Raw genomic sequence first — 57,269 nt, forward strand, 5'->3', positions numbered from 1 at the left:
TCGATGCCCCTTACGCGAAGCCGCGCTAGAGAACGGTCGCCCATTTTGGCTCTACCGGCAAGGGTAGCTGCGCATTACAGTCACAATCTCTGACTGTTTTTCGCAAGGTGGTGCTTCACGTCGCTGCCTACCAGATCGCTTGCCAAGGCGGCCTTCTCACGCTCGCGCACCCTTCGTTTCGGGAGGCGCAAAACGCTCGTGGGCCAAGAAATCGATCGGTCGTTGGACAGGCCCTGGTCGAAATCGCCAGGACCGATGGTTCATAAGCCGCCATAGCGGAAGCGAGGGGAACCAGTTGCATCGAAATGAGTTAGTCTAGGTTGTATGATCTGGCGGGGGCTCGACTGCTGCTATATGGGCCTGTTGCCACCCAGTCCAAGGGTAGTGGTATGAACGCTCCGGTTCCCGAACGTTCGCCGAGGAAGTCCTATGACTTCTTTCAGTATCTTGTCGATGGCATTGCCGAACCGGTGATCGTCAAAGACGAGGCGTCGCGATTTGTTTTCATAAACAGCGAAGCCTGTGCGCTTCTCGGCAAAACTCGCGACGAGCTCATCGGACGAACCGACTATGATTTTTTGCCAAGTGAGGAAGCCGATGGGATTGTCGCGCTTGACAGAGCCGTCCTCTCGACCGGCCAGGACTGCCAACTCGAAGAGCAAATCACGACACCGGATGGCGCCACGCGGACGCTGCTGACGAAGAAACGCTGCGTGCGCATACCGGTCGGCGCGACGGAAGAGAGATTCCTGGTCGCCGCCATCATGGACATTACACATCTGCGTAAGACCGAAGCAACGCTGCGCGCCAGTGAGGAGCATTATCGGTCTCTCGTAGACTTGCACCCCCAGGTTCCTTGGACGGCTGACGCAAGGGGGGAGGTGTTAGAGGTAGGCCCGCGATGGACCGAATTTACCGGATTGCATGAGGGAGCGACGCTCGGACGTGGATGGGCAAAAGCCGTGCATCCGCAGGACGCCGCCATGGTCCATGCGCAATGGCAACGCTCTCTTACGAGCGGCGAACCGCTCAATATCGAATACCGGCTTTTGACCGCAACTGGTCGTCATCGCTGGTTTCGAGCCCGCGCAGTCGCCAAGCGTAGCAGCATTGGAGAAATCGTGCGCTGGTACGGCCTCCTGGAGGATATCGACGAAAGGCGACGCGCCATTGATGCTTTGCGTGAAAGCGAGGCACGGTTTCGGGCAATCGCTGACGACGCCCCGGTGATGATCTGGGTGGCCGACCCAACGGGCGACACCAGTTTTTTTAATCGCTTGTGGTTGGAGACCACCGGCCAAACGGAAGCCGAAGCGCTCGGTTTCGGCTGGGTGGATGTGATCCACCCCGATGACCGGGAAAAAGTGCAGCGAGCATTTTTCAGCGCGGCCGCAGGAAAAGAGGCTGTCCGCAGCGAGTACCGGTTGCGGCGGGCCGATGGAAGCTGGGCGTGGGTGATAGATGTCGGTCAGCCCCGCTTTTCCGCCGATGGAGCCTTTCTCGGTTATGTAGGGTCGGTTCTCGACATCACGGAACGTCGAGCCGCTGAGATCGCTCAACAGGAAGCGCAGGCGTTCATCAGAAGTATTTTCGACAGCAGTCCCGACTGTGTGCGCGTGCTCGATCTGGAAGGGCGGCCGTTGCTAATGAACAAGTCTGGCCGGCGCATCTTCGGTCTGGCGGAAGGGGCTCCGCTTACAAAAACGACGTGGGACGTCGTGGGCAACGCTTCCGACGCACAAACGGTACAGGCGGGCTGGGAAAAGGTCAGAGCGGGCGAGACGGCTCGCTTCGAGATCAGCGTACGGGTCAAGGACGAAGAAAGATGCATGGACGTGATCTCAGCCCCGATCATGGGGCGCGAAGGAAAGCCTATCAGGATGCTTTCGATCTGGCGCGACATCACCGATGCGAAGCGCGCCAGCGAGGAAATCAGCCGCGCGCAGAGGAGAGCCGAAGCCGCGGCTGACCAGCTTTCCTCGGTTCTCGAAAGCACCATGGACAGCGTTATGCTCCTCGATGCCCAGTGGCGTGTCCGTTATTTGAACGAGAACGCCAAGACGCTCTTGCGGATCGGTGACGAGGCGCTGGGGAAGGTCATTTGGAAGTTGTTCCCGAGAGAACGGAAGGGGAACTTTGGCAAACACTGCCAGGAGATCATGGACCGCCGTGTCCGGTCCTTCTTCGAGGATTACTTGCCATCCCTCGATCGATGGATCGAGGCAGTTGCTTCTCCAGCGCAAGACGGCATTTCTGTTTTCTGCCGAGACATAACGGAGCGTCGCCGGGCCGAGGAGGACAAGTTGCTCGCCCAGAAGCAGATGGCCCACTTGGCCAGGCACGACATGCTGACCGGGCTTGCAAACCGGATGTTCTTCCGTGAATGCTTCGATCGGGCCCTTAGCGAGAAGAGTGCCGCCGGCCGCATGGCTGTGCTGTGCCTGGACCTTGACGGGTTCAAGGCGATAAACGATACGCTTGGCCATCCCGCTGGCGACGCTTTGTTGCGCCAGGTGTCGGCGCGACTCACCCAATCCGTGAGAGCCACGGACATCGTCGCACGCCTCGGGGGTGACGAATTCGCGATTATACACCGCTTGGCACGGACCCATGACGGGGCGTTTCGCCTCGCCCAGCGGGTTATCGACACACTCTGCGAACCGTTCACCATAGAAAGCGTTAGCGCCACTGTCGGGGCGAGCGTCGGCATTGCTTTTGCGCCGGACGATGGGACTTCCGCGGATGAATTGATCAAGGCCGCCGACATCGCCCTCTACAACGCAAAGTCAAGCGGGCGCGGCACTTACAAGCGCTTCGATGCGGCCATGCATGCGGAGTTGCAGGCGCACCAGCAGGTCAAGATCGCGCTCAAAGGCGCATTAGAAAGGAACGAATTCGAGCTGCATTATCAGCCGCTGATAAGCCTGAAATCGCGGCGCGTAACAGGCTGCGAAGCGCTTTTACGGTGGCGCAGTCCCGAAAGAGGTATGATCGCACCCTCCGACTTCATCCCCACTGCTGAAGAAACGGGACTGATCGTGCCGATCGGCAAGTGGATTCTTGATCAAGCCTGTCGCCAGGCCGCGTCCTGGCCGGAACATATCAGTATTGCTGTCAACCTCTCACCGGTCCAGTTCAAGCATCGGAATCTCGTGAAGGCAGTGGCCGATGCGCTCTCGGCCTCTCGTCTCGATCCCGCCCGCTTGCAATTGGAGATAACGGAGTCGGTCTTGCTGGACGAGAGCGAACACAATCGCCAACTGCTGCTGGAGTTGCGTGGCCTCGGTGTGAAAATCGCGATGGACGACTTCGGAACAGGCTACTCATCCCTCGGTTACCTGAGAAGTTTCCCTTTCGACAAAATCAAAGTGGACCAAGCCTTCGTCCGCGACTTGCCCCACGGCAAAGAATCTCTCGCGATCGTCAGAGCCGTCGCCGGCCTCGGACATAGCCTGGGCATGACGACGACGATCGAGGGCATTGAAACAGAGGACCAATTGGCGATCGTGAATGCGGAAGGGTTCCATGAGGCTCAGGGTTACATCTTCTCGCGACCCCTGCCGGCATCGGAAGTGTCGAAGTTGATTGAAAACCCTTTGTAACTGTTGGCGCGTCATGCGTTTCAGACCGATTTTGCGAAGCGGCGTCGATCATAGCAGCAGCATTGGCGCTACACGTCGCCTGGCGTGTGTGGCACAATCTGCATACTACCGCGCATTGATACGCAATGACGGGAACGCATTCGCTGAGACGATCGTTAGTTGCAGACCGGCCAGCGAGCCGAATTGATGGCCCGCAAGCGCCAGACAACCGGCGAGGAAAGCGTAATGAATGCCTCACGCGTCGCACTTATTGCCGATGACGATGAATTCTTCCGAATTGCGCTTGGCTTCATCTTGAAGAGCAAATTGCACTTCACCGAGATTATCGAAACCGGATCGCTTGACGAAGCGATTGAACGGCTCAGCGAGCGCGAGGACATATCGCTGGCGTTGTTCGATTTGGCGATGCCCGGCATGAAAAGCGTGGTCAGCCTCGCGGCCGTGCGCGACATCCACCCCGATCTAAAGGTCGTCGTCGTCTCGGCATCGTCGCGCCGGTCGGACATCTTGTCTGCTCTCACTGCGGGGATAAACGGCTATGTGCCAAAAGGCCTCGGGGCGAGCGATGTTGCCGAGGCAATCGGGGCGATCCTGAACGGCGCCGTTTACGTACCCCCGTCTATAGCGGGCCGCGCCTCTCCCTCCGAGGAAGCAGAGATGCCCCAAACCACGCGCGGACATCAGGACGGACGCAGCCATCGCACAATCGAACTCCTCACCCCGAGGCAGCGCGAGGTCCTCCTGCTCCTTGTGCAGGGATTCTCGAACAAGGAAATCGCCCGCAAGCTGAAACTCGGCGAGGGAACCGTGAAGATCCACATGGCAGCACTCTTCCGTAGTCTGCGGGTAAGAAACCGCCAGGAGGCGGCAGCCGCAGGGGCGCGGCTGTTACCCATGACCGAAAGCTAGGGTCGACATAGTCCGGTCGGATAGGCCGTCGTCTAAGCCATCCGGACGAGTAGCGCAAATGCATGCCAGGGCATAGTGACGACAGCAACGGAAATGAATGTGGAACCAAATGCGCCAGCCTGCTTCGACAGCCAACTTATCCCGACCCCCGCTTCACGCTTGCCCGGCAAAAGGGAAGGGGAGCGTTCCGTGACAGGTGGCGCGCCGTCACCAAATCTCGCTGAACAGGCAGCCCACAGGGTCGGTCTGAGCTTTCCAGCGTCCAGGAAAGGGGCCATCGCTTCGGCGATCGCCCGGCTCATGGTGCAGCGTGGGATTGGCGACAGCCGGTCGTTTCTCGACCGGCTGGGGCTGGACGAGGATTTGACCGATGATGCGATCGCAGCGATGACGGTCAGCGAAACGCATTTCTTTCGAAATCCAGCTCAATTCCAGCTTATACGGCAGACAATGCTTCCAGAATTGCAGCGACGGCGGTCCGACGGCTCTCCCGTCCGGATCTGGAGCCTTGGCTGTGCAACGGGTGAGGAGCCCTACTCCCTTGCCATTCTCTGTGACGAGGAAGGTCTTTTGGAGAATGTTCGAATAAGCGCTGCGGACATCTCCAGAAGGGCGCTCGTCACCGCGAAGGCCGCCGAGTATGGCGAATGGTCCTTGAGGAATACGGATCACAGGCTGAGGAAACGCTACTTCACCTCTTGCGAAGCACGTTTTCGACTGCACGAACGTCTGCGCCGGCAGGTCGAGTTCACTCAACTGAACCTTGGTACAGATGAGCTTCCGGCGCCCGAAAGGAACTTGGCTGACTTCGATTTGATCCTTTGCCGCAACGTCCTCGTCTATCTCGATGCAATCGCAGTGCGCCGGATTGCGCGCCAGCTATTCGCCTGCCTTTCTGATGGCGGTTGGTTGTTGACTGCTCCGACCGATCCGCCCTTGTGGCAATACGCCCCTTTCGAAACGTCGATCACGCCCGCCGGTGTGATCTATCGGCGCATGATGGCTCATTCAGACACTTCGAAACGGTCGATCTCACGCGTCACCTCTGTTCAATGCCAAACCAAGAACCCTCTCGCGCGCGTCCCGCCCGCTCGTGCTTGCGTCGCCGATGCGCGAAAAACGCTCGGCGACAACGCCGTCAAGGCGATTGCCCGACAAATCCGCTCGCGTTCTGATATGGGTGAGACCCGCGACGCCGCACGCCTCGCTGCGCAGGCCGTTGAAAGTCACCCGCTCTCAGCGGAACTGCATTTTCTCCAAGGACTCTCCCAGATGACCCACGGAGAGACCGACGCGGCTGCAGCGGCGCTGCGACGGGTGATATATCTGGATAGCGATCTGGCTGCCGCGCAGTTCTTTCTCGGTGTCTGTCTCAAGGACAGCGATCCGCAAGCGGCCCTACGTGCCCTCGAAAACGCGCTCCTGTTTTGCCTCTCTCGTCCGCAGCGCGAACGCGTCGTCCTGATGTCTGGGGCGACGGCTGGACATCTCGCGGAGCGCGCAAGGCGAGAGATCGGTAAAATTCGGTGGCACTTGGGAAGCGAGGGCCTATGACGACACCTTTTCGGCCCGCCGCCCGTCCGGTCGACTGGACCGCCGTCAGAAGGCGGATGGCAGCAGCGATAGAACAGACGGAAGTGCTTTTGGGAGCGGCACAACAGGATGAGCAATACGAGCGGCAGTCGCCGCACCTGGCCGGTGATGCGTTGCCCGGACGGAGCGAAGAGCAGGCAGTCGGCCTTGTGACCTTCATGCTATCGAATCGCCGGCTTGCATTGGAGATCCGATACGTCTGCGAAATCGTTTCGAAGGCACGCGTCAGTCCGCTCCCCGGAATGCCCCCGCATGCCTGTGGCGTCTACGATTTACGCGGCCATTTGCTTCCCGTCTTCGACCTATGCGGACTGCTCGATCTCCCGCGTGGGACCCGCACCACCAATAACTGGATGATCGTATGCGGCCAAACACAGCCGGAATTCTTGATCCTATCTGATACTGCGCCCGAAGTATTGACGCTCCCTCTGGAGGAAATCGGAGGGGCGGAAGCCGATCTCGGGGATAACGCCTGGCATTGCGCGACGACAAAAGCGGGCGCGGTCATTCTGGACGGCGACCTTCTGTTGAACGACCGCCAATTCTTTCTTGAGGACGAGCGGGTCATCGCGAGCAACGAAACGGAAAGGACCGAGATCCATGAGCCCCCGATTGGCAAATAGCCTCTATGGCGCGTTGGGGTTGGCAATGCTGCTGTTCGTGGCCGCTTCGGCGCTGCTCGTCGGGTCCAGCTTTATTGCCCTGGAACGGGTGCGGGCCGATCTTGCCGCGACGTCCTCGTTGGGCAAGGAACGTGTTGCCTACCAGATGGTCTATGCGGCCGGGCGCATGGAAAGGGCGGAGGGGGCCGCTCGGGCCGCTGCTGCCGATGAACTGCGTGGCCTGATGAATCGCAACGAGCGGCTGCTTGCGAGCCTGGTCGATGGCGACGGAAGGCTCGGGCTGGAGGCAACGACCGATCCCGCCGCCCGCACGCAGCTTGAACAAGCCCGCCAACAATGGCTGGAGCAGGTGAGGCCCGCTCTGGAAAGCGCAATCGCCAATGCGCCGATCGATCACGCCGCGCTGGATGAGCTCGATCCAAAGATCAAGACTTTTGCCACCCGAGTGGACGAATTGATCGACCAGATCGAGCAGGCGGGAGTCGCCCGGCTCCAACGCTCTCAATTGCTGCAACTTGGTTTTTCCGCTCTCGCCGTTCTCCTGCTCCTTCACGTGCTCCGGGTCGCGCGTCGACTCGTCCGGCGCACCCGCGCGCTCGCCGGCGTGGCGGAAAAGGTCAGCGCCGGTGACCTGGAGCAGAAGGCCTCCGTAGAGGGTAACGACGAGCTCGCGGTTCTCGGCGCCTCCTTCAATACAATGACCGCAAGGCTCGCCGGAATGATCGACAACGAGCGAGGCAGCAGGGAGAGACTTGAAGAGCTGCTCGCCATGATCTCGGAAACGGCGCAACACCTTTCGTCGTCCGCCGCCGAGATCCTCGCCGGAACCACGCAACAGGTCGAAGGCATGCGTGAGCAATCGTCGGCCGTCGCCCAGACAGTTACGAGCGTCGATGAGGTGCTGCAGACGTCGGAACAGGCAGCGCAGCGCGCGCAACAGGTTGCTTTCTCCTACGACCAGGCCGTCAAGATCAGCAATGAGGGCCGCAGAGCGCTCGATGACACCGTGCACGTAATGAATACGGTTAGCGCGCGCACGGAAGCGATTGCCGGAGACATTCTTTCCTTGGCAGAAAACAGCTTGGAAATCGGCGAGATCGTCTCGGTCGTCGCCGAAATCGCAGACCAGACCAACCTATTGGCGCTGAACGCTGCCATAGAGGCTTCACGTGCAGGCGAGCACGGCAAGGGCTTTAGTGTCGTTGCCAGTGAGATCAGGACACTTGCCGACGAATCGAAATCCGCGACAACGCGGGTCCGTCGAATACTGATGGAGATCCAGAAAGCGACAAACGCGGCGGTTATTGGCGCCGAGGATGGGACGAAGAGTGTCAGCCGCGCCCTTGAGACGGTGAACGAAGCAGGCGAAACGATCCGGCAGCTCGAGTCGATCGTTGCCGATTCCGCGCGTTCGGTCGCGCAGATCGCCGCTTCCGCGGGCCAGCAAAAAGCGGGCATGAAGCATATTCACGACGCAATGCATTACATCGAGCAGACGAGCAGCCAGAATCTCTCGGCGATCCGGCAAGCGGAGGAGGCCGCGAAAGATCTCAACGAGCTAGGCTCGAGGCTGAATGAAATGCTCGCTTACCATGGCAATTGATATGACGAAATCCGAAGAATTCGACCGTGGACTGCTGCACATGTTCACCGAGGAGGTGGGGGAGCGTGCGACCGACATAGAGCAGGCTTTGCTCGCAATCGAGGATACCGGGGAGGCTGATGAGAAACTCCGCCTGCAGGAGCAGCTGTTAAGGATGGCGCATAGCCTTAAGGGAGCCGCCGGGTTGCTTCAGGTGCGGGGAGTGGAAGCGATCTGTCACTGGATGGAAGAGGTCCTCTCCATCACCGTGAATGAGCAGCTCGTGCTCGAAAAATCTAAACTGGACCTGCTGCTGACGGCCGCAGACGCAATCAGGGACGCGGCCCTGCTCTTAGAGAGCGGCGAGACGCTTCCGCCGGCGCACGGCGAGAGCGTCGTCGATGCGCTGAAGGCTGCCATAGCGAGAAGGGCGGATCACCGCGGCGGCAAGCCGAAGTTGGGACCGCCTTCGGGGGGATTGAAGGTGCCGGTTCGCGCCAGCGATACCGACGGCTCGATGCGCGTCTCCGCCGACCGACTGGATACCCTTCTCTACAGGAGCGGCGAATTGCTGTCCTTCAACGCGATTATACGCCGCCACGCCGAGGAGGCGTCCTTGCTGCGGGAGCAGGCGCGGAAACTGCGTGGGGTCGGCACCGAGTTCGCCACGCTGGCGGCTAGCATCGAGATCGGACTGCGCCAGCTTGCGACATCGCTGCGCCAGGACATGAGAGTGATGCACAGTACCGCGACAGCGCTTGACCACGAAGTGCGGCACGCGCGCACACAGCCCTTTGCAGAGGCCTGCAAGGGGTTCGACCGTGTCGTGCGGGACGTGGCGTCCGCGTCGGGCAAATTGGCAGAGTTGGAAATCAAAGGTGGAGAGATCGAGATCGATCGCTCAATCCTTTCGGGGCTTCAGGATTCACTTCGGCATCTCGTGCGCAATGCAGTCGCGCATGGCATCCAGCGGCCGGAGGAACGCCGGGCAGCAGGAAAACCGGAGAAGGGCAAAGTCCTGATTACGGCCGCCATCTCCGGAGACCGGATGGAGGTGCGTGTCGAGGATGACGGCCGCGGCCTTGATGTAGCCCTGCTCAGCAAGGCGGCGGGCGAAGCGTTGGAAGAGGTGAAAGACGAAGCGCAACTCCTGCGGCGTGTATTCGAGCCGGGCGTATCGACGTCGGCGACGGTCACAAACCTATCGGGGCGTGGAATAGGTCTCGACATCGTCAAGCGAAATGTCGAAACGCTGCGTGGCACAGCGGAGATATCCCAAGTGCCGACGGGAGGCGCCGCCTTCACCCTCACGCTCCCCCTGACATTAGCGACGGTTCGCACACTGGAGGTCATTGCAGGGAAGCATGTGCTCACGATTGACACGGCTTCTGTCCAGCGGGTGATACGCATTCATGCGCAAGACTTCGCCATGTCTGGACACAGGTGCATCGTCAGGACGCCGATAGGCCCAATACCGTTTGTGGATCTGGCCACTTGGCTAGGAGTGCAGCTGGGCAGAGGCGATATCCGGCAGGCCATGCCGGCCATAATCGTCGACGCCCCGGGCGGGCCGATCGCGGTACTCGTCGATGCCGTTGCCGGTGAGCAGGAACTTCTTGCCCGTCCACTCGGACCGCGGCTCGCGAAAGTTCGTCGTTATAGCGCTGGCACAGTAATGCCTGACGGGCATATCGCCCTTCTCCTGAACGTCGCCGCGCTCGCGGAGGCTGCCGCCGAGGCGCGATTACCAGACGGCGCACGCGTGCCCCAGCCGATTCCGACAGTGCGTCGCAAGGTGCTTGTCGTCGACGATTCAAAATATATACGGACGTTGGTGAAACTCATCCTCGAGGGCGCGGGCTACGATGTCGTCACGGCAAGCAATGGCAAGGAAGCGTTCGACCAGCTTCGTGACCGCGGCGCCGACGTGGTTGTCGCGGACGTCGACATGCCGTCCATGAACGGCTTCGAACTCACCGAGGCCATTCGTCAATCGGAACGTTTCGCCGATACGCCCGTCGTCCTTGTGACGGGCCGGGGAACGCTTGAAGACAAAGTCCGGGGGCTGCGCGCCGGCGCTAACGCCTATCTGAGAAAGGACCAGTTCGATGCGCAGCACTTCCTGGAGACGATGCGCCGGGTTGTGTGAGGACGAGGATGACACGTATTCTACTTACGACATCGACACCTGCCCTTGAACAACTTTTCAAAAAGGCGGCCGGAACCGACGCTGCCGTAAAGCTCGTGGGCGTCGCAAGAAGCGGCAAGGACGCAGTGAGGCTAACCGGTGAACATTTGCCGGACATCATCGTAGTGGAACTCCGCGGCGATGACACCGCCGAAACCGTCAGGGAGATAATGATCGCCGTGCCGACGCCCGTGGTGATGGTGTCATATCAGGACGGTTCGCAATTGGGAGGGATGTCCGCGCGCGCACTCGAGGCGGGCGCGCTCGCGGTTATCCCGGCGCCGACCGCATCCGGCACGTCTCTCGAGCAAGCGGCTTTCGACAAGTTCCTGTCGACTATCAAGGCCATGGCACAGGTCAAGGTCGTTCGCCAGTGGCGCAAGAAAACCCGTGGTGATCACCGGGTCAAAGAGGCACCCGAGACCGCGGCTCACACTCGGATCGCGATCGTGGGGATCGCCGCCTCTACCGGCGGACCCGCCGCGATCCGTTCTATATTGAGGGGTCTCCCCAAGGATTTTCCCGCACCCATTCTCGTCGTGCAGCATATGTCGAATGGCTTCATCGATGGCGTTGCCGCATCTCTCGATGCGACGGTCGCGCTCAAGGTGAAGGTCGGAGCGAATGGCGAACGACTGAGGCCCGGGACGGTTTACCTTGCTCCGGATGGCCATCAGCTCGGCGTCTCCGGGAAGTTGCGCCTGCGCGTCGTAGACGAGGATCCCATCCAGGGATTCAAGCCCTCCGGATCATATCTCTTCGGTTCAATTGCTCGCGCTTTCAATGGCGAGTCTCTCGCGGTCATCCTGACGGGGATGGGCGATGACGGCACCGAGGGCCTTCGGGCGCTGCGCGTGGCGGGCGGAAAGGTAATTGCTCAGGACGAGAAGAGCTCGATCGTCTTCGGAATGCCGAAATCGGCGATTAGTGCCGGCCTCGTCGACTTCGTGCTGCCGGTTGAAGACATAGCCGCGAAGATCACCGCTCTCGCTACTGCATGATTCTTTGATTAAGAAATCATGCAGTGGGCGCCGAACCTCCGCTCAGCGCCGTCGCCGTCGCCACCCCCGATTCCTGCGTTGGAGCGATTCCGGATCGCGAAGGGCAACAGCAGGGAGTGCCTTTCGCGCCCGCCCGCCCGCATCATTCATCGCCCCCTACATGCTCATGATTTGGATGGCGGCCGGCGTGATGATGACCGCGAAGAGCACAGGCAGGAAGAAGATGATCATCGGCACGGTAAGCTTCGGCGGAAGAGCGGCTGCCCGTTTTTCCGCCTCGCTCATGCGCATGTCACGGTTCTCTTGTGCCATCACGCGGAGCGCTTGACCGAGGGGCGTGCCGTATTTTTCTGCCTGGATAAGGCTGGTCACGACGGCGCGCACACCCTCAACGCCGGTTCTCTGCCCCAGATTCTCGAAGGCCTGCCGTCGGTCCTGCAGGTAGGACAGCTCCGCAGTGGTGAGTAGGACTTCCTCCGCGATCTCCGGCGACTGCGCGCCGATCTCCTCGCCCACTTTCCGAAAGGCGCTTTCGATGCCCATGCCGGATTCGACGGTGATCAACAGGAGGTCCAGCGCCTCCGGCCATGATCGACTGATCGCCTGCTGCCGCTTGGTGGTTCTGTTCCTGATGAAGATCGCAGGGGCGAAGTAACCGAACGATCCGATTCCGGCAGCCATCGCCACAACCAGTATCAACGGCGCCTCCGGCCGGATGATGAAGAGGAGATAGAGCAGAGCGGCAATGAACATCACCACCGGCGCAATCAACCGCACGGCAAGGAAGGTCGTCACCGGAGCATGACCGCGATAGCCTGCCATACTCAATCTGCGGACGATTTCGCCATCCTCCGCCTGCTTGGCAAGATTGAAACGGTCGACTATCGCCTGAAAGAGGCGCTTGGGTTCTGCGCGCAGCGAAACCTTGCTCTGCCCGGCCTCCAATCGCGCCCGCTCGCGCTGGCGGATACGTTCGCGCTCGCCTTCCACCCTTCTCATTCGATCGGCCAGGGTGTTGCGAAAGACATAGGGCCAGGAAACGACGATGACCGCGGAAAAGGCGGAAAGGCCGGCCATCAAGACGGACAACTGCTCCGGGTCGGGGATATAGACAACGAGGCTCATGTCGGTTCTCAGAAGTCGAAGTTGATCATTCTGCGCATGACGAGAATGCCGATGCCCATCCAAAGTCCACAGCCGACAAGCACGAGCTTTCCGGTCAGCGTCGTGACTAAAAGCATCATGTAGTCCGGGCTGGTCAGATACACGGCACCGGCGACGAAAAACGGCAGAACACCGATGATGCCGGCGGAGGATTTTGCTTCGGCGCTCATCGCTTTGATCTTGCTTTTCATTTTCTTGCGCTCCCGCAGCACCTTCGAAAGATTGCCGAGTGCCTCGGAAAGGCTGCCGCCGGTGCGGCTTTGAATGGCGATTACGATGGCGAAGAAATTTGCTTCCGGTAGCGGCATGCGTTCACACATACGCTCCACGGCCTCGTCAACGGGGATGCCCAGCGTCTGGTCCTGCGCGATGGAGACGAACTCGCTTTTGACCGGTTCCTGCGCTTCTGCCGCAATCACCCTCAGGCAATCGCCCATTGGCAGGCCCGCCTTGAGTCCTCGGACGATGACATCGACCGCATTCGGGAACTCGGCAGCGAAGCGGGCGAACCGCGATTTGCGCTTCTTGCTCACATACGCATGCGGCAGCAGCAAGCCGCCGGCGATGGCGAAGCCGACCGCTACCAACGGCCCAAGGCCCAGCGGAACCATTATGCTCCAGGTCGTAAGGGCGACACCGGCGCAAGCGAGGAAATAGGTTCTGGTCGACCAGTGGAGGCCGGCCTGGCGGATCCTGCCGGCGAGCGACGGCTTGCGGCTCCTGCGCGCATTCGCCTTGTGCTTCGCGTCGATTTCGCGCAGCGTCTTTTCGACCGACCGTCGGCGATCCCGGCCATCCTCTTCCGCCCGTTCGCTCTGCTTGCGCTCCGCCACGGCCGCGATGCGCTCGAACCTTTGGCGATAGACGCTTGCCTTGACCACTCGCGGATAGAAGACGGCTATCATCACGCCGCCGATGCTGGTGGAAGCCAAGAGAAAGACAAACGCGGGAAACAGCAGGGAAGTCAGCATCTCTTACGCAGCCACCTTCATTTCCGCAGCATCGAGTGCGGCGGCAAGCCGCGCCTCTTCGCCATAGTAACGGGCGCGGTCCCAGAATGCCGGGCGACCGATGCCCGTCGAACGATGTCGTCCGATGAGATTGCCCTTCTCGTCCTCACCCTGAATGTCGTAAACGAAGAGGTCCTGGGTCGTAACCACATCGCCCTCCATACCGAGTACTTCGGTGATGTGCGTGATCCGGCGAGAGCCGTCGCGAAGACGTGCAGCCTGCACGATCACGTCGACCGACGAGACGAGCATCTCCCGAATTGCCTTGGCCGGCAGCGAATGCCCGCCCATGGTGATCATTGCCTCGATGCGCGAGATCGCTTCGCGCGGCGAGTTGGCATGGAGCGTGCCCATCGAGCCATCATGGCCGGTGTTCATCGCCTGCAGCAGGTCGAAGGCCTCCGGCCCGCGCACTTCGCCGACGATGATCCTTTCAGGCCGCATGCGCAGGCAGTTCTTGACGAGTGCGCGCATGGTGATTTCACCCTGTCCTTCGATGTTAGGCGGGCGCGTCTCGAGCCGCACGACGTGCGGTTGCTGCAATTGTAGCTCGGCCGCGTCTTCGCAGGTGATGATGCGTTCGCCGGGGTCGATGTAGCCGGTGAGGCAGTTCAGAAGCGTTGTCTTGCCGGAGCCGGTGCCGCCGGATATGAGCACGTTGCAGCGGACGCGGCCGATGATCTTCAGGATCTCGGCACCTTCCGGCGAGATCGAGCCGAAGCGCACCAATTGGTCGAGCTTCAGCTTCTCTTTCTTGAACTTGCGGATCGTCAGCGACGGGCCGTCGATGGCGAGCGGGGGCGCGATGACGTTGACGCGCGAGCCATCTGCGAGACGCGCGTCGCAGATCGGGCTCGATTCATCCACGCGCCGGCCGACCTGGCTGACGATGCGCTGGCAGATGTTGAGGAGCTGTTCGTTGTCGCGGAAGCGGACACCGGTTTCCTGCACCTTGCCGCCGACCTCAATAAAGACGTGGCTCGCGCCATTCACCATGATATCGGCGATGTCGTCGCGTGCGAGCAGGGGTTCCAGCGGGCCGTAGCCCAGAATGTCGTTGCAGATGTCACTGAGCAGCTCGTTCTGCTCGGCCAAGGAAATCCCGGCCTTCTTGGCCGCAACGATGTCGTTGATGATCGCGCCGATTTCGTTGCGCGCCTGCTCGCCTTCCATGTTGGAGAGTGCGGCGACGTCGATGGTGGCGATCAGTGCGCTAAAGATTTCTTTTTTCAGGCTGTAATATTGCTCGGCCTTTTCGGCCTTGGCAGCTGCGGAATGGACGACCGGCTTCGGAACTTGGATCGGCGCCGCCCCAGCTTGTGGTTCGCGCGCGGTCTCTGCCTCGACGGCCGTTTCATCGACCTTTTCCCCCGAGCATGATTTCTTACCGAACATAGCACCATGCCTTGAGCGTTGGGGGGAGATGGCGGAGGCGCGTGTCTCCGCCATCCTCTTAGATAAGCTGCTCTCGCCGATTACAGCTTGCCCGAGATGGTCGTGAACATGGTATCGATCTTTCCGCCAAGGGTCGTCGCACCAGTGATGAGAGCAACTGCGATCAAACCGGCGATCAAGCTGTATTCGATGGCGGTCGCTCCGGACTCGTTGCGGAAAAGGCGAGTGACAAGATTCTTCATGTGTGGATCCTTCAAGTGGGTTGAGGTTGCGCCGACGCCACGTTCGGCATCACAGGCCGGGCCGGGTTCTGCCTCGTTCCCCGCTTGCTGTGTGGCACACATATAGACTTTGTTAACCCTCATGATCCATTCAGCCTGATGGCCGATGGGAGTCCGCAAGCGGCTCGGCCGGTTGGCCTAGTCCAATCGTCGGCGTTGCACTACTTCCATGCTTTGCCAGACTTATTGGAACGGATGGCACATCCATCCGTTGAGATATCGCGAGTAACCAGTGGGAGTGATTGCAATGCGCACCGGTGCCGGATGGCTTGTTCTAGCGGTCGCGATATGGGCTAACCTCGGAGCGGCGCAGGCAGCGGAGAATCTCCCCCCAGCAGCCATCACATTGCAGCCAACCCGCCAGACCGAGGGCGTCATCAGGGTGGTCGTCGATTTCGCGCGAACGCTCCTGCTCGCGCGGCCCGCGAGCACGCTCATTATCGGCAATCCGGCCATCGCACAGGCGACTCTCAGCGACGACAGGACGGTCATTCTGACCGGCAGGACGCCTGGTTCGACAAACCTCATCGTCATCGGCACGGACGGCGCGGAGGTGTCCAACGTCATCCTTGACGTAGTGGCTGCAGGCGGTCGCCTGGTCACCGTCGACGAGGGCACGGGCAAGACAACATATAGTTGTACGGACCGCTGCGATCCGGTTCAATCCGGCGAAGCAGCCATTCCGCAAACTGAGAACACTGCGCCGCTGCCCGGTGAAGACGCCAATTCTACAGGCAATGAACGATCACCCGATTGGAATGCGCCGCGAAAGCTGAAGGTGGAAAGGACTCTGCGATAATCCCGGCAGCACGAAGGTGAAGGGATACCGAATCGATAGAACGCGAAAATCGATCCCATCCACCGATTCCTTGCCGGTGACGATCTGAAGCAGCGCCGGATCACCGCCTTGGAAACTCTCTCGCACCGCGCTCTCCAGCTTCTGCTGCGCCTCGCCGTCGGGCGCATCGCGGGCGACTTGGCCAATCAAGACCTTCCGTGCCGCGAAATCGGCGGCATATGAGAGATCATTGCGTACGTAAAAGGCACGGCCGAACTCGATAACACCTAGCATGAGCAGCAGCAAGGGGAGACAGACCAGCGCAAACTCCACCGCAGCCGCGCCCGACTGGCTGCGCCCTAGAAATCGAATGCCGCGCTGCAGCTTCATCGGACTTCCACTTGGATCGAAGAATTGAGATCGAAATCCGGGAGCACCTCCGGCGCAGACATCGGCCGGTAGAGGGTTGCTGCATCCAGGCGATAAAAGATGAGCTCCGGCGCTGAGTTCGCGCAGGGTGTCTTCCCGCATTCCGGCGCCGCCTCCGGTTTGACATCGGCATTTTCCGGGCAGGCGCAGTAGCGCGTCACCGCCGCAACGGTGGTATTGGCCAGGTTTGCGCTCTTGGCGAGCGTGGACTGCATCACCTTGTAGACCTGTGTCGCCCCGGGATCGGCCATGGCGGCCTGCGCGCCTGCGCGAAGGGCATGGTCAAGCGTCATCCGTTCGTAGATAGCAAAACCGAGATCCGCCATCGCCACAAGAGCAAGGGCGAGCACCGGAGCGATCAGCGCAAATTCGACCGCTGAGGCGCCCGTCTCGGACGCTTTAAACTCACCCACTTTCTTGCGCAGTGCTGAGGAGGCCTTCGGCTTTGTCGGCTTTGTGCGCTTGAAGACGTTCCGCAGCAACGCCTTGAGACCCTTCTGGTGCGTACGTCTCTCCCTCGTCCCGCCAACGCGCCACGCCAGGGCAACAATCGCACGGCCCGCTTCGGAAGTTGGTGCCCGCTCGATGACGAGCTTGCCATTGTTCGCCGCGGCGCCGAACAGGTGCGGGTTGAAGGCAATGGAAACGCTCTCCTGCAGACCGACCGCAGCGACGAAGTCCTTCGGCTTGATTTCCGGAAGCTTGGCCGTGCCGAGCTTGTTCAACACAAGCCTCGGCGGCGGATCGTTCGGCCGCGCCTTCTTCAGGAAGTCGATAAGGTTCTTGGCATTGCGCATGCTGGCAAGATCAGGCGTTGCGGTGATGACGATTTCATCCGCCTCAAGCAGGATCTTCCGCGTCCACTGCGTCCAGATGTGCGGCACGTCCAAGACGATGTGCCATGAGCTCGAACGCGCAACCTCGAGCAGATGATCGACGTTGTCTTCCCGCAGGCTGAAGAACTTGTTGAAGTCCGTGGTCGCCGGAAGCAGGTGCAGACGATCCGTGTAGGTCACTGCCAGACGCCGCAAAAGCACGTCGTCGAGGCGATCCGGACTTTCGAGTACATCCAACATCCCGTTCGCGACTTCGATATCGAAATTGAGACCGAGTGTTCCGGACTGAAGGTCGAGATCTGCGAGGAGTACATCGGCATCCACGCGGTTGGACATGGCATAGGCCACGTTATGCGCAAGCGTCGAGGATCCGGTCCCTCCCTTGGCGCCGACGAAGGCGACGATCCGGCCCAGCTTTTCCTCCGTGGAGCTGCGAAAGCAGCGGTGTACGGCAGCGACGAAATCCATCGGCTCGAACGGCATTACGAGGTAGTCACTCACGCCGGCGTCCAGAAGCTTCTTATACAGACTGACATCGTTGGAGCGGCCGATGACGATGACCTTGGTACCGGTAACGCACTCCACTGCCAGGGCTTCCAGCGCCGCCATCAGCCGGACCTCATCGTCGTCATTTTCCACGACGACGAGGTTCGGCGAGGTGATGCCCCCATAAAGAGCTGTCGCTTCCCTTATTCCACCCGACTTGATCGTCACCGTGGCGCGCGCCATACGACGGTCGATCGCCGCCGTACGGATCGCCTCCGTCACTTCCTCCGATCGACAGAAGGTGGCGACCTCCACTTTCGGGATGGGCAAAAGCGGTGGAGCATCCACTATCTGCGACATTTCCTGGATTTGCTTGCCGAGTTGGTTCATTTGTCCGAGACTTTCATGAAAACCGATCAACTGCCGTTGGAGCGGGAGGGGACTTCGACCATCGACACGCGCCCGCCGCTGATGATGCGCACCACGCCCGGTCGCTTTTCTTCCGTTTCGACGGCGGGCCTTTCGTGATTGTCGGCCACTGCGCGCAGGGCCAGCGAAACCGTGCCGGAGGCTTCCGCAGCCGCAATGGTTGCGATCTGTTCCGGATCCGCTTCGAGCGTTGCGGTTTTCCCGATCACCGAAGTGCCGTCGGCGGCTTCCGAAATGGTCTGATCGACCGCGAGCACGCGGATGTTTGAAAGGATCGCTCGGCTGATTACCTTTCCGTCCTTGCCGGAGGAGTCCGCCCGGGCGACCGTGTGGATAACGTCGACATGGTCGTCGGGCAGGATGAAACCGCCGGCCGTGCTCTCCGCCGTCACGCGAACGGCGATCGCCCGTTTCCCAGAAGGCAGCATGCTCGACAGAAAACCGGAGCCGCGCTGCGCGAGTTTGTCTTCGCGAATGGGTTCTCCCGGCACGAAGTCGCTCAAGGCGAGCGAACCCTTGAGCGCCGTTATCGCGTCCGGCCTTGAACTGCGGCTGATGAAGACGGGAGCGATATCCCCCTCCCACGGTTGCCAGCGCATCTGGCCCTCGTCGAGCGTCGCACCGCGTTTGAGTTCCGCGGACGCGACCAGCACCTCATTCGAGGGAGCCTCTTCAGCGGTTATGACCTCTACCTCCGGGTGAACGGACGCGCCCAGCGCCAGCCAGGAGGCAGCCCCGCCGGATGCGAGGGCAAGAAGGAGAATGGCGAAGCGGATCATGGCCAAACCTTTTCAACGAGCAACGGAAGATTGGTAGCGCCCTCAGAGAAGAGCGGAGAACCACTGGGTTTGCGGCAGCAGCAGAAGCGCCGCCGGCGCCATCGCCGCCCCGTAGGGAATGCCCGTCTCAGGGGCGTGCAGGCGCGCGGAGCAGGCGTTCTTTTTCAACACCACCGGCAGGGGCATGCGCCGGAACTGAAGGAGCGCAAGCGTCAGCGCCGCGCCGATCACGGCCGTGTAGAGGAGGAAATCGACCGCGAGATCGGGCCCAAGCCAGAGCACGGCCACGGGCAAGAGCTTTGCGTCGCCGCCGCCGATCCAGCCGAGGGAGAAAAGCACGAAGGTACAGACCAGTACGCCGAAGCCTATGAGAATGCTCGAAGAGATCGTGGCTACGCCCAAGCCAGCGGCGGGCGCAAGAACGGCAAAGGAAACCGCCAGTGCGAGCACCAGGCGGTTCGATATGGTCATCGTGGCGACATCCTTGATGCCGGCATAGGTCATTGTCCCGGCAAAGAGTATGAATGCGAGCCAAGCTGCGGATATCGAAATCATGTTCGATGCCTTTCGTGCGCCGATTGGAAGTGTCGCGAATGTGCCCTTTGAAACGCGCAATAACCATTCGACCTGATGGCCTAAGCGTCAGGCGCCAAAGGCTTGCGGCCCGGACTAGGCCAATTGGCCGAATCGCCAACGGCCGGCACGCGATATACCGTCCGGCCCAGAAATTCAGGTCTTGGACTGGCGAATGAGCGAGAGAAACGACACGATCAACGCCGAAAGGCCGATGCCACGGCGGCGCACCGGCGCAAGCCGGTTCATAAAGGACGAAGGCGGAACGGTCGCCCTCATCGCTGCGATCGCGTTTCCTGTTGTCGTCGGTGCGATGGGACTCGGGGCTGAGACGGGCTACTGGTTCCTGGAAAGGCGCAAGCTGCAGCATGCGGCGGACGTATCGGCCCACGCCGCTGCCGTGCGCTTTCGCGCCGGAGATCAGCAAGCTACGCTCGAAACCACCGCTCGCAGGATCGCCAGTGCGTCCGGTTACACCCCCGGCAGCCTTGCCGTCGGCACGCAGCAGGGACTCGGGGGATCCACCAAGCTCACGGTCGAGCTGACCGAGACGCATCCGCGCCTCTTTTCGTCCGTCTTCGGCGACGGACCCGTCACGATGAAGGCGCGCGCCGTCGCCGAGATCAAGGGCGGTTCCAAGGCCTGCGTACTTGCGCTGTCGAACTCGGCGTCTGGCGCGGTTACTGTCACCGGCTCCACGGAAGTTCGCTTGTCCGGCTGCAGCGTTGTCTCCAACTCCAGCGCAGTCGACGCCTTCCTCATGAAGAACGGCAGCGCAATGATGTCGACGGACTGCGTCTATACGGTTGGCGAGGCCGTTACGACCACAGGCCTGACGCTTACCGGTTGCAGCGAACCCGTCGAACGGGTGTCGCCGACGGCGGACCCTTTTGCATCCGTCGCCGAGCCGGACAAGCTGCACATTCAACAGCTTCCCTGCCGCACGCTCGCCTATGTCTCAAATTCCACCTACACCTTTGACCGGCTCGCAGACGGGACGGAGGCGATCAGGTTCTGCGGCGGATTGCAGATCCAGAATACGATCACACTGAAGCCGGGCCTCTACATCATAGACGGCGGCGATTTTACGGTGACCGCAGGGGCCAAGCTCTCTGGTGAGGGGGTCACGCTGTTCTTCACCAACGGTGCCGCGGCGAAACTGCTCGGCAACGGCGACATTGACCTGTCCGCGCCGACTAGCGGACCCTTCGCCGGCCTGCTTTTCTTTGGCAGCCGCCACGATACGGGTGTGCTGCACCAGGTGACGGGCAATTCCGAATCGACGCTGGAGGGAAATCTGTACCTGCCCAGTGGCCGTATCGATTTCACCGGCAATTCCACCGTGTCCGGGGGGTGCACACAGATCGTTGCGGACCAGGTCACTTTCACGGGCAATTCGACAATGGAAACCTGCGCCTCGCCGACCGACGAGATCGTTGTAGGCCGAACGGTGTCGCTGGTTGAGTAGTATGCCGGACACGGGTGGAACTACATGATCGGACCAAACGGTTGTCCTTCGCGGTAGCAATCCGAATGAACGCGGTCGTCCAGTATCAAACCTCGGGCCTACCGAAAACGAGCCAGACCACGGAAGCGTGGCGGGGCACTCACTCGCGGTCGAGCGTAGCCGGGATAGGTTAAGTTGTACGCATTTTCTGCACGGCGATTTAAATCGTCTCATCTACCGTGCTGCGCATGAGGTTCGAGAACCAGGAGTTCTAAACATGAAAGCGCAAACAAGGACTTCGGTCGGGCTAATCGACGGCCGCAGCAATATAGTGCGGGGCGTGTTTGCTCTACTCCTTGCAGCAGCCGTGTCGGGATGTTCTGTCACTCCAGACCAAAGTATCCGAACCTCGTCGCTGACGAGACAGGTCGGCTATCCGGCGTTGAACAACAAGCGCGTAGCGGCCAAGCCCGTCGTCGTTCAACGAGCGGTCAAACTCGAGCGGGCCGCCTATCTCGGGCGTGCCCCATATATTTGCACGCCGAGCGGCTTTGGCAGCACCTCGCGCTGCTTCCTTCGATAGGGGTGGAGTTGCGCGCCAATCGACGACGGGCTCATCTGCGGAGCCAAATTGATGCGCCGACGCCCACAGGCTGCGCAACTCCTTCACCCGGTCAAGATCATTCGACCTTGCCGAGTCCTGCTTCGATTCTGTTCAGCCGCGCGCTCACATAATTGCCGCGACGAAGCTTGGCGAATTCGTCGTCGGGCTTTGCCGGCACGTTCTTGAAAACATACCATGCGCCGTTCGGTTCGCGTTTCTGAAGGATGAGGCTACCTTGCCTGCGATGGCTGAAGCAGGTTGTTGCCGGAGCCGACCCGTCCTTTGCGTGCCAGTCGGCCTTGAAGCAGAGTTTTCCTGGTCCGGTGATGAACCAGCGACCGACGCCATAGGAGGGACGGCCGTTCTCCTTCGACCAGGCCGTAAATCGGCGCTGCCGCACTGAGAAATATCCCGCGCCCGCTTTCCAGATCCACGATTTCTGGCTGTAGAGCCTATAAAGCTCGTCGTGCGTCAGCGGCATTGCATTTTGAGCGTTCGCGCGTCCGGCGGCGGCCTCGGCAACCGATGCCGCCGCACCCATCATCGCCGTGATGGCGACAGCCAAGGACATTGTGCGTAATACTGAACTCATCTCATGTCTCCGTGCGACCGATTGCTAATTGGTGGTTTCTCGGACGACTCGCCAGTCGGGCCGGCCATAGCCCCCAGGCCATGCGTAGATTTCGCGGTCGTTGAAGTAGACGACCGCGGTCAGTGCAGGGAATTCTGGATGACGCATGGCAACGCTTGTTGCCCAGCTCGCCACATAAGATGCGTCACCTTCGTAGCCCAGCTCGGCGACCATGATTGGCTTGCCGTAGCCTTTCACCCGTTCATACCCAGGCGCCAGCCGTTCCGAGAATGACTTGTCGCGACCAGTCGTGCCTTGATCGTATTTTTGATAGCCGAACACCGAGAGCCCGACGACGTCAACGACGTCATCCCCAGGATAGAAGGCCTCCAGCCCCTCGTTGCCCTTGGGAGACCATACGAATTTCGCGGTTTTGATGTGCGCGCGACATACGTTCACCATACGCCGGTAGGCGGCCCTGAAATCTTCGCCCCGCCAATGAGACCAGGAAAACTGGTTGTCCGTCTCGTCCATTTCCTGCCCCCACCTGATAATAATCGGACTTTTCAACGTGGCGGCGGTCGAGCAGACTTGGGCCATGTTCTCGTCGCGTTCGCCACTGAGAATGCTCCGCAGCAGCTCCTGATCCGAAACGCGCCAATTAGGCGACCAAGACCACGGTTCGATCGTGATCATCAGCGAGCGCCCACGCGCTCGGGCGTAATCGTCGGCAAGGGCCAAGGTGGACAAATCGACGTCTTCCCAGGGCAGGAAGAGATGCTCGATCTTGGACTGCGACGGTTCACCGAAATCGCCGTGGGGGTCATAGGCACCAAGATCAATGGAATCCTCCGTCAGCACGGGGCGCTTTTGCGACGGCGCCGCCGCGGTGGAATTCCGGCCGGGAATACCACGCGGTATGCTGGCTGCCAGTACGGTGCCGGACAGGAACAGGCCCATGCATAAGAGGGCAATTGCGTTTGATTTCTTATTCATCGCACACCTGCGCTGTGGACTGGTTTTCGATAGAGTGAAGCTGTTGCTGTCATGGTTTGATCCTCAGCGTCTCACGTCGTCTTCCACCGGAGCAGGGACCCAGCGCGGTCGAAGTACGATCTTGCGCAAGGTGATGCCGCCTTGGCCGGCACCTGACGCCGCATAGCGCTCTTCGAAAAGGCGGAGATGTCCCGCTCCCCATGCAAGTGCTTCGAGCCCGTCCTTTCCGTGCTCGGCAGTCGCGATCCCGGGCAATGCAACGAGCGCTACAAACCCGGCTGCCATCGCCGGCCTGTAGAAGCGAGGTGCGGCAGCGATCGCGTTCTCCTTCGCATGCCGTGCGACAATGACCAGCAAAAGCAGGCCGTAGATCGCGGCATTCAGGATCGCGAAAAGATAGAAGCCCTTGGCCTTGGCCACATCGTCGACAAGTAGGACCGGCAGCACCGCGGCAACCGCGAGAAACACATAGGGCGCAAGCACGCGCAGGGGCAGCGGATCGACCTTGGATGCGCCTTTCGGAGTGACGCGGAAGTCCACGAAAGACCCAGTGAGCCAGTCGCGCGCAGCCGCCACCGTGCCGGCAAGCGCCCAGGGCCAGCGCGCAAAGAGAAACAGCATGCATTCCCAGCTTAGGATTTTTCCATCGTACGGCCGGAAGGAGCCACTCGCCCGCCAGCGATGGGCCAGAAGGACGAGAACCATCGAGAGTGGCGTGAAATGGATCAGGAAATCGGGATAGGTCACGGCGACGAAGGTCTCGCCGCGCGCAAGTGCAAGGGTCGGCGTTACGAACATGAGTGCCATGAAGCTCGCGAAAAGCGGGTACCAGAGCTGCGAGAAGAGGAACTGGAACTTCAGGCGGAGGGGCAGCCGGCTGACGAGACGAGGGGAATACTGCAGCAGCAGCATGGCCAGGCTGCGTGACCACTGGAATTCCTGCGTCACGAGGTCACCGAAGGTGCGCGGCCCGTCACCATGCGCGATGGCATCGAGCGCGTGCACGCCGCGCCACCCGGCAGCATTCATCATCAATGTTGTCGAATGGTCTTCCGCCAGTTCCGGACCGAGTCCGCCGATAGCTTTGAGTGCTGCCGTGCGGACCGCATAATGAGAGCCGATGCAGAGCGGCGCGAGCCCGCCATTATAGCCGGCCTGGAGCGAGCCGTGCATGCTTGCCTCGGCATAGAGCCTTCCGCGTGCCGACCAGCTGTCAGCCGCGTTCCGGTCGCAAATGCTGGGTGCCGAGACATAGCCCACTTCCGGGTCGGCGAAGGGGCGGAGCATCTCGAAGAGGTAGCCGGGCTCGGGAACGTGGTCGGCATCGAGCTGAGCAACGAAGTCGTAGCGATCGTAACCGTAATGGTCATAGAAGAAGGCAAGATTGCCTTCCTTGCAGCGCGTGCGCCGCGGCCACGAGGTCCGATGATAGTCGGCCCGCCCCTTGCGAGTCGAGACGAGGACATGATGCCTGCGGCACCACTCGAGCGTAGTCTTGGAAGGGTCCTCGTCAGCGAGCCAGGTATCGTGCGGCACGTCCTGAGCGAGCATCGCTTCAAGTGTTTCCGCCACGACCGAAAAGGGTTCAGATGGGGCCTTGGTCACGACCATGGCAACACGGCTGCCTGCCGGCAGTCGCAGCGGCCCGTTCGGTTTTGCCGCGCGGTGGAAGACAACTATGAAATAAGCGGGGAGAAGCGTGACCCAGGCAAGCACCGCCGTCACGGCAATACTGCCGAAGATGTCCACATGGTGGCGCGGCTCTAGCCACCAGCTCCAGAAATAAGCGAGGGCGGCGGCCCAGAGGGCCGCCCCGAACAGATATTCCGCCCGGCGATAGCCAGTAAGCACAGGGACGAGCAACGGCTCGCCGCCGGGCATGTTGCTCGTTCTATCCTTGGCACAAAGACGACTCACGACCGCGCCTCCAGTCCAAAGAATGGCGCGGCCGTTCGTACGATCGTCTCGAGGTCGGAGTACCGGGGCACAAAGCCAAGGCACCGGTAAGCGAGACCTGCGTCAGCATAGAGCGTCGGCGGATCGCCGGGACGACGCCGATGGAATACGACAGGGACATCATGCCCAGTCACGTCGACAATGGTCCGCAGGACTTCCTTGATGGAATGGCCGCGGCCTGTACCCAGATTAAGCGCCAGGTTTCCGCCGCCTTGGACGAGATGCTTGTATGCGAGCACATGAGCGCGTGCAAGGTCGGCCACGTGGATATAGTCACGCACACACGTCCCGTCAGGCGTGTCGTAGTCCTCGCCGAATATCTCGAGATGTGGAATTCTCCCGGCCGCGGCCATGAGCGCCCGCGGGATGAGATGGGTCTCCGGATCGTGCCATTCACCGAGGTCGCCTTCGGGATCGGCTCCACAGGCATTGAAGTATCGCAGCGCGACGTAGTTGAGGCCGAAGGCGGCCCCATAGTCGGCGACCATGTGCTCGGCCATCAATTTGGTCTTGCCGTACGGATTGATCGGCAGCTGCGGTGTCGCCTCGTCGATCGGCAACACCCTCGGCACGCCATAGGTGGCGCAGCTCGACGAAAGGATCATCTTGTAGAGACCCGCCTGGCGGCACGCATCGAGGAGCGACAACGTTCCACGCACGTTATTGTTGTAATATTTGGCGGGGTCGGCGACGGACTCGCCAACATAGGCGGATGCTGCGAAATGGATGACGGCGACCGGTTGATATTGTTCGATGACCTCGATCAGACGAGTCGTGTCGAGGATGTCTCCATGCACGAACGGTCCCCAGCGCACCGAGGAGCGGTTTCCGGTCGTCAGGTTGTCGTAGACGACCGGCTCGATATCCTCCAGGCGGAGGAGCTTTGCGGTATGGCTGCCGACATAACCGGCGCCACCCGTCACAAGGATGCGCGACGCGACCATCAGACCGGCTCCATGACTTTGCGCTTCGAGTGCGAGAGAAGCTCGTCGAAGTAGCGAATGGTTTGCGCGAGGCCTTCCGACAAATTGACAGTCGGGCGCCAGCCGAGCTGCTTGGTTGCGAGAGAAATATCCGGGCGGCGCTGACGCGGATCATCGACGGGGAGAGGGTGGCTGACGATCTTCGACCGCGAGCCGGTCAATTGTATCACCTGTTCAGCGAGTTCGCCGATCGTGAACTCTCCGGGGTTGCCGAGATTGACCGGACCAGTGAGCGACAACGGCGACGCCATCAGGCGGATGAAGCCGTCGATCAGGTCATCGACGAAACAGAAGGAACGGGTCTGCGAGCCATCGCCATATATGGTGATATCCTCACCCTTGAGCGCCTGGACAATGAAGTTCGACACGACGCGACCATCGTCCGGACGCATCCGAGGACCGTAAGTATTGAAAATGCGAACGATCTTTATCTCGACTCCACGAACCTTGTGGAAGTCGAAGAACAGAGTTTCGGCGCAACGCTTGCCTTCGTCGTAGCAAGCGCGCGGGCCAAAGGGATTGACATTGCCCCAGTAGCTTTCCACCTGCGGATGCACGTTTGGGTCGCCGTAGACTTCCGATGTCGACGCCTGGAAGATCCGCGCTCGGCGGCGCGCCGCCAAATCCAGGAGATTGAGCGACCCGATCACGCAGGTCTTCGTCGTTTGGATCGGATCGGTCTGGTAGTGCGGCGGCGATGCCGGACAAGCGAGGTTGTAGATTTCGTCGACGTCGAGGTCGATCGGTTCCACAATGTCATGGGTGATGACGCGGAAGGTATCGAAACGCTTCAGCTGAGCAATATTGCGTCTCAAGCCCGTCGAGAAGTTGTCGACGCAGATGACCTCATGACCGGCGCCGAGAAGCAGTTCGCAGAGATGGGATCCCAGGAAGCCGGCGCCGCCGGTAACGAGTATTCGCTTTTGGACTTTCCGGCTTGGCGATGGGCCACTGTCATCCTTTGTGCCATGCAAAGTATTTCTTAAGCCATTTCGGAAATAGTTCACGGAATAATCCCCGTAATATTAGCTTGTCAACAAGGATTGTTCCCCGAAGGGAACAATAATTAGGTGATCGAAACTTTATCGCTCGAAAATACCTTCAATGTTCGTCAGCAATGTTTGGAAGCAATTGTAGGGAAGTGATACAATCATCCCGCGGAGATTGTCATTATCACCCAATCCCGATAGTTATCCCGCCGTGCATTTCTACTCAAAACGGGTTATAAACTGGAACTGCAGGGTGTAGCGGATCGATTTCGCTCCACCCCAGGCTGAGTTGTGTCAAGACCGGACACGGCCCGCCGCCAGGCAATCGATCGTCTGCGCCCTTGCGCACGATCCATTTCGCTGGAGAGAGTTGTATGACGAAAGACTCCGGATCAGGAGATGACCCCACCGAAGTCCCGGCTTGGCCTGCCCACATGGAGCGGCGGCGTTGGCCCCGCGAGCCGGCTGTGCGGAAGGATCATCAAGGCGGAAAATCACCTGTGCTCGTGCCCTCGCGCTTCTCGACAAACGATCTGCCGCCGGTGGAACAGTTCCAATGCTGGCGGGCGCATATGGCGCCCCTGGTGGATGTCCATCTGCCGGACGGAATGTCCGACGCGGACGGCTTTGCGGCTGAACAGATCGGGTGGCATCTCGGCGACTTGCTGGTCGTTCAACAGCGCACGCCGGGATTTAGCTACACACGCTCGCTGGCAATGCTGCGCTCCAGTCCGATCGATCATTGGAACGTCGGGCTACTTCGCAGCGGCCGGGCATGGACCGAAGTCGACCGCCGCGTCATGGAAGCCGGGCCGGGAGAGATCTTTTTCAGGTCACTGGGCTATCCCTATCGTGGCCGGACGACGGAGGCTGCAACCGTACTTCTGTTCATGCCGTTTGAATTGCTGGCCGATGACGCGAGCACGCTCGAGATCGCCAACAATTCGGTCTTGTCCGGCAGTCTGGCCGACTTGCTCGTGAACTACATCAACGGCATGGAGGCAAACCTCGGCAACATCACAGTCGAGGAGGTGCCTCGCGTCGTTCGCACGATACGCGACATGGTTGTCGCTTGCGTAGCGGCGGTGAGGCCGGACCCAGCCGGGCCCCAGCCGAAAATGGGAGTGATGGAGCGGGCACACCGATACATCCATGTCAACCTGCACTCGGCCGACCTGACGCCCGAAAAGATATGCCGTGAACTGGGCATCTCTCGTACCCGCCTCTATCAGCTCTTCGAGCCGAGCGGCGGCGTGCTAAACTACATCCGCCGGCGTCGGTTGCTGCAGGCCTATGCCGATCTCAGCGATCCGACCAACAACCGGCCCATAGGGGAAATTGCGGAAGCGGCCGGTTTCGAAGTAGCCGCCAATTTCACCCGCGCGTTCAGTCACGAGTTCGGAGCGAGCCCCCGCGAAATCCGCAGGGCTGCGGCCGCAGAACGGCCCATCGTACCTGCTACGCCTTCCGAGAGGAATATCGGCTCTACGATTGGCGATTGGCTCAAGGCCGTCCAAGGCTAATGCAAGAGAGTTGCCTGCGCACAATTTCAGTGCGCAAGATCGGTACCGCGGCAGAATGGGCGGCAGCCACGCGTCGCACGCCTCGTCTTCAGCCCAGCCTGAGATCGACGCCCGGATGCAGCTTCTTGAGGTTTGGCAGAGACTTCGATTGCCAGGGAAACTCTGAGCTTCCGCGGACCGTGAATTGGATGTTCGGCCGCTTGCGCGCCTCGATCGTGAGCTTCGCAAGCAGGTTGATTCCGGATGAATTGAGAAACTGCAATCCCGTGAGATCGACGGTCATGCGATCTGGCTCAGTGTCGAGGACGCTCATCACTAAGGAGAAAATCGGGGCATAGGCCTCGGTGCTGGGCAGGCGCATCGTGCCATCGAAATAGATGTCCTTGCCTTCCGACCAAACGCGATATTCGTCTTCGTTGATTTCCATATTTTTTGCTGCCCATTAGTTCGAGAGCTCGGGGACCGTAATCGCGGCATAGGTTTCCAGCGGGATGTCGCTGTTCTGTCCACCGGGTCCAAAGACCCAAGCAAAGTGAGCACCATAATCGCTCATGAGGGTCAGAAGGCCAAGTCCGGAGCCTGAGCCCGAGCCCGTTGCATTCGCTTCGATCCGTTCTATGAGGAGGTCGCTTGGATCGCCTGTGGTTATTTCCGAAAGCAAGTGCTGGAATTGAGCAGCCGTATCCTTGTCGATGAAATTGGAGACCTTTGCCCGAAAGGCGCTGGCGGCGATCGACGCTTCTACGATGATTTCGCCGGAAGCACGGAACTTCATTGCGTTTTCAATAAGCTCGTTCGTCAGATAGCCAACATTGTGCCGCACCTCCTTATAGAGATTGCGGGAGGTTTTATAGCGCAGCGCAGCGAACTCGGCGACGAAGTCCGAAGTGATTGCGCAGTGTTTCCAGCTGAGATCGAGCGGACCTTCAAAGAGACGAAGTCTTGTCACATCTTCGCCCGTTCCGATCGCGAGGTCCTCCAGTCCGTATAAGGTCGTCATCCGCTTACCTGTGCCTCATCACTACCAGTGTAATATCGTCGTGAATCTTCTGCGTGCCGATATGTGCCATCAGATCCTCGATGATTCCTGATTTGACATCCTCGGCGCTTCGGCCGTAGCGACGACGCGCGCTCTCACAGAGCCTTTCGATGCCAAAGAGTTCGCCGCTCCGATTCTCCGCCTCCGTTACGCCGTCGGTATGGAGAACGATCATGTCACCATGCCCAAAGGAGATGTCGCGCGTTGCCACGAAGGGCGATATGTCCGGCTCCAATCCGATCGGCAGCCCGAGGTCGAGTGTGTCTATCCGCTCCACGTCTCTTAGGTTTCTCACGACGATCAGTTCTTCATGCTGGCCAGAGAGCGTCAGGCGCGCGCCGTCGTAATCGAGGAACGCCAGCGACAGATGCTTGTCGGTGCTGGTTCGGACGAGGTTCTTGTAAATGGCGCGGTTTACGCGGTTGAGAAACTGCGATGGGTCCATCTCCCCGGCTTCCTGCAGTGCCCGCGCGACGGATTGAACCATCAGCATCAGCACGCCACTCTCGAGGCCGTGCCCGGTTACGTCGCCGATCCCGATCTTCAGCCGCTTTCCGTTTTTCAAGACATCGTAGTAATCGCCGCCCACCTCGTCCGCGGGCCGCATGTAGGCTGCGATTTCCAGATCGGCGATTTCCTCAAGCTCGCCAGCTTTGGGCAGGACCATCATCTGGATGCGCCGAGCGACTGCCAGTTCGGCGCCAAGACGCAAATTTTCACTGCGCAACTGTTGGTTTAGCGCTGAGATCTGTAGGTTCGCCTCTTCGATCTCTTTCGTCCGATCCTCGACGAGCTGTTCAAGGTTCTCTGTGTGGAAGCTGATCTGCTCCGCCATTCGATTGAAGGTCGCGCCGGCCTCGCCGACTTCGTCGCGAGTCGGGATATTGACCCTGACGGAATAGTCTTTGGCCTGAATGCGTTTGGCGGCATCGGCAAGTGCACTGATGCCGCCGGTGATCCGCTTTGAAATGGCGAACACGGCGGCAGTAACGAAACACAGGGACACGAGGAGCGCGAGGACCTGATAGATCACAATCCTGTTCGTCGCCTCTGAAATTCCAGCCTGAGCAGCAAACAGCGAGGCGTAGATTTCGCGCTCCGGCACGACAATGCCAAGCATCATGGTTTCACGACGAACAGGGCCAGAAAGCCAAAGGTTCGTCGGCTGGAGCTGTTTCAATACGACGAGGTAAGGTACCCTCTCGCCGTTCTCCACTAGCAGGATATGCTTGAGCAGTCCGTCCTGGCCCAGGGGCAACTTGGCAATTTCCTGCTGGACGCTTTTGCGCAACGAGCGATCGAGACCCGTCACACCTTCGCTGCCGACCGCGCTCGACGCCCGAAGGCCGATGACTTTTTCTCCGACCGGATTGATGGCGACGACGTTGCCATCCGACATAGCCAGGAAGCCGAAGCCGTTGTCGGCGACCTTGACGTTCTCGACGATCTGCGCCAACTGGTCGAGGGTAATATCCGCTCCGGCGGCGCCAGCTACGCGCCTGCGGTCCCGAGACCACAGCGGCTGAAAGAAGCTGACGATGAGCTTGCCGGTGATAGCATCCGTGTATGGCGCTGTCTGGGTCATGTCGTCGCCCACGGGACGCTTCCTGCGATCGCTCGCCCACTGCTCCCACGAGTCGTAAAGACCGGGAAAGAAGAACGACCAGAATTCCGCCTTGTTGTGGCCGGGATAGAGCTTGTCGAAGGTTTGGGCTTGATCCGTGTAGGGCGCTGTCCTGAAGATCGGCCGCTCCTTAGGGCCGATATAGTACATCTGTAGCTTTGACTGACCGTTTGCGAGAAGGCTCGGCGCGACCAGATCGAGCACCGCGCTGTTCTCTATGTCCGTCTGCACCTCAGGAAGCGGCACGTGGTTCGCGTCAAGGAGATAACCCCAGACGCTGACGACTGACAAAGGGCCGGGCAGGTTTTGGGCCCACCCTCCCTTCTGGTCGTATGCAACCGTAACGGCCCCCGGCGCTCCGCGCGCCATCGCTTCGCCGATCTGGGATTTCCTTACGGGCCGATCGATCTGCTCCTGGAGAACACCCGCGAGCGTGCCGACGTCGGAGTGGACCTGATCAATGAGCAGGTTGACGCGAGCCGCCGTCGTTTCAGCATAGGAACGGATATAGTCCCGGCTCGCTTTCTCCAGACCACGGCCGACCTCCGCTGCGGCATCGCGGGAGAGTCTCTGAACATTCCACAGCGCCAGACCACCGGTGACGAGCAGATCAAAAAGCACCGCGCCTCCGACGATGAGAACGAATTTGGCGCGGAAGGAGCGCAAGCCTAAACGGTTGGTCTGCTCGCCGGGGGCGCTCATAGCGGTTTGCGTCCTGACGCGGCCCAGATCGGCCAGCCGGCGTAACCCTTCGGGTGGAGCGCAGCGAAGATGTGGTCCCGGAAGCCTTGACGGAAACGTTCAATGAACTCGGGAGGATCACCGCGCTTCACGGCCATTTCGCCAGCGTAGACGTTCTCCCAGGCAGAGATGATGTCGGCGAAGTCCTGCGGATCTCCATCGAGATTGGTGACCATGAACGATTCGAGGACGATGTCGTCGAAGCCAGCTTCGGCGAGATAACGCCGGCTCTTAGGCCCGAGCTCGACGTCCATCTCGAAATGGCCGAACAGCTTGGCGACCTCCTCGTAGGTCCACTGAATGCTCTGTGATCGCGGCTCGCCGAGGCAGTGCGAGTTCTTCTCATTGGTCATGTACACTCGCCCGCCGGGCTTGCAGATCCGGAAAAGCTCTTTCAAGAGCACGTCCGGCTGGTTGAAAATCTGCAGCGAATGACGGCAGGTCACGAAGTCGAACTGGTTGTCCTCGAGCAACATCTCCGAAGCATCGCCGTAAGTGTATTCAATATCGGTGATGCCGAACCCTGCCGCCACGTCGCGCGCATAGGCAAGGCTTGCCTTCGAATGGTCCAGGGCGACGATTCGTGCTGGCTGGAACTCCTTGCGCACAAGCATGGCGAAATCGCCGATGCCGCAGCAGATGTCCGCCATCACGATTCCGGGGCGGATGCCGTGACGAGGGAGAATGGCGCGCTCGTGGCGCCAGGTCATTTTCGTCTGCGTGCGCAGTATCGGAATGAAACTCGCGTTCTCCACGAAGCTCTGCCCGGGGTAGAACTTGGAATCATAGACCTCGACGGTGACCTGCGGTTCGATCTTGTTCAGGTGCCCGAACATGCGTTCGGTCCAGCCCACGACGCTCGATGTTACCACCACGAAGCGGAGATCCGATCTTTCACGACAGGCATCGAGAACGACACGTGCGAAAGCGTGAAAGGCCGTGTTGTTCATTTGAACCAAGCGTTTTACGTTGATGTAGAGGACGCCTCGCACCTGATCGATTGCGCCCTTGAGCGTTGAAATGCTCGCCGCGATCTCATCGACCGAGCGCGGCCGGATCACTCCCGAAAGAGAAAACTCCTGACTGTTCGGGTCGAATTCCACGTTGAAGGGCGAAAGGGCTGTCGTACTCAACTCACGATTCCTTCCAGAGGCAAGTCAATGACAATCGTTATTTGCGGAGGATCGCTTTCCTCCAGCCGAAGCCGGGCATCGAAATTGATCGCCAGATCGAGCAGGACGACCTCCCTGCTCGGAGCGAGATCGGTCGAAATGGCATCGATATAGCGCGCGTAGGCATTTCCTCTTCGGGTCTTCGAGACCGCTTCTCGATAGAACTGTCTCTGGCCCGGCGGGCAGGGAAAGGTGAGCTTCACCCGTTCTATGGGACCGTGTCGATAGACGGCGCAGCCAATCCGCCCGTCGAGAGAACCGCCACGGAACGACACCTCCAGGAGTTCATTGAGGGCGAATGAAAAGAAATTCGAATGTCGAATAGGATCCGTTCGATTGTGGCTGATCATTCGCGCCATGAAAGTCGACAGCTGGTCGCAGTTGTGCCAGTCCGAAAGAAACGTTCCCATCGCCATCTCGACTTGGAGCAGGGGTTCGAAATGGCCGTCCGCGGCCTCGTTCTCAAGTCCGTTCATGCTGCTTCCTCCTCCGCGCGCAAACCTTGTTCAAGCTTGTCCAGACGATTTCAACGCTCCTTCGCTCACGTTCGTAAAAGGCCCGCAGGCGACTTGCGGAGAAATGCGCCAATTGCTTCGGCAGGCATGGGTAAGCCCAGGAAATATCCCTGCAGGCGGTCGCACCCCTCGTTCTGGAGCCAGGCCGCCTGACCACTTGTTTCCACCCCTTCGGCGGTAACATTCATGCCTAGGCCATGGGCCAATGCGATGATGGAGCGCACGATTGTCTGGCTCTTCTCGTCTGCCTCGAGGTCCTTGATGAAGTACTGATCGATCTTGATCGTGTCGAAGGGGAAATTCTTGAGGTAGCTGAGCGAGGAATAGTAGGTACCAAAATCGTCGAGCGAAATCCGCACGCCGAGCACATTCAAGGTATTGAGCGTATCGAGATTGTTGATCGTTCGCTCCAGCAGCACCGACTCGGTAATTTCGAGCTCAAGACGGTCGGCCCGAATTCCGACGAGATCGAGCGTTTGAGCGACGCGATCCGTAAGACCTTCGTGCAAGAATTCGGCGGGGGACAGATTGACGGCGAGTGTGAGGTGCGGCGGCCAGGTTATCGCCGCCCGGCACGCGCGCTCCAGCAGCCATTGGCCGATCTCGCTCATAAGACCATCAGCCTCAGCCATCGGAATGAAGACATTCGGCGGAATGATGCCGACCAGGGGGTGGCGCCATCGCAAAAGCGCTTCGAAGCCAACGACCGAAGACGATGTCTTCACGAGAGGCTGGTATTCAACGAAAAACTGACCCTCCTGCAGGGCCGAGCGGAGGCCTCGGCGTAGCATTTCCCGTTGTTCGAGCACAACGAGCATGGAGCGGGTGAACGTCCTTGCCCGCCCACGGCCGTCCGTCTTTGCCGCATAGAGCGCGATGTCGGCAGCCTTCATCAGTTGCTCGACTTCGTTGCCGTCTGCCGGCGCAACGGCAACTCCGACGCTTGCGCCGACGAAGACATTGATGCCTTCGATCGTGAATGGTGCCTTGAACGTGTTGACCAGCGCCTCCGCCAGGCGCTCGGCCTCCTTAGGCTGGTCGGCCCTCCATTGGATGACCGCGAATTCGTCGCCGGCCAGCCGGTACGCGAATTCCCGATCCCTCAGAACGCTCCTGATCCGTTCCGCTGCCATCTTGAGAACGTCGTCGCCAGCGCTGTGGCCCAACGTGTCGTTGATCGGCTTGAAATCGTCGAGATCGATTTGCATAAGCGCTAACCGCGCACCGTTCGGCACGGGCAATGCGCCGCGCAAATGATCACTGAATTGCCGCCGGTTCGGCAATCCGGTCAAAGCATCATGGGTTGCCTGATGCAGCAGAAGCGCCCGATCGCTCTCGCTTTGGCTGGATGTCTCGCGGTAGGCGGAACTGCTTTCCGCTTCGATGATCCCGATGCCATTGGCACTGCGAAAGATGACGAGGATGCGGCGATTTCCCGTCGCCATATCCGCGATCTCGACCGTTCGCGGCAGTCCGTTCCCGATGACAAATTCGATGGCGGACTTCGGGCCGGGCGCCAACAGTTCGGGATAGATGTGCCAGAGCGTTGTCTCGACGAGCGAGTCGACGCCGTATGTCCTCCTGTGTGCTGCCGAGCAGCCGAAGAGATGGAAGCTCTCGTCGTAGAAAGAGACGAGTTCGTCGGTATTGGTGAGAGAGTAGCTCTCATGGGAATATGAAGCTGACATCGTCGCATCCGCGTCCGGCATCCTAGCCCTCCACTCCCTTCCCTTTGCTCCTCGTCCGAGCCGTCTCCGTTCTATTCAGCCCCCGACGACGTGCGTTGACCCAGGTCAATATCCAACGCAGTCGTACACCCACAAGTTATGGCGGAAGATGTCGCGGTCAATGCCGCTCGACCAGTGAGGTCGCCGGGATTTTCATAGAATCACCATGGAAACAGTCAAATTTGAGGGTTGTTCGATGTCACGTGCCGATGAATGTTGAACACGTGGCGGCTGTAAAGCGAGGAGGCGGTTCGCGTTTCGAGTGGCAGATTCGCGCAGAAGCGGTCGTGCCAGCAGCAAGCGAAAATTGTCCGAGTCTGCGCTGCCAAGGCAGTGAGTAGGGCGGTCGACATGATCCTGAACCATCGCATGACGCGCATCACGGTCGGCATTCTGCTGCTGATGCTTGTGGTCGCCGTGTTGTTGCCCGGGTTGACGGGGTTTACCAGTCTGGACGGGACCGTCAATGCACGCTTTGCGACCATAAACGCGCCGATCGACGGCGAGATTGCCGAACCGCCGCCTCCGATTGGGACGCCGGTAGCCGAGGGCGAGACACTCGCCATCATTCGCAACGAGCGCGTCAATCGGACCGTCCTGGCGTCGCTGCGTGCCGAACACCGAACTGCTGTCGATCGCGTCGCGGCGCTGGAACGGGAGCGTGACGAGCTTGTGAGCCTGCGCGACCAGCTTGCCGAACGCCTCGCCGTGTTCAAGAGCGCGACCATCGCCAGCCTGGAGCGGGAGCTTCGCATTCTACGGAAACGTGTCGAGGTATCGCGCGCCCAGGATGTGGTGGCAAGAGTGGACCTCGACCGTCGGCAAGAGCTGGAGTCGAAGGGAATCTTTACGCGCAAGATGGTGGAGGCGGCTGAGGCTGCCGGCGCCGCGACCGGCGGCGAACTCGAGATCAGCAACCTGACAGTGGAACTGCTGCAGCAACGCCTCGACGCCGTGCGTCAGGACATATTCGTCGTCGCTGACGGCCAGAACGATGTGCCGTATTCCCGCCAGCGCCAGGACGAGGTGATCGTCCGCATCAACGATCTCAACACCCGCATTGCCGAGAACAGGACACGGGCGAGCCAGACCGAACAGCAAATGATCGAGGAGGAAAAGCGCGTTAGCAACCTCGAATCGGCCACGGTCCCATCGCCGTTCGAAGGGGTTGTTTGGGCGAGGAGCATCGTCGGCGGCTCGAACGTCGTCCTGAACAATGAGATGATGCGGATCCTCGATTGCCGCGAGCTGTTCGTCGACATTCTCGTTCCCGAGGTCGACTACGATGAGATCTATCCTGGCCGAGACGCAGAGGTCCGGCTCTTCGGACGCGGTGAAGTCTTCAAGGGGCAGGTGCAAGCGCTCAAGGGTTCCTCCGCCGTCGTCGAAAAGGACTCTCTTGCCGCCAACGAGCCCGAAACCGACGAGCGCAACGCCCGGATCCGCATTCTGCTTGCACCGTCGGCACTCAATACGGACTTTGCGAATTTCTGCCAGGTTGGGCGCACCGTGCAGGTGCGTATTTCCAAACACAACCTCCGGATCACACAGTGGATCAAAAGCCTGTGGTTCAGTCTCTTCTAACGCTCGCTCCGACCCTGCTGGTCATCGCCTTCTTTCTGCTCGGGCCATTCAACTGGTCGCGCCATCGGACCTGGGCGCGGGCGGTCACCTGTGCCCTGGTTGCTCTCATTGCCTTGCGGTATCTGGTCTGGCGCTTCACCGAAACCGTTCTTCCCTATCCCAATGACGGCCCCAACTTTTACTGGGTCTGGTTGGTGTTCATAGTAGAAATGCTCGCTTTTTCGGAGGTCGTGCTGTTCCTCATACTGATGAGCCGGTATGTCGACCGGAGCATCGACGCGAACCAACTAGGACAGATGTTTTTCGCGCGAAAGCCAGGCGATCTCCCGACCGTCGACGTTTTCATCCCGACCTATAACGAGCCTCTCGACGTTCTCGAAAGAACGATTGTCGGGGCGCTGGCGCTCGACTATCCAAAGGACAAGCTTAAGGTCTACGTACTCGACGACGGTCGCCGCGACTGGCTCAGGACCTTCTGCGAAGGACGGGGCGCGATCCATGTGACCCGACGCGACAACGCCCACGCCAAGGCCGGCAACATGAACAATGGGCTCGCCGTCAGTTCCGGCGATTTCATTGCGGTCTTCGACGCGGACTTCGTCCCCTATCGCAACTTCCTCAGGCGCACGCTACCGTTCTTCTCGGACGAGACGATCGGCATCGTGCAGACGCCGCAACATTTCTTCAACATCGATCCGGTGCAGTCCAATCTTGGCCTCGAAAACGTCTGGCCGGATGAGCAGCGCCTGTTTTTCGACGAGATCGCGCCAAGCCGTGACGGCTGGGACGTGAGTTTCTGCTGCGGCTCCTGTTCGATCGCTCGCCGCAAGGCGATCGATACGATCGGCGGCTTCCCAACCGAGTCGATCACCGAGGACCTGTTGACGACACTTTCGATGCTCAACAAGGGTTATAAGACCCGTTATCTCAACGAGCGACTGTCTATGGGCCTGGCGGCCGAGAACCTGACCGGCTATTTCGTTCAGCGCGAACGCTGGTGCCAGGGCGGCATCCAGACACTCTACCTGCATAACGGCCCCTTACGCGGGCCTGGACTGTCGCTCTTCCAGAGGATCATGTTCCTGCCGATGTCCTGGCTGGTGCAATATCTGGTCCGCTTTACGGTGCTGGTGGTACCGATCGCCTACCTCTGGTTCGGCGCGCTCCCGCTCTATTTCACTGACGTCGGCGACTATCTCTCCCATCAGGTGCCGGTGCTGGCCGCCTATTTTTTGCTGATGTTATGGCTGACACCCACCCGCTACCTGCCGCTGGTCTCCACAGCGGTCGGCACCTTTTCGACCTTCCGGATGCTGCCAACGGTTCTTTCGAGCCTCGTGCGACCGTTCGGCAAGCCTTTCAAGGTGACCCCCAAGGGCAGCGGCAACGAGGCGAGCGCCTTCGACGCCTATACCTTCACCTGGATCGCGGGCTTCATCGTCGTCACTGCGCTTGGCCTGCTGATCAACATCGTTCCGGAAACTGCGCACACGCGCGGCTCGTTCTCAACGATCGCGGCCTTCTGGTCCGGGCTCAACATCGTCGTGCTTGTCATTGCCTCGCTGATCTGCTTCGAGAAGCCGCGACGCCTCCTTCAGGCCTTCAAGCTCGACGAGGCGGTGGAGGTCGACGGTGCTGCAGGGCGCCTGGTCAGCCTTTCCCTGGACAAGGCGGTCGTTGCGGTTCCGACGGAGACGCGCTTCAGGTCGACACGTGTGCTCCTGAACCTTGAAGGCTTTGCGCCGCTCGAGGCAGATCTGAAGCAGGTCACCCAGAGGCGCGGGGATATTACCCGCTCGGGCGACAAGCGGCGTTATTACCTTCATCTCCATTTCGATCTGCGCGGCTTCGAACGCGACAAGATGATCATCAAACTCTATACCGGGCGTTATTCCCGGGAGGTTCCCGATATCGATAAGATCGCGGTGTCAGTGAGCCTGTTGCTGCGCGCTTTCGGACGCACACGTGTCACCTCGTAACCGGGGCTTCACGCTTATGTCTTCCAGCTCGTCGGAGCCATTCCCCCGCCAGCAGATCGCGCGTTGGATAGCCGGAGGAGCTCATGCCCGTTGCGTTGTAGGCGGCATTCGCGATCGCGGCACCAGCGCCGCAGACATCGACTGGCGTTCGGGCTGCGCTGCTCCGTGCCGAACCGGCGCGCCTCCTGCATGCAGGCGATGAGATTGTGGGTCGAGAATGGTACGCCGCATAATGTATCATCAGGAACACTCAGTCGAAGCGGGCCGAAGGACAGCAAGCAGTCCTTCGAAGCCGTTTTATTCACCTTGCGTTGCTGTCGGAATCGGCTGGGAGCGAGAATCAAGGCAAGCATCGTCGTCTCCGCAGGATAGTAGCCGAATGCTTGGGAGCGGCGCTGCTCCATCCGCTGAGGATAAGCGCCATTCTGCGTAGACTATAGCCCCGCACGGGACAGCAACCTCAGTTCGTTGCGACACGTTGCGTGCCTACATATCCCCGACCGGCGCAACGAGGCCGACGCGCCGATTGTAGCGAACCATTCATCCACGTAATGATGCGCAACAACAGGGAAGGCTCACCGCCACCGCCGCTGCGGTCGCACGGTCTTGAGGTTGTCATCGCGTCGGCGGCTCGAAGGTAATGCCCCAGTTCTTGAAGATCGCAGCGATCCTTCCGTTGGCCAGCGCCGCCGCAATGGCGTCGTCGACAGCATAGGCGAGATCCTTGTGCTGAAAATTCAGGCCGACTCCGACAGTCCATTTGCCACGGGCAAAGCCCATAAGTGCCGGCTCGTGCACCGCGAGGCTCGCCTTGGGATGCGAGGCGATGCCCGCCTCAAGCTCCGCGCGCGGGGCCATTGCGGCCATGGTCTCGCCGGATGCCAGACCTTCCATGGCAAGCGCGGTACTGCGATAGCGGCGAATCTTGTCTACCGGGCCGAGGAGAGAGGTCAGGTAGACGTCGGAAATAGAGTCGTTTTCCACGGCCACCGCGTCGTAGCGGAAGAAAGGTGGCGTCGGTCCTTTTTCGAGATAATCCTTCTTGTCGTAGGCGATCGCGATGGTCTCGGACGCGTATTGGCCGGTGAAGGTCACCTGCTCGATCCGGCACGCATATTCGCTGTCATAGGGCACGTGCAGCATCACATCGCTGACGTGGCCGCCGATCGCCGCGCCTTTCCAGACGTAGTTTAGGAGATCTGCGTCGAGCGTCTCCCCCGCTTGGACCAGCCGGAAACGAGCCTTGACGCCAAGTGCTTCAGCAATCGATTGGCCGATGTCCACATCGATCCCGCGTGCTTGGCCGTTCTCTTCATAGGACCACGGCCGGAAATCCTCATAGATCGCAAACTCGATCCAGCCCTCCTCGATCACCCGATCCAAAGAGCGCCCGACGTCCTGTGGAAAGGTGTTCTGCGGTTTGGGCTGCGGCACGTGGCCATCGCATCGTGCGAAGGCCACGGCTGGCACGACGGCGCAGGCCAATACTGCGAGCGCCATGGCCCTGAGAGGATGCATGGCTCACTCCGTCGCCGAAAGCCCGACAGTCAGGATTTCGCTCGCCTTCTTCCAGCTTTCCGGTGTCTCGCCGAGAACCCGGGCTGCCTCGTAGGCAACGCTGTCGGCAACCGGTGCGCCGGAAGCCGTCTCCACCTCAGCGGCGATCTTTTCGAGTTCGCTCTTCAGCGCCTTTGGATCCTCGACCTTGGTCGAAGCAAGCTCATTCCGCACTTCATGCAGCCGATCCGAGTGAGCGTCGAGCGCCCCGTCTGCGGGGCGCGTCTCGATATAGGTTCGGATCGCCCAGGCCGCCTTCTGGCCGAGAATATCCCCGAAGGCAGGCATCTTGGTCGTGCCGTCCTGGGTGTAACCGTGGCGGAAGCGCTCTATGAACCATTCGTCGCCATATTCCTCCGCTTCCAGGAAGCGAAGGTCGGGGGCAAGCCCGCCGGATACGGCGCCGAGCCCGTGACAACGGGCACAGTTCTGATTAAAGCCGGACGCGCCGACCTCGACGGCTTTCAGCCAGACATCATGCCCGGCCTTCGCCTCCCGATAGGGGTTCTCCGTCAGCCATTCCTCACCTATTTCGGGCAACGCATCGGTGTTGACCGGCTGGGGCGCGACGTCGCCATGCGCGACGACCATCGTCGCTGTTGCCAACAATGCGAACCCCGCAAGCCCGGCTCGGATACGGTTTCTGGACATCTTTCCTCCTCCATGATCTCGCTGGGGTTTTTAACGCCCGTCGCCGGTGCCGCGGAATACGACCTAGGTCGCGGCCTGGCATGGTACCTAGGTCGTATTCCACCCTCGGCGGCCCCACCCTAACGTCTTCCGTGGGAGGAGCGTCCAATGTCGGAGATCCGCATCAGACGGACAATGTCCGCATGCCTTTTGGCTGCGCATCTTAGCGCTGCCGGGGTGGCTCAGGCGGAGATCACCGTCGCCGTCACCTATCTGCGCCAGGAGCAGAAGGCGCCGCCGGTGCTTTCCAATCTCGATCCGGTCCCCGCGGATCTGGGGATCGCAGGAGCGAGGGTCGCTCTGGCCGATAGCGAGACGACCGGCAAGTTCCTCGGCCATCACTACAGACTGCAGGTCGTCTCCGTTGAGCCGGGAGGCGATCTTGCGGCGGCGGCGAAAACCGCGCTCGCTGCTTCGTTGGTTCTTCTCCTCGATGCGTCCGCCGAAGGCATTCTGACGGTCGCCGACCTGCCCGAGGCGGGGGGCGCACTGCTCTTCAACGTCGCGTCCGGCGAACGCCGCCTGCGCGACGGCGAGTGCCGTGCCAATCTCCTGCACACGATTGCGGAGGATGCGATGGGCGCCGATGCGTTGATGCAGGTGTTGAGAGCGCGCCGCTGGACGCGCACGGCCCTGATCGTCGGCCCCAGGCCAGAGGACGAGAACTTCGCAGCAACCTTGCGAGCCGCTGCGGCGAAGTTTGGCGTCGAAATCCTCGCCGAGAAGGCCTGGACCTTCGACACTGACTTAAGGCGCGCAGCCAGCAAGGAGGTGCCGCTATTCACGCAGGACCTTCCCGACTACGACGTGCTGCTGATTGCCGACAAGACGGACGATTTCGCTCGCTATGTTGCCGACAATACCTGGCTGCCGCGTCCGGTTGCCGGCGCCGACGGCCTAAGCGGTGAGGGTTGGGCGCCAGTTCTGGAACAATGGGGGGCCGTGCAGCTGCAGAACCGCTTCGAAGCTGCGGCAAAGCGGGAGATGCGGCCGCGTGATTACGCCGCCTGGACGGCACTGCGGACGGTCGCCGAGGCGGTAACGCGGATGAACTCGGCCGATCCGATGAAGCTGCGGAATTACATCCTGTCGGATGCGTTTGCCCTCGACGGCTTCAAGGGCCGTTCGCTCAGCTACCGCGACTGGAACGGGCAATTGCGTCAGCCAATGCCTGTGGTGAACGCCCGCGCACTCGTCGAGCTCGCGCCGCTCGATGGTTATCTGCACCAGGGAAGCGACATGGACACGCTGGGTCTCGACCGCGCGGAAAGCGCCTGCGAGGCGTTCGGGGGATGAGATGAGGCTGATCTTTGTTTTCCTAATGGCACTTCCCGTTGTCGCGTTTCCGGACGCTGCGGCCGCCGGCGAAATCTGGGTCACCAACGAGAAGGACGACAACATCTCGGTGATAGACATCGCGACGCTCGAAGTCGTGCGCACCATTGCCACGGGTGAACGCCCGCGCGGCATCACATTCAATTCCGACCATTCGCGCGCCTATATCTGCGCATCCGACAGCGACGCGGTTGAGGTAAGAGACGCCCGAACTGGCGAAATGCTTCATGAGCTTCCTTCGGGCGAGGATCCGGAGCAGTTCGTGCTGGCACCCGACGACAAGCACCTGTGGATCGCAAACGAAGACGACGCGGTGACGACGGTGGTCGACGTCGATACCCGCAACGTCGTTGCGCAGATCAATGTCGGCATCGAGCCCGAGGGCATGGCTGTTTCGCCAGACGGCAAGATCGTCGTAACGACTTCCGAGACGACAAACATGGCGCATTGGATCGATACGACGACAATGACGATTTTCGCAAATACGCTGGTTGACAGCCGGCCCCGCCATGCGGAGTTCACCGCGGACGGGCGCGAGCTTTGGGTATCCTCCGAGATCGGTGGCACGGTGACCGTCTTCGACGTCGCAACCCAGGCGGAGAAGGGCAAGATCGCGTTCGGCATCGCCGGAATCAATGCAGACCTGATCCAGCCCGTCGGCTTTGAATTCGCGCCCGACGGCAAAACGGCTTTCGCCGCGCTCGGCCCATCAAACCACGTGGCCGTGATCGACATGAAGACATTGGCGGTCGAGGAATACATTCTCGTCGGCCGACGCGTCTGGCACATGGCCTTCTCGCCCGATCACAAGCAGCTTTTCACCACGAATGGTGTTTCCGGCGACGTCACGGTGATCGATGTGGCAGCGCGCGAACCGGTCAAGTCAATCAAGGTCGGCCGCTTTCCATGGGGGGCTGCTGCCCGCCCGTGACAGACAGGAAACCATCGGAAGGGGCGAGCATGAGCGGACTGGCGATCGATTCGATAAGCCATATGTGGCGGCAAGCGGGCACTCCAAGACGTGAGCTTCTCCGTTTGCCGCGGTGAGTTCTGCGCGCTGTTCCGGCCGAATGGCGCCGGCAAGTCGACGCTGTTCGGCCTTATGACACGGCTTTTTCACGCCGCCGGTCTCGATCGCTGGCTATGATCTCGCGCGCGAACCGCCGGGCGCCCTTCGGCACATCGGCGTCGTCCTCCAACAGCGGACCATCGACCTCGATCTCACCGTCCGGCGCAATCTTCTTTTTTTCGCCGGCCTTTGCGGCCGCCGAGCCTCAAAGCTGCGGACCGCCAGGGCGATTTTTGCAACCGCTGAACCCTTGGAAATTGCACACCACACAGTCCCCTATCAATCAGTCGCTCGCACAGCGCTGATGATCCATGCACGCGAATCGAAAAACACACCTTCGGCAGTCATATGCGAGTCCAGCAAGTCACGCAGCCGCTGCTGTGGCTGGTCCGGTGGTTCATCCGTGCGCGCGAGCGCGTCCTTCACTAGATAGAGATCGGTGAGCGCATCAAAAGCGGCATCAACGTTTGGTCCGTAAAAGACCGGCTCTTGAATCTCGACAAAGTCGATCGAGGCGAAGCCGGCAGCGCTAAGAAGTTCTGTGGCGATGGCGGGATCGCCAAGTGAAAACGCCTTGCCGGCATCTTCTGAAATCGCGCGCCCCGGAGCCAACGCTTGCCTTATGGCGCCTGACCACTCATTGCGCTCCTGACTCTGCCACACCATCCACGCAAGGCGCGCCCCCGAGCGCATTGCCCGGGCGATATTGGCAAATGCCGCCGCCGGATCAGCAAAGAACATTACTCCGAACCGGCTAATGCATAGGTCGAATCTGGCAGCCGGAAAGTTGTGGTGTTGCGCGTCGCCCAGCTCAAACACGACATTCCGAAGCCCTGCATCTTTGCAACGTTGCTGCGCAATCTTCAGCATCTCAGCAGAAGTATCCACCCCGATCACCTCCCCTTCCACCGCGACGCAGGCGGCCTCACGGGTGGTTTGGCCTGCACCGCAACCGACATCGAGCACTCGGTCGCGCATTCCGACGCTGGCAGCGGCCCGTAAATGCCGATTATGCCGCGACAGCTCTGCGTCGTAAAAATCAGCGCACTGCAGCCCCATGAGAAATCACCCTTTCTGTCCTGAAGCGTATCGACTATTAAACTGGTTTTATTTGAAAATCAGATGTGCAGAAACAAATTTGGTTTTAATTTGCAATCGGAAGGATCAAACAATGGCGCAAAGCGGTCGCAACGTCCGAATGCATTTTTGCCCGACTTGCGACTCGACCGTCTATTAAGGCCAATGGCTCCCCGTCCTGGATCGGGGTTGCGGTAGGTTCATTTGCCGACCCAGACTTCGCGCCGCCTGCCATCAGTGTTCGAACAGTCAAAACATAAGTGCGTTCAGCTTGGCGAAATGGTAGAGCATTTCCCAAGCCTTCCAACCGGCCAATACTAGCCTGAATCGCCGCGGTGGCAGCCGTGAGCGCACCGAACGTCGGTTTCCACCTGATCGATCTTTTGGACCGGGGCTAAAGCTGGTTGTCCGGATCTTTGACATAGACGGCGAGTATCTTGCCCCATCTCGCCGGTTCGCTCGCCAGTCCGTAGACGATTTCTCTAAGCGAAACTGTTTGCAAGGTCAGCTGTCCACGCAAGGGGGAAGTCTGTGTTGGGCACTGAAGGCCAGACTTTCGCGAAGAGTCTCGGGACCGTGATAAAGCTCCAGCGCTGCGTCCGATCAAACCCGCGGCGCTGTGGGCTCTTCTTGCGTCGCTCGCTCAATGGGAAAGTGCTGCCTTTATCCGCTCATCGGCCTTCTTCGGCAGTTTCACCGCCTTCACGGCTTCGACATTGGCCGGCACGTCGCCGACCTGGATCAATGCCACCATGCCCATGGAGAAGTGCGGCGAACACTTGATGCCGTAGAGGCCCGACACGGTGACGGTCATCACGTATTCTTCGTTTACCTTGCTTTTGAACTTGTCCACGCCGTCGGGCAGCATGCCTTTGATCGACTCGACATTGTGGCCTTTGTCCGCCGGTACGAAACGGATCGTGTCGCCGGGTGCGGCTTTCACGAAGGCCGGCTCGAAGACCATCGCCCCGCTCTCGCCCTTGTTCAACATCTTTATTTCGTGTTCCTCGGCGAAGGCCCCTGCGGCAATGAGCACGATCGCGGCCATGATACCCGTTCTTCTCAGCATTCATCTCTTCCTGCGGTTTTGAAACTGACACAAGCAAATATCGAAAGGGCAGGGCGACGCAATGCGACCTTGGTGCCAATCGCGATGAAACAAAAAAATGTGATTTAATTCCAAATGGTTGGAGCATCGGATGCGAGGCGCAAACTCATCCCGCTCGGGCGATGAAGGCTTCGAGTACGTCAGGGTCAATCGGCTTGTAGATGATCTCGATCTCAGCCGCGGCGCAGGCCTCGCGCACGCTCGGCGTCCGGTCGGCGGTGATGATCCTTGCAGGCCGGTCGCCGTGACGCATCTTCAGAGCCATCAAGGTTTCGATGCCCGTGAGTCCGTCGCCGAGCTGTTGGTCGACCAGATAAAGATCGGGCACAATGCCCATCTCATCGACCAGTTCCAATGCCTCCTCGCCGCTCGCCACCTCCAGAACTGTGATGCGTCGTCGCTCCAGGAGCAGGCTTATCGCATGGCGCAGCTCCTCGTCGTTCTCGATGAGAAGTGCGATCCGATCGCCGCCGTCGCCTGACCATCCGTCCTCCACGGCGTCGCCACGATGGTAGCCGACGGCGGTGTGTGCGGCCGCCTGCTCCAGCTCGATCGCAAAACATGTGCCGCGGCCCGGCGTCGAGCGCAAAGCCAGTCGATGGTTGAGAAGCGCACAGGCGCGCTCGACGATGGCGAGGCCAAGTCCGAGGCCCTCGGAGGCGGATGCCGTGGCATTCAATCGGTGGAACTCGCGGAAGATCGCCCGCTGCTCCTCGGCGGGAATGCCGGGACCTGTGTCATGCACCTCGATGCGCACGCCGCCCGGTATGCGCCGCGGTCCCACGAGGACGCGGCCGGTGCGCGTGTAGCGGATCGCATTGCTGATCAGGTTTTGCAGGATCCGCCTCAGGTAGGCCGGATCGCTGTAAACCGTCAGCGTGCAAGGCAGCATGGCAAGTTTCAGACCCTTGCGCTCGGCCGTCGGCGCAAATTCGTCGGTGAGTTGGGCGATCAGCGGTGCAAGGCGCACAGGCGAAATCTCGACGACAGCCTCGTCCAGCCGCGAGATATCGAGCAGCGCTCCGAGGATCGCCTCGACGCTTGCTAGCGCCTTGTGGGCCTTGTCGAGTGTGCTGCCGGCGTGATCGTTCTCTGTCTCGTCGCGGGCCGAGGCTACGAAGAGCTTTGCGGCGGAGAGCGGCTGCAAGAGATCGTGGCTGGCGGCTGCGACGAAACGCGCGCGCGTGGAATTGGCCCGTTCCGCATCCGCCAGCGCGGCGCGCAAGTCTTCCGTACGGGCCGCCACCCGCGCCTCCAGAGAAGCGTTGGCGCGCTGCATCGCCTGGATCGCCTGCCGTTCGCGCGTCACGTCGCTGAACGACATCACGAAGCCTCGATCCGGCGTCTCCTCTGCAAACACGACGAGAATCATTCCCGAAGTGCGACGGATCTCCAGGAACAAGGGGGGCCGCGTTGTCGTTTGGGCTGCCCAGGCGGAAAGGGCCGAAGGAGCGAGGGCGCTGACCAGTTCGCTGTCGCGACGGATCCAGCGCTGCAGCGTGTCGAAGCCGGTGCCAGTGCGCAGGACGGTCACCGGAATATCGAGCAGCAGGCGGAGCCGCTCGTTCCAGCCGACCAGCCGACCGCCCGCGTCGAAGATGCAAATTCCCTGGTTGATATGTTCCAGCGTCGCACGGATTAGGCGGGCCTGATCGTCCAGCATCCTGCCGCGTTCCGTCCGCTCCATGCGAATGATCTCGGTGACATCCGTCTGGAGCACGACCGTACCGCCGTTGGAGGTGGGCTGTTCGCTCACCTGCAGCCAGCGGTCGCCGACGAGCGCCACCTGGAACACGCTGCGCGCGTGATGGCGCTGCATCCTCGTTGCCATCCAGCCAGCCGGTGCCTCGCCCTCCGGTAGGGCCAGAAAGCGCGACCGGCTGCAGGCTTCGATATAATCCGCAAACGGCAGCCCAGGATGAAGCACGGCTCGCACGTCCTGAAGATCGCAGCAAAATCGGGAGTTGTACATCACCAGGATTTCGCCGGCATCGAAGAGGGCGAAACCTTCCTCCACCGCCTCGATGGCATCGGCCAGGTCGCGGCGAGCGCGCTCGGTCGCATGGTTGGCCTCAGCCAGCCGCGCATTCGTATCGTTGAGCACCTTCAGCGTCGCTTCGAGATCGGACGTGCGTTGCCGAACCCGCTCTTCCAGTTGGGCGGCGCGCTGGAACTGCTCATAGGCGATCCCGCGTTCGCCAGATGCCTGCTCGACCTGACGCATAAGCACTTCGGCGATGGTCAAAAGCTTCTCGGTGTTGCGTTCGGGATGGGCGTCGGGATCAATCAGCCAATCAGAGATGCGGGCCATTACGGAACCTTTTCGGGTAGCACAGTGCCTGGCGGATAGATGGCGACGCCGGTCATCGTCTGGTTCACGTGCATCGGTCCGAACTGCTCGCCATAGGTGCAGAAGCCAACAACGCCGTGGCGGCGCAAGAGCTCGGAGACGCGGCCAGCGATCTGCTTTTCCTCAGCCTCCAACCGGCGCAGGATGCAATCGAAGGCAAGGATCGCTGTCGGACGCTCGGGCAAGGAAAGGCGAGTGAGCTCGCGGTTGAGCTGACCGACCATGTCACCGGGTTCGGTGATCGTCAGCACCACGCCTTCGTCGATCGCCGAGAAGAAAACAAGGTCGCCGTTTTCCATGACCTGACGGATGGCGCGCACGTGATGTCGCATTCCCATGCGGACCGCGACCGGATGGGCGGCGAACGTAAAGGTGCTGAGCTGCTCGGGATCCATGTCGACGAGGCGCGCGTATTCTCGTGCGGCGGGCTCGGCGTTGATCTGGCGGACGATGCGGTGGCCGGGATCGGCCTCGGTGACCACCATGCGTTTTTCTGTCGGCACGAGGTGATCGAAATTGAAGACGCGGATCGGACACTCCGTGCGCACCAGCGCCAGCACGGCCGCGTTCTCTTTCACCCGGTGGCCCTCGAGCACGAAGGTCTGGGCAAAGCGTGTCCCGTCGCCGGCCGAGCCGCCGAGCATCGGTGTTGCTCCCATGCCAGCCGCAAGTGCCGAGGTCAGTTCGTCTTCCTTCTGCGAAAGCCCATCCACCAGGAGGATGGCAAACTCGTGTGCAAGCTCGGGATAGCGCTGAGCCATCGCCGTGCGCGTTCGGACAAGGGCGGCGGCGAGAGCGGGCGGGTCGAGCCGCATCAGGTCGGGGATCGTCAGCGTTTCGACGCGGAAGTACTCTGCGGGCAGGGCAATCGCGACGATGGAGTCCTCGTTGTAGCCGGCGTCGGAAATCTCGCCTGCGGTGGTGCAGCCAACGATCGGGATGTCACCGAAGACCCGCACTGCCTCGCCGGGCAGATGCTCCAGGTCGCCCGCCGGCGAAACGAAAAGCATGATTAGCGAAAAAGGCCCCGGCCCCAGTTGCCGTGCCAGTGTCTCCAAGGCGTTCGGATCGCGCGCCGAAACGCTGCCGCGCGGGACAATCGCCTCGCACGCGAAGCCGCTCCCACCGAATATTCTCATTCCCTCTTCCTCCCGAAACTACAGTAAAACCGTAATCGGTCTGGAATCCAGTGACCTTTGGAGGGCCACCGCAGGTCGCGGGCGTCATTCCTCCGGCGTTAATGCCGTGAAGCGAGCCTCCTGTGCGAACAATACCGCCTGCATCCGCGTCTGGACGCCGAGCTTGCGCATGATCGCAGTGACATGCGCCTTCACCGTGGTTTCGGCGATGGAAAGCTCATAGGCGATCTGCTTGTTCATCAGGCCGGCGCAGACGAGCTGCAGGATCTTCGCCTGTTGGCGCGTCAGCAGCCCCAGCCTGGCAATTGCTTCGTCGGACAAGGAAGGGCTGCCCGGCTCCAGCGCCATCTGTGGCGCATAGATTTCGCCCCGAGCGATCGCCGCGAAGGCGGCACGAAACTCGTCTCGAACCGCATGCTTTGGCACGAAGCCATTGATCCCGGCCTTGAGCAAGGCCCGGATGATCTTCAATTCGTCCAGCGACGAGACAACGACGATTGGGACCCCGGGGACCGCCTGTCTCAGGCGGACGACGCCGTCGAGTCCATTGACGTCCGGCAGATTGAGATCGAGCACCACGACATCCGGCGGCGTATCGCCGTCAAGCCGTGCAAGGGCGGCTTCAAGCGTTCCTACGGAATCGGTGGATTCGATGCCGACAAGACCGGTCAATGTCATCGCCAGGGCATCACAGAACAAGGGGTGATCGTCCACGATCAGCGCCGATCGCAACTCGATGGGCTTAAGTAGAGGCGGCACCAGATTCGGACGCGGTCCATGGAAGGAGTTGCGGATGATGATCATGTGCGCGCGCTCCGCATTATTCTGCCGTAGTCACGGCGTTCGAGGGCCGGGCTGCCAAAGCCCGGCCCCTTGTGCCTATTGTGCCAAAGCCAACTGTTTTGGCAAACGGAAGGTCCACACCATTCCACCCTGGTTGAGGTAATTGACCTTCTTGGCGACTTCGCCGCCCCAGAGCGGAACGGCACCGCCCCAGCCGGAAATGACCGACACATATTGCTCTCCGTCCTGCTCCCAGGTGACGGGCTGGCCGACGACTCCGGAACCGGTCTGGAACGTCCAGAGGACCTCGCCGGTCTCATCGTCGAGAGCCTTGAACTCACCCTCGGGCGTCCCGACGAAGACAAGGCCGCCTGCCGTTGCCATCACCCCGCCCCAGAGCGGAGCGCTATTTTTGTATTCCCACTTGATCTCACCGCTGTCGGGGTCGATCGCTTTCAGCGAGCCTATATAGTCCTCGAAAAGCGGCTTGATGGTGAAGCCGGCACCGAGATAGGCCGCGCCCTTTTTATAGGAGATCGGCTCGTTCCAGATGTCCATGCCCCATTCGTTCGAGGGCACATAGAAAAGTTCGGTCTTCTGGCTGTAGGCCATCGGCATCCAGTTCTTGCCACCGAGGAACGATGGGACCGCGAAGACCTGCTGACCCTTACCGCCGTCGGCCGCCGCAGTGGGATCTCCAGGACGGTTTTCCTCCACATAAATCGGACGACCGTTCTTATCGATGCCCTTGGCCCAGGTTATGTTCTTGACGAAGGGATAGGCGGTGACGAACTTCCCGTCCTCGCGATCGAGAATATAGAAGAAGCCGTTTCGGTCGGCGGTTGCGAACCGCTTCTTGCCATCCTTGGAGACGAAGGGAACGACCTCGTTGACGCCGTCAAAGTCCCATCCTTCCCGAGGCGTTGTCTGGAAGTGCCACTTGATCTCGCCATTCTCGGGATTAATGCCGAGGCGGCTCGCGGCATAGAGATTGTCGCCCTTGTTACCCTCGACCGGCTTGCCGGCGCCACGCAGGTGGCTGTTCCAGGGGGCGGGGTTGCCGGCGCCGAAGACAAGCGTGTCGGTATCGGCGTCGTAGGAACCACCGAGCCAGGTGGCACCGCCGCCGGTCTTCCAAATGTCGCCGGGCCAGGTCGCGTTCAGCGTCCCGGTCATGGTGCTTTCCTTGCCCTTGTAGGTGCCCATGTGCCCTTCTATGACGGGCCGAGTCCAGACAAGCTCGCCTGTCTTGGCGTCGCGCGCCTGCACCTCGCCGACGACGCCGAACTCGCCGCCGGAATTGCCGGTAATGACGAGGCCGTTCACGATCAGCGGCGCGGCGGTGTAGCTGTAGCCCTCCTTGTAATTGGCGATCTTCTTGTTCCAGACCACATCGCCCGTCTTGCGGTTCAGTGCGACGAGGCGGGCGTCCAGCGTTCCGAGGTAGATATTGTCGCCATAGATTGCAGCACCCCGGTTCACCACGTCGCAGCAGGGAAGGATGCCTTCCGGTAGGCGGGCGTCGAACTGCCAGAGCTCCTTACCGGTCTTGATATCGATGGCGAAAAGGCGGCTGTAGGAGGCGGTGATATACATGATCCCGTCATAGACGATCGGCTGGCTTTCCTGCCCCCGCTGTTTTTCGCCGCCGAGGCTGAATGCCCAAGCGGGCACAAGGTTCTTGACGTTGGTCTTGTTGAGCGTCTCGAGCGGGGAGAAGCGCTGCAGACCCCTCCCCATGCCGTTCGTCAGCACATCGCCGACCGTAGTGGCGTCCTTGGCGAGGTCTTCCTCCGTCACCTCCGCCTGGGCCAGTCCCGCCAGTGACAGGACCGTCACGGCAGCCAGCATCAATCTGTTCATATCGATCTCCTTCCCTCGCAATCGGTCGCGTAAGCCGCAACCGTCTAGCGGCATCGATCATCCTCCCACGACAAAGCCGTGGGCTATTGCACCTTGGTCGTAGTGTCGGCGGCCCTTGTGGCTCCGCGCGTTACCCATGGCGGGCCCGATGTCGATTGTCCCTAGGTCGTATTGCGGAGATCTGCGCGGTCGTTACCATTTGCTTACGGAAGTAGGTTCGATCTCAGAAGGCGACCAGCCAAGAGCTTTTCGTTACGGCTTCGGGTAAGGAGTGCGTTACCAGCCAATGACGGTCTGCGATCGGCAACTTTCGTCCAGGAAACGATTTGCCAATCCCGGCGACGGCGCCGCCGGGTCTTGCCGGAGCGGAGAAAGCCGTTCCGGCCTCTCACCCAAGCAGCGCTCTTTGCGAGCAAAGCTTGTTTCGTGTTCGATCCAGATGCAAGGGCGCCTGCAAATGCGGGAGCGAGCACACCAATCGGACGAATGGAGGAAACATGTCCTGGCATAAACCAAAATTCATTGAAGTCAGCTGCGCGATGGAAATCACCCGCTACGCTCCTGCGGACGGAGATGAGCCCATCCTCTTCTGACGCTCCGCCGCACGATGGTCGGCTCACAACGCGTCTCGGGATAGACCAGTGAATGAAGCGTCCGATCTTCGTCTTGTCGTCTTGGGGGCCGCCGCCGGCGGCGGTCTCCCGCAATGGAATTGCGGCTGTTTGAATTGCACGATGGCGCGCGATCCTGCCTCCGCCGTCAGGCCGCAGACCCAATCGTCGCTGGCCGTCAGCCTCGACGGCGAGGCCTGGGCCGTCTAGGGCGTTTCGCCCGAAAGCGCCGACCGGATCGGCGGCTACAGCGGCGGATATGAAAGAAAGATCGCGATCGCGGGCTGGGTGGCGGATGCCGGGATCCCGCTGACGCTCAATGCCGTCTGCCACAGGCAGAACATGGGCGAGATCGAGGCCATGATCGAACTGGCGATACGGCTGAAGGCGCGCCGTATCGAAGTCGCAACGGTGCAGTTTCACGGCTGGGCCGAGCGCAACAAGGCGGCGCTCATGCCGACGCGCGAACAGGTCGAACAGGCGACGCAAACGGTCGCGGCGGCGCGCGAAAGATATCAGGGCATCTTGGTGATCGACTATGTGCCGGCCGACTACTACTCCAGCTATCCAAAGGCCTGCATGGGCGGCTGGGGCCGTGTCGGCCTGAACGTCACACCTTCGGGGCGCGTGCTTCCGTGCCATGCCGCGGAAACGATCCCGAGCCTGTCTTTCGAGAATGTGCGCGAAGCCGCGCTCGCCACGATCTGGTACGAAAGTGACGCGTTCAACGCCCATCGCGGCGAGGACTGGATGCCGGACCTGTGCCGGAGCTGCGAGCGAAAGAAGCTGGATTTCGGCGGCTGCCGTTGCCAGGCCATGGCGCTTGCCGGCGTCGCCAGCGCAACCGATCCGGTTTGCATCCGCTCGCAGCTTCGCGATCGCCTGACGCGGGACACGGAACGGCTTTCGGCGATGTCGTCGGCCACGTTGAGCTACCGCGGACGGTAGAGCCACTCAGGCCTGGTATAGGCACCTGTTTCGCCGCCGGCAAAGGTGCTGGCCCGTCGGCAAACCAAGCGAACATAACCGCCAGAACGACTACGGCATATCCCATATGCCTTGGACCGCGAGCGGGCGAAAGCCGCGTCTTGCCCTTGCGACTCTCAGCTCTCCTTGTTGGAAGACACTCGCATCTTGGTGTCGCAGCACGGTTTAGCCCGGCTGACACCATCGACTTTTGACATAACGCAAATTTGGAAAGGTGACTTTTCCGCACGCACAACCGCTCGCGGCGGTTTGAGTTCCAGCACCCACAGCAACTGCGTGCCTCCTGCGGGTGGCAGCGCCTACTGCTCCCGTGCTGCATAGAGGCAGCGAATGACCTCGCTGGCGAACGTCTGCATCCGCGCCCTCACCGGCTCCGTGCGTTCGCGCTCCGCAAGGTCCAGATAACAATCGAGCAGGAATTCGCAAAGCGGGACAATACGTCCGGTCACGTTCTTCGGAACGTGCTGCAAGAGAAGCGTTTCCGCGGGTGGCACCACTCTCAGAGCGCTTGCCCGCTCCAGCGCCTCGTTCGCGAAGCCGCGCAATCGCTCCGCACGCTCACCAAATGCCGGCGCTGGGACGTGAGACAACAGTTTCGAAAGCCGCTCTTCGAATGCCGGCAAGTCGCCCTTCATGGAGTCGGAATCGGCGCGGCGCATTTCATGAAATGCCATCCGCCGCTCGCGGCGCAGCGTCGCCACGTGGCTGAGTTCCTCGCTTGCCATTCGTTCGGCCGCCTGTCTGATTTCCTCGGAAGGTGCATGCGCCGCCGCATAGGTCCAAAACACAAAGGCTCGTTCCTCGTTGCGCACGGCAATGGAGAAGGCGCGGTACGAGGTCAGTAGCTCGGGAGCAACAACGCCCGCTCCTTCGTCGTCGAAGAGCGGCTTGGCCAGGGTGATGGGCTCCGGCGTCCTGTCACCGAGCCATTGGTCCACCTTGCCAATGTGTCCCCTTTCTTCCGCGATTAGACGCTCGAAGACCGCGGCAAGATCGGGGCGGTTTTCCGCCCGCATGCGGGCTGCGAGCGAAACGTAGCCGTCGATCGCCTCTTGTTCCATGGCCCACGCGAAGGCGAGCAATTCGTCCATCGACGCCATTGCCCATGGTTCCGTCTTCTTCTCCGGCATCTTCTGCTCTCCCGGCTGGCGCGCGAAACGATTCCTCTAACAGGGGCAGACTGGCCCGAAACGAATTGGATGGGGTTGATTTGGCGCAAAGAAGTTCCTTCTCGGTCATGTCAGATGGACGCGATGCAGTGGGCGCCTACGGCCCAGAAATCGATGTGCCAGACAGCGATCAGTCAAATGTATTTCCAAAGCCTTGTCCGCGGTCTCACCGTTTTCTGCATCGCGTTGTTCGTTGCCTTTCCAAGCATGGCCGCCGGCCAGCTGTCTGCCCAGCTTCAGAAGGTGCAGCCCGGGGAAATCTTCCCTGGCGCCACCCGTTTCGGCGAGGCGACGGGGAACCCTCCGATCGCGCCCATCTTTCACGGCGACGAGTTGTTGGGATACGCCTTCCTCAACTCCGACGTTACGAGTTCGGTCGGTTATTCCGGCAAGCCCATCCATATCGTCGTCGGCATTGATCCCAAGGGTATCGTACGCGGGCTGAAACTCATCGAGCACAAGGAGCCGATCGTCCTCATCGGCATTCCGGAGGCCAAGGTTGTTGCTTCGGTCAATTCATTGATCGGCAAAGATCTGGGGCGCGTCTCGGCGGGTGCCGAACGGCCGCCGCAGGTCGATATCGTCAGCGGCGCAACCGTGACCGTCCTCGTCATGGGCGACAGCATCGTCCGCTCCGCTCTCAAGCTCATCCGCAGCAACAGGCTCGGCGCGGACATCGCCGCCGCGTCCGGACCTTCCTCCGAGATCCGCAGGGTGGATCTTCACAAAAGCGACCTCAGCGATTGGCAGACGCTCGTCGGCGACGGTTCGATCAGAAGCCTCCGGCTGACGGTCGGAGAGGTCTCGGGCGCATTCCGGCAGGCGGGGCAAGCAAGCGCGGCCGCGCACCCGGAGACACGCAAGCCAAGCGACAGGTTCATCGACCTTTACATCGCACCGGTCAGCGTCCCGAGCATTGGAAGGTCGCTCCTGGGCGAAGCGCGCTATGAGCAGATGCGCGCCAAACTCAAACCCGGTGAAGAAGCGATCGTCGTGGCGGGGGACGGAGCCTATTCATTCAAGGGATCAGGTTACGTTCGAGGCGGCATCTTCGACCGCATCGAGCTTCTCCAGGATGGCCAGGGCCTGCGGTTCCGCGACCGCAATCACACGCGGCTGCCCGCACTTGCCGCCGCAGGGGCTCCGCATCTTCGCGAAATTGCGCTTTTCGTGGTTCCGGCCGAGTTCGGCTTCGATGTGACGGCTCCCTGGGAACTGCAACTGCTGGTCCAGCGCAGTTCGGTGGGGCGCGAAAAGGCGGTGCTTCCCTATAATCTCGGCTACACGCTCCCCGATGCCTACGTGAAGTTCGAAGCTGCACCGGCACCGCCCCCGGAGCCAGGTGCCGTCGAGCAGATCGCGCCTGACGATCCGCTTGCGGCAAGCGCGCCACTTTGGATGAAGATGTGGGATATGAACCGCATATCGGTCGCGATCGCGATTGCAGCGGTGCTTGTCCTCACCCTCATCTTCTTCTTTCAGGACTGGCTCGTGAAACGACCGGTGTTGTTCGGGTGGGTGAGGCGTGGCTATCTCACCTTCACGCTCGTGTGGCTCGGCTGGTACGCCAACGCGCAACTCTCCGTCGTCAACGTCCTGACATTCTTCAACTCGCTCGTGACCGGCTTCCAGTGGGAGTTCTTTCTCTCTGCCCCCTTGGTCTTTCTCCTGTGGGCAAGCGTTGCCGCCGCGTTGCTTTTCTGGGGGCGCGGTCCTTTCTGCGGATGGCTGTGCCCGTTCGGCGCCTTGCAGGAATTGACCAACAATATTGCCCGGTGGCTGAAAGTGCCGCAGGTCCGCGTGCCCTGGGGACTGCATGAACGTCTCTGGCCGATCAAGTACATCATTTTCCTCGGCCTGTTCGGGCTGTCGCTCTATTCGCTCGCGCTTGCTGAAATGTTCTCGGAAGTGGAACCGTTCAAGACGGCCATCATTCTCAAATTCGCGCGCGAATGGCCCTTCGTCATCTTTGCACTGACCCTGCTCGCCGCCGGGCTGTTCATCGAACGGTTCTATTGCCGCTACCTTTGCCCGCTGGGCGCCGCTCTCGCGATTCCTGGGCGAATCCGCATGTTCCAGTGGCTGAAGCGGTGGCCGGAATGCGGCTCGCCCTGCCAGCGATGCGCGAAAGAATGCCCCGTCCAATCGATCCACCCGGAGGGCGGCATCAATGTCAACGAGTGCATCTACTGCATGCACTGCCAGGAGCTTTACCACGACGATCAGCGCTGTCCGCACATGATCCAGGTGCGGCTGAAACGCGAGAAGTTCATGGCGCTTTCCACCCCGGCTTCGCGGGGGGAGGCGCCGGCGAAGACCGCCGTGACCCACAAGGGTGTCCCGATCAGGAGACATGAGAAGGCACCGGAAAATCCCGTCTGACGCCAACATCCAAGGAGAGGCACAATGTCAAACGAAGAAAC

At 60.6% G+C, this 57,269-nt stretch carries 47 protein-coding genes and 3 pseudogenes (1 of these 50 cut by a window edge); 22 read left to right on the forward strand and 28 right to left on the reverse strand.

All coding sequences use genetic code 11. The features are described from left to right. Window positions 1–389: 389 nt before the first annotated feature. The 7 genes from ILFOPFJJ_RS18160 to ILFOPFJJ_RS18190 all read left to right on the forward strand — a co-directional run bounded on the left by ILFOPFJJ_RS18160 (window position 390) and on the right by ILFOPFJJ_RS18190 (window position 11,498). Window positions 390–3,602: a PAS domain S-box protein gene (locus ILFOPFJJ_RS18160; protein WP_173511957.1), complete on the forward strand. Its 3,213-nt coding sequence runs from the start codon at window positions 390–392 to the stop codon at window positions 3,600–3,602. A 225-nt stretch (window positions 3,603–3,827) separates the two neighbouring features. Beyond that, a complete protein-coding gene (locus tag ILFOPFJJ_RS18165; protein WP_173511958.1) occupies window positions 3,828–4,511 on the forward strand; it encodes a LuxR C-terminal-related transcriptional regulator in 684 nt (227 codons plus the stop codon). Between the two features lie 189 nt (window positions 4,512–4,700). Next, window positions 4,701–6,065, forward strand: coding sequence for a CheR family methyltransferase (locus ILFOPFJJ_RS18170; protein WP_173511959.1), 1,365 nt, complete (start codon window positions 4,701–4,703; stop codon window positions 6,063–6,065). Next, window positions 6,062–6,727, forward strand: coding sequence for a chemotaxis protein CheW (locus ILFOPFJJ_RS18175; protein WP_173511960.1), 666 nt, complete (start codon window positions 6,062–6,064; stop codon window positions 6,725–6,727). The genes ILFOPFJJ_RS18170 and ILFOPFJJ_RS18175 overlap by 4 nt, the downstream gene beginning before the upstream one ends. Next, window positions 6,705–8,330: a methyl-accepting chemotaxis protein gene (locus ILFOPFJJ_RS18180; protein ID WP_173511961.1), complete on the forward strand. Its 1,626-nt coding sequence runs from the start codon at window positions 6,705–6,707 to the stop codon at window positions 8,328–8,330. The genes ILFOPFJJ_RS18175 and ILFOPFJJ_RS18180 overlap by 23 nt, the downstream gene beginning before the upstream one ends. 1 nt (window position 8,331) lies before the next feature. Then, window positions 8,332–10,458 (forward strand): hybrid sensor histidine kinase/response regulator, encoded by a 2,127-nt coding sequence (locus ILFOPFJJ_RS18185; protein ID WP_173511962.1) that lies wholly within the window; start codon window positions 8,332–8,334, stop codon window positions 10,456–10,458. An 8-nt stretch (window positions 10,459–10,466) separates the two neighbouring features. Then, window positions 10,467–11,498, forward strand: a complete 1,032-nt coding sequence (locus ILFOPFJJ_RS18190) for a chemotaxis protein CheB (protein WP_173511963.1) — start codon at window positions 10,467–10,469, stop codon at window positions 11,496–11,498. A 156-nt stretch (window positions 11,499–11,654) separates the two neighbouring features. Here the strand turns inward: ILFOPFJJ_RS18190 and ILFOPFJJ_RS18195 are convergent, their stop codons facing one another. The 4 genes from ILFOPFJJ_RS18195 to ILFOPFJJ_RS18210 all read right to left on the reverse strand — a co-directional run bounded on the left by ILFOPFJJ_RS18195 (window position 11,655) and on the right by ILFOPFJJ_RS18210 (window position 15,309). Further along, window positions 11,655–12,623, reverse strand: a complete 969-nt coding sequence (locus ILFOPFJJ_RS18195; RefSeq protein WP_173511964.1) for a type II secretion system F family protein — start codon at window positions 12,621–12,623, stop codon at window positions 11,655–11,657. Between the two features lie 8 nt (window positions 12,624–12,631). Next, window positions 12,632–13,633 carry a type II secretion system F family protein gene (locus ILFOPFJJ_RS18200; protein ID WP_173511965.1) on the reverse strand — a complete coding sequence of 334 codons (1,002 nt, stop codon included), beginning with the start codon at window positions 13,631–13,633 and terminating at the stop codon, window positions 12,632–12,634. Window positions 13,634–13,636: 3 nt separating this feature from the next. Then, a complete protein-coding gene (locus tag ILFOPFJJ_RS18205; protein WP_173511966.1) occupies window positions 13,637–15,067 on the reverse strand; it encodes a TadA family conjugal transfer-associated ATPase in 1,431 nt (476 codons plus the stop codon). Between the two features lie 80 nt (window positions 15,068–15,147). Next, the gene (locus tag ILFOPFJJ_RS18210) at window positions 15,148–15,309 is read right to left on the reverse strand and encodes a Flp family type IVb pilin (RefSeq protein ID WP_173511967.1); all 162 of its coding nucleotides are present in this window, start codon (window positions 15,307–15,309) and stop codon (window positions 15,148–15,150) included. Window positions 15,310–15,595: 286 nt separating this feature from the next. Here ILFOPFJJ_RS18210 and ILFOPFJJ_RS18215 point away from each other — a divergent pair, with 286 nt between their 5' ends. Continuing rightward, complete coding sequence (locus ILFOPFJJ_RS18215) at window positions 15,596–16,147, forward strand: pilus assembly protein N-terminal domain-containing protein (RefSeq protein WP_173511968.1); 552 nt, start codon at window positions 15,596–15,598, stop codon at window positions 16,145–16,147. Here ILFOPFJJ_RS18215 and ILFOPFJJ_RS18220 read toward each other — a convergent pair. From ILFOPFJJ_RS18220 to ILFOPFJJ_RS18235, 4 genes are read right to left on the reverse strand one after another with little or no spacing between them, the layout of a single operon-like run. Beyond that, window positions 16,094–16,516 (reverse strand): TadE/TadG family type IV pilus assembly protein, encoded by a 423-nt coding sequence (locus ILFOPFJJ_RS18220; RefSeq protein ID WP_173511969.1) that lies wholly within the window; start codon window positions 16,514–16,516, stop codon window positions 16,094–16,096. The two genes, ILFOPFJJ_RS18215 and ILFOPFJJ_RS18220, sit on opposite strands and share 54 nt — an antisense overlap. Further along, complete coding sequence (locus ILFOPFJJ_RS18225) at window positions 16,513–18,267, reverse strand: TadE/TadG family type IV pilus assembly protein (RefSeq protein WP_173511970.1); 1,755 nt, start codon at window positions 18,265–18,267, stop codon at window positions 16,513–16,515. Before ILFOPFJJ_RS18225 ends, ILFOPFJJ_RS18220 begins: the two co-directional genes overlap by 4 nt. A gap of 26 nt (window positions 18,268–18,293) precedes the next feature. Next, window positions 18,294–19,085 carry a Flp pilus assembly protein CpaB gene (gene cpaB, locus ILFOPFJJ_RS18230; RefSeq protein WP_173511971.1) on the reverse strand — a complete coding sequence of 264 codons (792 nt, stop codon included), beginning with the start codon at window positions 19,083–19,085 and terminating at the stop codon, window positions 18,294–18,296. Window positions 19,086–19,127: 42 nt separating this feature from the next. After that, a complete protein-coding gene (locus ILFOPFJJ_RS18235) occupies window positions 19,128–19,640 on the reverse strand; it encodes an A24 family peptidase (RefSeq protein ID WP_173511972.1) in 513 nt (170 codons plus the stop codon). 193 nt (window positions 19,641–19,833) lie between these two features. On the opposite strand from ILFOPFJJ_RS18235, the gene ILFOPFJJ_RS18240 reads away from it, so the two are divergent. Together ILFOPFJJ_RS18240 and ILFOPFJJ_RS35110 are read left to right on the forward strand one after the other, a co-directional pair. Continuing rightward, window positions 19,834–21,126 carry a pilus assembly protein TadG-related protein gene (locus ILFOPFJJ_RS18240; protein WP_173511973.1) on the forward strand — a complete coding sequence of 431 codons (1,293 nt, stop codon included), beginning with the start codon at window positions 19,834–19,836 and terminating at the stop codon, window positions 21,124–21,126. A 256-nt stretch (window positions 21,127–21,382) separates the two neighbouring features. Continuing rightward, entirely contained in the window at window positions 21,383–21,688 is a 306-nt protein-coding gene (locus ILFOPFJJ_RS35110) for a hypothetical protein (RefSeq protein ID WP_246299679.1), read from the forward strand. Between the two features lie 97 nt (window positions 21,689–21,785). On the opposite strand, the gene ILFOPFJJ_RS18245 is transcribed toward ILFOPFJJ_RS35110, so the two are convergent. The 5 genes from ILFOPFJJ_RS18245 to ILFOPFJJ_RS18265 form a co-directional block, all read right to left on the reverse strand. After that, complete coding sequence (locus tag ILFOPFJJ_RS18245) at window positions 21,786–22,301, reverse strand: DUF995 domain-containing protein (RefSeq protein WP_173511974.1); 516 nt, start codon at window positions 22,299–22,301, stop codon at window positions 21,786–21,788. Between the two features lie 24 nt (window positions 22,302–22,325). Then, a complete protein-coding gene (locus ILFOPFJJ_RS18250; protein WP_173511975.1) occupies window positions 22,326–23,276 on the reverse strand; it encodes a glycoside hydrolase family 26 protein in 951 nt (316 codons plus the stop codon). A 63-nt stretch (window positions 23,277–23,339) separates the two neighbouring features. After that, entirely contained in the window at window positions 23,340–25,157 is a 1,818-nt protein-coding gene (locus ILFOPFJJ_RS18255) for a glycosyltransferase family 2 protein (protein WP_173512491.1), read from the reverse strand. Between the two features lie 32 nt (window positions 25,158–25,189). Continuing rightward, entirely contained in the window at window positions 25,190–26,176 is a 987-nt protein-coding gene (gene galE / locus ILFOPFJJ_RS18260) for a UDP-glucose 4-epimerase GalE (protein ID WP_173511976.1), read from the reverse strand. After that, entirely contained in the window at window positions 26,176–27,189 is a 1,014-nt protein-coding gene (locus ILFOPFJJ_RS18265) for a UDP-glucuronic acid decarboxylase family protein (RefSeq protein ID WP_210267482.1), read from the reverse strand. The genes galE and ILFOPFJJ_RS18265 overlap by 1 nt, the downstream gene beginning before the upstream one ends. Before the next feature lie 389 nt (window positions 27,190–27,578). On the opposite strand from ILFOPFJJ_RS18265, the gene ILFOPFJJ_RS18270 reads away from it, so the two are divergent. Then, window positions 27,579–28,727: a helix-turn-helix domain-containing protein gene (locus ILFOPFJJ_RS18270; RefSeq protein ID WP_173511978.1), complete on the forward strand. Its 1,149-nt coding sequence runs from the start codon at window positions 27,579–27,581 to the stop codon at window positions 28,725–28,727. An 88-nt stretch (window positions 28,728–28,815) separates the two neighbouring features. Here the strand turns inward: ILFOPFJJ_RS18270 and ILFOPFJJ_RS18275 are convergent, their stop codons facing one another. The 6 genes from ILFOPFJJ_RS18275 to ILFOPFJJ_RS18300 form a co-directional block, all read right to left on the reverse strand. Further along, entirely contained in the window at window positions 28,816–29,154 is a 339-nt protein-coding gene (locus ILFOPFJJ_RS18275) for a slr1659 superfamily regulator (protein WP_173511979.1), read from the reverse strand. 15 nt (window positions 29,155–29,169) lie between these two features. Next, window positions 29,170–29,727: a slr1658 superfamily regulator gene (locus ILFOPFJJ_RS18280; protein ID WP_173511980.1), complete on the reverse strand. Its 558-nt coding sequence runs from the start codon at window positions 29,725–29,727 to the stop codon at window positions 29,170–29,172. 4 nt (window positions 29,728–29,731) lie between these two features. Then, window positions 29,732–32,092, reverse strand: a complete 2,361-nt coding sequence (locus ILFOPFJJ_RS18285) for a SpoIIE family protein phosphatase (protein ID WP_173511981.1) — start codon at window positions 32,090–32,092, stop codon at window positions 29,732–29,734. After that, entirely contained in the window at window positions 32,089–33,264 is a 1,176-nt protein-coding gene (locus ILFOPFJJ_RS18290) for a class I SAM-dependent methyltransferase (protein WP_173511982.1), read from the reverse strand. The genes ILFOPFJJ_RS18285 and ILFOPFJJ_RS18290 overlap by 4 nt, the downstream gene beginning before the upstream one ends. Further along, a complete protein-coding gene (locus ILFOPFJJ_RS18295) occupies window positions 33,261–33,779 on the reverse strand; it encodes a ubiquinone biosynthesis methyltransferase UbiE (RefSeq protein ID WP_173511983.1) in 519 nt (172 codons plus the stop codon). The genes ILFOPFJJ_RS18290 and ILFOPFJJ_RS18295 overlap by 4 nt, the downstream gene beginning before the upstream one ends. Window positions 33,780–33,844: 65 nt before the next feature. Further along, complete coding sequence (locus tag ILFOPFJJ_RS18300; RefSeq protein WP_173511984.1) at window positions 33,845–35,527, reverse strand: putative bifunctional diguanylate cyclase/phosphodiesterase; 1,683 nt, start codon at window positions 35,525–35,527, stop codon at window positions 33,845–33,847. Between the two features lie 369 nt (window positions 35,528–35,896). On the opposite strand from ILFOPFJJ_RS18300, the gene ILFOPFJJ_RS18305 reads away from it, so the two are divergent. Then, entirely contained in the window at window positions 35,897–37,129 is a 1,233-nt protein-coding gene (locus ILFOPFJJ_RS18305) for an HlyD family secretion protein (protein WP_173511985.1), read from the forward strand. Beyond that, a complete protein-coding gene (locus ILFOPFJJ_RS18310) occupies window positions 37,111–39,108 on the forward strand; it encodes a glycosyltransferase (RefSeq protein ID WP_173512492.1) in 1,998 nt (665 codons plus the stop codon). Before ILFOPFJJ_RS18305 ends, ILFOPFJJ_RS18310 begins: the two co-directional genes overlap by 19 nt. 615 nt (window positions 39,109–39,723) lie before the next feature. Here ILFOPFJJ_RS18310 and ILFOPFJJ_RS18315 read toward each other — a convergent pair. Next, window positions 39,724–40,626, reverse strand: a complete 903-nt coding sequence (locus tag ILFOPFJJ_RS18315; RefSeq protein WP_246299680.1) for a substrate-binding periplasmic protein — start codon at window positions 40,624–40,626, stop codon at window positions 39,724–39,726. Between the two features lie 3 nt (window positions 40,627–40,629). Then, window positions 40,630–41,316 carry a cytochrome c-550 PedF gene (gene pedF / locus ILFOPFJJ_RS18320; protein WP_173511986.1) on the reverse strand — a complete coding sequence of 229 codons (687 nt, stop codon included), beginning with the start codon at window positions 41,314–41,316 and terminating at the stop codon, window positions 40,630–40,632. 147 nt (window positions 41,317–41,463) lie between these two features. Here pedF and pedA1 point away from each other — a divergent pair, with 147 nt between their 5' ends. From pedA1 to ILFOPFJJ_RS35115, 3 genes are all read left to right on the forward strand, one after another. Continuing rightward, entirely contained in the window at window positions 41,464–42,651 is a 1,188-nt protein-coding gene (gene pedA1 / locus ILFOPFJJ_RS18325) for a lanthanide ABC transporter ABC transporter substrate-binding protein PedA1 (RefSeq protein ID WP_173511987.1), read from the forward strand. A 1-nt stretch (window position 42,652) separates the two neighbouring features. Further along, complete coding sequence (locus ILFOPFJJ_RS18330; RefSeq protein WP_173511988.1) at window positions 42,653–43,621, forward strand: YVTN family beta-propeller repeat protein; 969 nt, start codon at window positions 42,653–42,655, stop codon at window positions 43,619–43,621. A 90-nt stretch (window positions 43,622–43,711) separates the two neighbouring features. Then, window positions 43,712–43,837 (forward strand): ATP-binding cassette domain-containing protein, encoded by a 126-nt coding sequence (locus tag ILFOPFJJ_RS35115; RefSeq protein ID WP_312032707.1) that lies wholly within the window; start codon window positions 43,712–43,714, stop codon window positions 43,835–43,837. 201 nt (window positions 43,838–44,038) lie between these two features. Here ILFOPFJJ_RS35115 and ILFOPFJJ_RS18340 read toward each other — a convergent pair whose 3' ends face one another. Then, window positions 44,039–44,818 carry a class I SAM-dependent methyltransferase gene (locus ILFOPFJJ_RS18340; RefSeq protein ID WP_173511989.1) on the reverse strand — a complete coding sequence of 260 codons (780 nt, stop codon included), beginning with the start codon at window positions 44,816–44,818 and terminating at the stop codon, window positions 44,039–44,041. A 115-nt stretch (window positions 44,819–44,933) separates the two neighbouring features. Between ILFOPFJJ_RS18340 and ILFOPFJJ_RS35120 the strand changes: the two are divergent. Beyond that, window positions 44,934–45,157, forward strand: a pseudogene (locus tag ILFOPFJJ_RS35120) (GFA family protein); the annotation flags it as partial. Between the two features lie 322 nt (window positions 45,158–45,479). On the opposite strand, the gene ILFOPFJJ_RS18345 reads toward ILFOPFJJ_RS35120, so the two are convergent. From ILFOPFJJ_RS18345 to ILFOPFJJ_RS18365, 5 genes are all read right to left on the reverse strand, one after another. Continuing rightward, window positions 45,480–45,905: a pseudoazurin gene (locus ILFOPFJJ_RS18345; RefSeq protein WP_173511990.1), complete on the reverse strand. Its 426-nt coding sequence runs from the start codon at window positions 45,903–45,905 to the stop codon at window positions 45,480–45,482. Window positions 45,906–46,050: 145 nt separating this feature from the next. Continuing rightward, on the reverse strand, window positions 46,051–48,255 hold the full coding sequence (locus ILFOPFJJ_RS18350) for a hybrid sensor histidine kinase/response regulator (protein WP_173511991.1): 2,205 nt from the start codon (window positions 48,253–48,255) through the stop codon (window positions 46,051–46,053). After that, the gene (locus ILFOPFJJ_RS18355) at window positions 48,255–49,433 is read right to left on the reverse strand and encodes an FIST N-terminal domain-containing protein (protein ID WP_173511992.1); all 1,179 of its coding nucleotides are present in this window, start codon (window positions 49,431–49,433) and stop codon (window positions 48,255–48,257) included. The genes ILFOPFJJ_RS18350 and ILFOPFJJ_RS18355 overlap by 1 nt, the downstream gene beginning before the upstream one ends. 84 nt (window positions 49,434–49,517) lie before the next feature. After that, window positions 49,518–50,237 (reverse strand): response regulator transcription factor, encoded by a 720-nt coding sequence (locus ILFOPFJJ_RS18360; RefSeq protein ID WP_173511993.1) that lies wholly within the window; start codon window positions 50,235–50,237, stop codon window positions 49,518–49,520. A gap of 75 nt (window positions 50,238–50,312) precedes the next feature. Beyond that, window positions 50,313–52,079: a PQQ-dependent methanol/ethanol family dehydrogenase gene (locus ILFOPFJJ_RS18365; RefSeq protein WP_173511994.1), complete on the reverse strand. Its 1,767-nt coding sequence runs from the start codon at window positions 52,077–52,079 to the stop codon at window positions 50,313–50,315. A gap of 497 nt (window positions 52,080–52,576) precedes the next feature. Here ILFOPFJJ_RS18365 and pqqA point away from each other — a divergent pair, with 497 nt between their 5' ends. The 3 genes and pseudogenes from pqqA to ILFOPFJJ_RS18380 all read left to right on the forward strand — a co-directional run. Then, on the forward strand, window positions 52,577–52,672 hold the full coding sequence (gene pqqA / locus ILFOPFJJ_RS18370; RefSeq protein WP_026187092.1) for a pyrroloquinoline quinone precursor peptide PqqA: 96 nt from the start codon (window positions 52,577–52,579) through the stop codon (window positions 52,670–52,672). A gap of 48 nt (window positions 52,673–52,720) precedes the next feature. After that, window positions 52,721–52,897: pseudogene (locus ILFOPFJJ_RS36500) on the forward strand (pyrroloquinoline quinone biosynthesis protein B); the annotation flags it as partial. Window positions 52,898–52,900: 3 nt separating this feature from the next. Continuing rightward, window positions 52,901–53,638 (forward strand): annotated as a pseudogene (locus ILFOPFJJ_RS18380) (SPASM domain-containing protein); the annotation flags it as partial. A gap of 338 nt (window positions 53,639–53,976) precedes the next feature. Here the strand turns inward: ILFOPFJJ_RS18380 and ILFOPFJJ_RS18385 are convergent. After that, entirely contained in the window at window positions 53,977–54,807 is an 831-nt protein-coding gene (locus ILFOPFJJ_RS18385; RefSeq protein WP_173511995.1) for a ferritin-like domain-containing protein, read from the reverse strand. A gap of 153 nt (window positions 54,808–54,960) precedes the next feature. On the opposite strand from ILFOPFJJ_RS18385, the gene ILFOPFJJ_RS18390 reads away from it, so the two are divergent. Both ILFOPFJJ_RS18390 and nosZ read left to right on the forward strand, forming a co-directional pair. Then, on the forward strand, window positions 54,961–57,228 hold the full coding sequence (locus ILFOPFJJ_RS18390; protein WP_173512494.1) for a regulatory protein NosR: 2,268 nt from the start codon (window positions 54,961–54,963) through the stop codon (window positions 57,226–57,228). A 24-nt stretch (window positions 57,229–57,252) separates the two neighbouring features. Beyond that, window positions 57,253–57,269: the 5' end (the start) of a TAT-dependent nitrous-oxide reductase gene (gene nosZ, locus ILFOPFJJ_RS18395; protein ID WP_173511996.1), read on the forward strand. The gene runs 1,903 nt beyond the window's last position; 17 of the gene's 1,920 nt are visible here — the first part of the coding sequence; the start codon lies at window positions 57,253–57,255; its stop codon lies off the right edge, out of view.

Origin of the sequence: Sinorhizobium psoraleae, assembly GCF_013283645.1 — a bacterium.
Lineage (GTDB): Bacteria > Pseudomonadota > Alphaproteobacteria > Rhizobiales > Rhizobiaceae > Sinorhizobium > Sinorhizobium psoraleae.

Bases quoted from the DNA above. Each gene is read 5' to 3' on its own strand.
- ILFOPFJJ_RS18160 (WP_173511957.1), top strand. From the start codon at position 390: ATGAACGCTCCGGTTCCCGAACGTTCGCCGAGGAAGTCCTATGACTTC.
- ILFOPFJJ_RS18165 (WP_173511958.1), top strand. From the start codon at position 3,828: ATGAATGCCTCACGCGTCGCACTTATTGCCGATGACGATGAATTCTTC.
- ILFOPFJJ_RS18175 (WP_173511960.1), top strand. From the start codon at position 6,062: ATGACGACACCTTTTCGGCCCGCCGCCCGTCCGGTCGACTGGACCGCC.
- ILFOPFJJ_RS18180 (WP_173511961.1), top strand. From the start codon at position 6,705: ATGAGCCCCCGATTGGCAAATAGCCTCTATGGCGCGTTGGGGTTGGCA.
- ILFOPFJJ_RS18185 (WP_173511962.1), top strand. From the start codon at position 8,332: ATGACGAAATCCGAAGAATTCGACCGTGGACTGCTGCACATGTTCACC.
- ILFOPFJJ_RS18190 (WP_173511963.1), top strand. From the start codon at position 10,467: ATGACACGTATTCTACTTACGACATCGACACCTGCCCTTGAACAACTT.
- ILFOPFJJ_RS18195 (WP_173511964.1), bottom strand. From the start codon at position 12,623: ATGAGCCTCGTTGTCTATATCCCCGACCCGGAGCAGTTGTCCGTCTTG.
- ILFOPFJJ_RS18200 (WP_173511965.1), bottom strand. From the start codon at position 13,633: ATGCTGACTTCCCTGCTGTTTCCCGCGTTTGTCTTTCTCTTGGCTTCC.
- ILFOPFJJ_RS18205 (WP_173511966.1), bottom strand. From the start codon at position 15,067: ATGTTCGGTAAGAAATCATGCTCGGGGGAAAAGGTCGATGAAACGGCC.
- ILFOPFJJ_RS18210 (WP_173511967.1), bottom strand. From the start codon at position 15,309: ATGAAGAATCTTGTCACTCGCCTTTTCCGCAACGAGTCCGGAGCGACC.
- ILFOPFJJ_RS18215 (WP_173511968.1), top strand. From the start codon at position 15,596: ATGCGCACCGGTGCCGGATGGCTTGTTCTAGCGGTCGCGATATGGGCT.
- ILFOPFJJ_RS18220 (WP_173511969.1), bottom strand. From the start codon at position 16,516: ATGAAGCTGCAGCGCGGCATTCGATTTCTAGGGCGCAGCCAGTCGGGC.
- ILFOPFJJ_RS18225 (WP_173511970.1), bottom strand. From the start codon at position 18,267: ATGAACCAACTCGGCAAGCAAATCCAGGAAATGTCGCAGATAGTGGAT.
- cpaB (WP_173511971.1), bottom strand. From the start codon at position 19,085: ATGATCCGCTTCGCCATTCTCCTTCTTGCCCTCGCATCCGGCGGGGCT.
- ILFOPFJJ_RS18235 (WP_173511972.1), bottom strand. From the start codon at position 19,640: ATGATTTCGATATCCGCAGCTTGGCTCGCATTCATACTCTTTGCCGGG.
- ILFOPFJJ_RS18240 (WP_173511973.1), top strand. From the start codon at position 19,834: ATGAGCGAGAGAAACGACACGATCAACGCCGAAAGGCCGATGCCACGG.
- ILFOPFJJ_RS35110 (WP_246299679.1), top strand. From the start codon at position 21,383: ATGAAAGCGCAAACAAGGACTTCGGTCGGGCTAATCGACGGCCGCAGC.
- ILFOPFJJ_RS18245 (WP_173511974.1), bottom strand. From the start codon at position 22,301: ATGAGTTCAGTATTACGCACAATGTCCTTGGCTGTCGCCATCACGGCG.
- ILFOPFJJ_RS18250 (WP_173511975.1), bottom strand. From the start codon at position 23,276: ATGAATAAGAAATCAAACGCAATTGCCCTCTTATGCATGGGCCTGTTC.
- ILFOPFJJ_RS18255 (WP_173512491.1), bottom strand. From the start codon at position 25,157: ATGCCCGGCGGCGAGCCGTTGCTCGTCCCTGTGCTTACTGGCTATCGC.
- galE (WP_173511976.1), bottom strand. From the start codon at position 26,176: ATGGTCGCGTCGCGCATCCTTGTGACGGGTGGCGCCGGTTATGTCGGC.
- ILFOPFJJ_RS18270 (WP_173511978.1), top strand. From the start codon at position 27,579: ATGACGAAAGACTCCGGATCAGGAGATGACCCCACCGAAGTCCCGGCT.
- ILFOPFJJ_RS18275 (WP_173511979.1), bottom strand. From the start codon at position 29,154: ATGGAAATCAACGAAGACGAATATCGCGTTTGGTCGGAAGGCAAGGAC.
- ILFOPFJJ_RS18280 (WP_173511980.1), bottom strand. From the start codon at position 29,727: ATGACGACCTTATACGGACTGGAGGACCTCGCGATCGGAACGGGCGAA.
- ILFOPFJJ_RS18285 (WP_173511981.1), bottom strand. From the start codon at position 32,092: ATGAGCGCCCCCGGCGAGCAGACCAACCGTTTAGGCTTGCGCTCCTTC.
- ILFOPFJJ_RS18295 (WP_173511983.1), bottom strand. From the start codon at position 33,779: ATGAACGGACTTGAGAACGAGGCCGCGGACGGCCATTTCGAACCCCTG.
- ILFOPFJJ_RS18300 (WP_173511984.1), bottom strand. From the start codon at position 35,527: ATGCCGGACGCGGATGCGACGATGTCAGCTTCATATTCCCATGAGAGC.
- ILFOPFJJ_RS18305 (WP_173511985.1), top strand. From the start codon at position 35,897: ATGATCCTGAACCATCGCATGACGCGCATCACGGTCGGCATTCTGCTG.
- ILFOPFJJ_RS18315 (WP_246299680.1), bottom strand. From the start codon at position 40,626: ATGCATCCTCTCAGGGCCATGGCGCTCGCAGTATTGGCCTGCGCCGTC.
- pedF (WP_173511986.1), bottom strand. From the start codon at position 41,316: ATGTCCAGAAACCGTATCCGAGCCGGGCTTGCGGGGTTCGCATTGTTG.
- pedA1 (WP_173511987.1), top strand. From the start codon at position 41,464: ATGTCGGAGATCCGCATCAGACGGACAATGTCCGCATGCCTTTTGGCT.
- ILFOPFJJ_RS18330 (WP_173511988.1), top strand. From the start codon at position 42,653: ATGAGGCTGATCTTTGTTTTCCTAATGGCACTTCCCGTTGTCGCGTTT.
- ILFOPFJJ_RS18340 (WP_173511989.1), bottom strand. From the start codon at position 44,818: ATGGGGCTGCAGTGCGCTGATTTTTACGACGCAGAGCTGTCGCGGCAT.
- ILFOPFJJ_RS18345 (WP_173511990.1), bottom strand. From the start codon at position 45,905: ATGCTGAGAAGAACGGGTATCATGGCCGCGATCGTGCTCATTGCCGCA.
- ILFOPFJJ_RS18350 (WP_173511991.1), bottom strand. From the start codon at position 48,255: ATGGCCCGCATCTCTGATTGGCTGATTGATCCCGACGCCCATCCCGAA.
- ILFOPFJJ_RS18355 (WP_173511992.1), bottom strand. From the start codon at position 49,433: ATGAGAATATTCGGTGGGAGCGGCTTCGCGTGCGAGGCGATTGTCCCG.
- ILFOPFJJ_RS18360 (WP_173511993.1), bottom strand. From the start codon at position 50,237: ATGATCATCATCCGCAACTCCTTCCATGGACCGCGTCCGAATCTGGTG.
- ILFOPFJJ_RS18365 (WP_173511994.1), bottom strand. From the start codon at position 52,079: ATGAACAGATTGATGCTGGCTGCCGTGACGGTCCTGTCACTGGCGGGA.
- pqqA (WP_026187092.1), top strand. From the start codon at position 52,577: ATGTCCTGGCATAAACCAAAATTCATTGAAGTCAGCTGCGCGATGGAA.
- ILFOPFJJ_RS18385 (WP_173511995.1), bottom strand. From the start codon at position 54,807: ATGCCGGAGAAGAAGACGGAACCATGGGCAATGGCGTCGATGGACGAA.
- ILFOPFJJ_RS18390 (WP_173512494.1), top strand. From the start codon at position 54,961: ATGTGCCAGACAGCGATCAGTCAAATGTATTTCCAAAGCCTTGTCCGC.